The organism is Chlorobaculum sp. MV4-Y (assembly GCF_025244685.1).
Classification (GTDB): domain Bacteria; phylum Bacteroidota; class Chlorobiia; order Chlorobiales; family Chlorobiaceae; genus Chlorobaculum.
Map to the genome: position 1 here is coordinate 130,172 of NZ_CP104202.1, position 56,685 is coordinate 186,856.

Consider the following 56,685-nt stretch of genomic DNA (forward strand, 5'->3'; position numbering starts at 1 on the left):
GGGGCGAAACCTTCAACGCTTGCGCGCCGCTTCATCCGACCCGCGGTGAACTCTACGCCGCCGCCGCCGAGAGTCACGGTCTGACCGCGTTGCCGGAAGAGGGTGCCAGCGATAGCCACTTCAAGATCGTCAACAGTGACAGGGTCGTCGAGAAACTGGGATACAAGTTTCTGCATCCTGATCCGCTGGCAATGGCAAGGGGAGGCAATTGACAATTGCATTGTAGGGGCAGACCTGCGTGTCTGCCCTGTTTGGCAGTTATCCAGCCGTTGCCGTTACAGAATGAATTCGAGGTCATAGCCCTCTTTCGCTGCTTTGGCGGCGAACTTTCGGAAATCCCTGAGAAAACCGAGCGCCTCTGCCGGATCGATTTCACGCCAGTAGGCGATGCGTTCCGGATCGTCCTGCCAGCCGAGCATCACCTTTTCGGGGCTTTTCACGCCGATCTGTTCCATACAGCCGTCGAGAGTTTCAAGCATTCTGCCGATCGCACCCGAAGGCAGAAACGCTTCGTCCCAGCTGTCGAGCCCGTTGTTCGCTTCGGAGATGAATGGTAGGTCGTTGAGCTGCTCGATCACGCCGTAATGAAAAAGGGCGCTGTAATCGTGCCCGGAAATTGCCAACGAATCGTAGACCTCGTAGCTCTTGTCGGAAAGCCTGACGGTGTTGATCTTGCCGCTTCGATAAATCGGCAGTTCGCGGTGCAGGGGGTTCTGGTCATCGAGGAGAATATGGGTGACGGTCATGGTGCTCAATGCGGGCTGAAACGATTAATTTCTCACCACTGTTTTAATCGAAGGAATTGGTTTGAGATGACGTCTTAATTATAGTTATTTAACTGAATGTAGCGATAATAGCTCGGTTCTTCTCGGTCGTACTTCATAGCCAGAGTTACAGCGCATTTCAGGGAGCCTCCCGTCAATTTTAGCGATACAGGATCATAAATGGAAGGAAATTTCTCGAATAGAGTTCAGGACGTGATCAGGCTCAGCCGCGAAGAGGCGCTGCGTCTGGGGCACAACTACATCGGCACCGAACATCTTCTGCTCGGACTGATCCGGGAAGGTGAGGGTATCGGCGCCAAAATTCTCAAAAACCTCAAAGTCGATCTTTTCCAGCTGAAGCAGAAGATCGAGGAGAACACCCATCCCAAGGTTCCGGCCACGCAGATGGGCAATGTGCCGCTGACCAAGCAGGCTGAAAAGGTGCTCAAGATCACCTATCTGGAGGCCAAGATCTGCAAGTCAACCATTATCGGCACCGAGCATCTCTTGCTGTCGATCCTGAAGGGTGATGACAACATCGCCTCTCAGATTCTCGAACAGTTCGGCGTCACCTACGATCTGGTGAGGGATGAGCTGGCCAGCATCACGACCGGGCGCGGTGAAGCGGACGAGCCTCCGATGGAGGGCTCTTACTTCACGGGCAGTGCATCCGAACGACCGTCCAAAAAGTCCGAGCCGAAGCGCGGCGAGCGCACCAAGACGCCAGTGCTTGACAACTTCGGGCGCGACATCACGCGCCTTGCGATGGAGGACAAGCTCGACCCGATCATCGGGCGCGAAAAGGAGATCGAGCGCGTGGCGCAGGTGCTCAGCCGCCGCAAGAAGAACAACCCGGTGCTGATCGGTGAACCCGGTGTCGGCAAGACCGCCATTGCCGAGGGTCTGGCGCTCAAGATCGTGCAGCGCAAGGTTTCCCGCGTGCTCTACGACAAGCGCGTCGTGGCGCTCGACCTCGCGGCGCTCGTGGCGGGTACCAAGTACCGCGGCCAGTTCGAGGAGCGCATGAAGGCGCTTATGAACGAGCTGGAGCGTTCGCGTGACGTGATTCTCTTCATTGACGAGCTGCACACCATCATTGGTGCGGGCGGCGCGTCCGGTTCGCTCGACGCGAGCAACATCTTCAAGCCCGCACTCGCTCGCGGCGAGTTGCAGTGCATCGGCGCGACCACGCTCGACGAGTACCGCCAGTACATCGAGAAGGATGGCGCGCTCGACCGCCGCTTCCAGAAGATCATGGTTGAGCCGACCTCGGTTGAGGAGACCATCCAGATTCTGAACAACATCAAGAACAAGTACGAAGCGCACCACCACGTGCAGTACTCGGAGGACGCCATCGAGAAGGCCGTCAAGCTCTCGGAGCGCTATATCACCGACCGCTTTCTGCCCGACAAGGCCATCGACGTCATGGACGAGGCTGGCGCAAGGGTGCACCTGAGCAATATTCACGTGCCGCAGGAGATTCTCGAACTTGAGAAGTCCATCGAGGAGATCAAGAGCGAGAAGAACAAGGTGGTCAAGATGCAGAACTTCGAGGAGGCCGCCCGTCTGCGCGACAAGGAGAAGAACATGCTCGAAGCGCTTGACCACGCCAAGCAGGATTGGGAAGAGCAGTCGATGGAGAGCGTCTATGACGTGACCGAAAACGACATCACCTCGGTGATCGCCATGATGACGGGCATTCCTGTGGCGAAGGTGGCACAGTCCGAGTCGAAGAAGTTGCTCACCATGGAGGCGGAGCTGAAGAAAGAGGTGATCGGCCAGGACGAGGCGATCAAAAAGATCACCAAGGCGATCCAGCGCACCCGCGCGGGCCTCAAGGATCCGTCGCGTCCCATCGGTTCGTTCATCTTCCTCGGCCCGACCGGCGTCGGCAAGACCGAGCTGGCCAAGGCGTTGACCCGTTATCTGTTTGACAGCGAGGATGCGCTCATCAGGGCCGACATGAGCGAGTACATGGAGAAGTTCTCGGTGAGCCGCCTGGTTGGAGCGCCTCCCGGATACGTCGGCTACGAAGAGGGGGGCCAGCTCACCGAAAAGGTGCGCCGCAAACCCTACTCGGTGGTGCTGATCGACGAGATCGAAAAGGCGCATCCCGACGTGTTCAACATCCTGCTCCAGGTGCTCGACGAGGGTGTGCTTACCGACGGGCTTGGCCGCAAGGTCGATTTCCGCAACACGATCATCATCATGACCTCGAACATCGGCGCGAAGGAGATCAAGAGCTTCAGCTCCGGTGGCGGCATGGGCTTTGCTGCTCCCTCGGACGCGACGGGTGATTACAAGGCGATGAAGTCAACCATCGAGGACGCCCTGAAGCGCGTGTTCAATCCGGAGTTCCTGAACCGCATCGACGACACGATCGTGTTCCACCAGCTCGAAAAGTTGGATATTTTCAAGATCATTGACATCACTGCTGGCAAGCTCTTCAAGCGCTTGAAGGAGATGGGCATCGAGGTGCGGATCGACGAGAAGGCCAAAGAGTTCCTTGTCGAGAAGGGTTACGACCAGAAATACGGCGCAAGGCCGCTCAAGCGCGCCTTGCAAAAATATGTCGAGGATCCGCTCGCAGAGGAGATGCTCAAGGGCCGCTTCACCGAAGGCAGCGTGATTCAGATCACCTTCGACGAAAAGGAGAAGGAGCTGCGCTTCACCGATGGAACTGCCGAGCCTCCGCCCAAAAAGGGCAAGAAAGAGGAGATGCTCGACAAAGAGTAAGCGGTTCCATTCTCTCGTCAGTATCATGATTACAACAGTGCCCCAGTGTTCATGCCGGGGCACTGTTGCTTTAATCCGTGATCGCTGGCGCTGAACTCCGTATGGCTTCCCGAAGCCAGAAATATGCAAAAGGCCCGCCCATTCGAGGCGGCTTTTTTTACCGGTTGGCGGTTGGCAAAAGGTTTGCGTGTGATCTGCGATTTCTTCCCGTGCTTTTCGAATCGGGGAGCCAGGCTCCCGATCAGCAGTCCGGCACTTTCGGAAGTCCCTCCAGCGAGGCGGCCAGCGATTGTTGCAGCATCTCCTCCGGCAGCGCGTAGTCGCTGATTTTGCCCGACATGTAGGCGTCGTAGCCCTGCAAGTCCATCAAACCGTGGCCCGACCAGTTCATCAGAATTACTTTCTCCTTGCTCTCCTCTTTGGCTTGTTTGGCCTCGCGGATAGTCTGCGCAATGGCGTGCGAGGTCTCCGGAGCGGGGATGAATCCTTCGGTGTGGGCGAAGAGCAGGGCTGCTTCGTAGCACTCGGTTTGCGGCAGCGCGGTGGCTTCGATCAGGCCGAGCTGCTTGGTGTGGCTCACCAGTGGGGCCATGCCGTGATAGCGCAGACCGCCCGCATGGATGGCTGGTGGGATGAAGGTGTGGCCGAGGCTGTGCATCGGCAGTAGCGGCGTCATCATCGCCACGTCGCCCGAATCATAGGTATAGGGCGCGCGGGTCAGCGTCGGGCAGGCTTCAGGCTCGGTGGCGATCACCTTGACCTCCTTGCCGTGAATCTTGTCGTACAGGAACGGGAAGCTGATGCCCGCAAAGTTGGAGCCGCCGCCCGCGCAGCCGATGACGATATCCGGGTAGCGGCCGATCTTTTCGAACTGCTTCCGCGCCTCCAGGCCGATGATGGTCTGGTGCAGCATGACGTGGTTCAGCACGCTGCCGAGAGCGTAGCGGGTGTCGTCGCGCTCGACCGCCTGTTCGATGGCCTCGCTGATGGCGATGCCGAGGCTGCCCGGCGTGTCGGGATCCTCTTCGAGAATCTTGCGCCCGATGGCCGTCAGCGGGCTCGGGCTGGGGATGCACTCCGCGCCCCAGGTTTTCATCATGATCTTGCGGAACGGCTTCTGGTCAAAGCTGATGCGCACCATGAACACCTTGCACTCGATGCCGATCAGCTTGCAGCTCATCGCCAGCGCGCTGCCCCACTGCCCCGCGCCGGTTTCGGTGGTGAGGTACTTGATGCCGAACTCCCGGTTGTACCACGCCTGCGCGATGGCCGTGTTGGGCTTGTGGCTTCCGGCGGGCGAAACCCCTTCGTTCTTGTAGTAGATTTTGGCCGGAGTGCCGAGCGCCGCTTCGAGCCGCCGCGCGCGATAGAGCGGCGAAGGCCGCCACAGTTTGAGGATGCCGAGAATCTCCTCTGGAATATCGATCCAGCGTTCGGTGCTTACCTCCTGCTCGATCAGGTTCATCGGAAACACCTTGGCCAGCGCGTCCGGCCCGATCGGCTTGCCATCCAGCCCCACCGGCGGCGGCATGGGCGAGGCAAGGTCGGCCTGGATGTTGTACCATTGACGGGGCATTTCATCCTCGCCGAGGAGGATTTTGGTAGGCTCTGTACTCATGCGTGTTGTGCTTAGAAGTAAGAGAAAGAGAGCGGTGACAGCTCTCATGGCCGGGTGTCTGGTGGCCATTTTTTAAGGTAGGGAGAGCGCGGGCGGATTGCAACGGTTGGGGTGGGGATTGGGGGGGATGAAAAAATGGCGGGGAGGCTGGTCGGATGGCCCGCATTTTTGACGAACTGCGAATGTTGTTTAGATTTCTGAAATCGCCAGCTTCTTTTTTCCGAATCGAAAGGCGGCTCGTCGTAGCATGAACAATCCAAAGTAAAGGGTAGAATGCCAACGATTTCAATGTTTTACGGGATTCTTATCCGGATGTTCTTTCGTGACATCGAGAAACATCATCTGCCACACATCCATGCTGATTATCAGGGGCAAGTGGCCGTGTACTCGATTCTTGACGGTACACTTCTGGCTGGTGAGTTGCCGCCAAGCAAGCACAAGCTGGTTGTCGCGTGGATCGAAATTCATCATGATGATTTGCTGGCAGACTGGAATCTGGCTGTAAATGGTAAGAAACCATTTCCAATAAAGGGGCTTGACCAATGAGAATTGCAGAAGTTCATCCACAACCGGATTGGGTGTTGTCGATTGTCGCGGAAGATGGCCGTGTTGGCCTTTTCGATGTTGCGCCTTATCTGGAATATGAAGCGTTTGACGATCTTCGAGACCATGACGAGTTTATGAAGGTGAGCAATGGAGGATACTTCATCGAATGGGAGTGCGGCGCTGATTTGTCGGCGGACACCATCGAAGCGAGATGGCAGATTATTGGTAATATTGCCGAGAAAACATTGGCTTATTGAATTTGAATATGGCATCCCATTATATGGGCTGAAAATCAAGAATCTGCGCATTCTAATTAATTTTGTGCGTCAAGGTCGTGAGGGGCTACAATATTGACTACCAAGGCATCCTCGCGATGGTACCATCCTCGGATGTTGGTACCATCGCCGCGCATTTAAAGGCATGCTTGCCGGACGAATGGGCACATGCGTATCGCATGTCGACATCACGCCCGACGAACTTGTGGCGTTTTCCTTTAGGCAATTTCGAGTACGCCATCGACCACTTCTCAGAGATCGAATCCCTGCATCCGAGAGCTGACTATCCAATCGAAGATCGAGTCGTTGCTGTATGGGGTTGGTCTGATCCCACGCCAGCTAGGCGTAGCGCCTCGCGTCAACGTGGTTGGGGTCAACCTTCAAAGGGACATCTTCGGATAACAGACGATAAAGGACATTTCATCGCTCATAGCCTTGGCGGCAGCCTTGATGTAAATATATTTGCTCAGAATCGAGAGGTAAATCGAGGTTGCTCGGAGGAAGGCAAGCTGTTTACATCGATGGAGCGTTACTGCCGGCGCTATCCAGGAACATTCTGCTTTAACCGACCGCTGTACAACGACGACTCCTTCCGCCCCGCAGCGTTGGAATTTGGAATCCTAAAGCGAGATGGAACATTATCGATTCATACGTTCAATAATCCATAGGTTCGTGACGTTGATTGGGGACGTTGTTTATTATCATGAACTCGATATTCTGTGTAGCTCCTTTGTTTGATCTACCCAAAGTCATATATCCTGATAGCTTGGCTCGAGCGGGCGGTTTTTTCTAAAGTAGAAACGATGGATGGCGTTTTCGAGCAGAGGTAGGGTAGATGATGCGCTGAAAGAAGTTTGGTGCCGAAGGCGGGAATCGAACCCGCACGTTCATTGCTGAACACGGGATTTCAAGTCCCGGGCTACCCGTTCCGCCACTTCGGCAACCTTTTTGGAAAATCAGAGGTCGTCCAAATCAATATCCCTCCGCCCACCCTCCCACCTAATTCCCCCCTAACTCTCCCTTCGTACCATTACTCCTGACGCGGATGATCGCGTTGATAATTGAATCAAACAAGGAGTGATGATTATGAAACGTTATGGTTATGTGGCCGTTGGCGTTATGCTTTCGGCCGGGGTGTTTGGCGGCATGTTCGCGCAGTCGGCTTATGCGGCGGAATCCGGGAATGATGCGCTGACACTGCAAAAGCCAGCAATCAGCCTGTCGCAGGCCGTCAATGCCGCCGAGAAGTTTACGCGGGGACGTGCGGTTCGCGCCGAGCTTGAAAAGCATAACGGCCAGCCGGTTTACGATGTCGAGGTGGTCGATGGCGCGAAGGTGCTGGATGTTCGGGTTGACAAGGACAATGGCCGGATACTCGCGGCAAATGTGGACAAGGCGGATCGTGACGATGCCCATGATGCAGAAGATTAAGGGTCAACAGATCCGTTTGCCATTTCTGCCAGAGCGGTTGCGCTATCCCGGTAAAGGGTTTTATGAACGCCTGGATGTCGCCATGGTTAACCGGCTGATGGAACGCTCATTTCGGGCGACCTGTTCTTTCTTCTGAGTGTTGTGTTGTGGTGTGCTGAAACAGATGCGCGGGCTGAGGTTCGGAGGTGGGGGAGTTTTCCTCTTTCCCGGGCCGATGTCCGAGCCTGTTTCAGTTATTTCTGTTTATCCGAACTCCTTGGCTTTCGAGCCGCAACGGTTGATGAAAAAACGAGAAGTTATGCGAGTGTTGCTTGTTGAAGATGATGCCATGATCGGTGAAGCGGTTTGCGTGGCGTTGAAAGATGCGGCATACGCGGTTGACTGGGTTCGCCGTGGCGACGAGGCTGCCGAGGCGCTTCGGTATGGCGAGCATCAGGCCGTGCTGCTCGACCTCGGGCTTCCGGGGCGCGGCGGTCTGGAGGTGCTCGCGGCGCTCCGCCAGGGCGGGAGTTCGATTCCCGTTATCATCATCACCGCGCGTGACGGCCTCAGCGAGCGCATCGCGGGGCTGGATTTGGGGGCGGACGATTACCTTGTCAAGCCGTTCGACCTCGACGAACTGCTGGCGCGGCTCCGGGCGGTGATCCGCCGACAGGGCGGGCAGGCTTCAGGGCTGATCGGCAACGGCCAGATCAAGCTCGATCCCGCCACCCACACGGCATTTTGCGGCGAAAAGCGGGCTGTGCTCAGTTCGCGCGAGTTCGCGGTGCTGCACGCGCTGTTGCTCCAGCCGGGCCGGATCCTGAGCCGCTCGGCGCTCGAAGAGCGGGTCTATGGCTGGGATGAGGAGGTCGAGAGCAACGCCATCGATTACCTGATCCACCAGCTCCGCCGCAAGCTCGGCGCGACGAGCATCAAAAACATACGGGGCGCGGGATGGATGGTCGAAAAACAGCCGTGACGCCCTCCTTGCAACGGCGGCTGACGGTGATGCTGGCCGGGACGATCGTGCTGGCGGCGCTGGTCGCGGCGGCGGCATCGTTCTATTTTTCCTACCGAGAGGCCAAGGAGTTTCAGGACGACATGCTTTTCCAGATCGCGGTGCTTCAGTCTCGCGGCGAGTGGGATACCGCCGGGCCGGACGCTTCGGCTCCCGTCACCCTGAGCGATTCCGAGTCCAGAATCGCGATTTTTCATTTCACTGACCGATCCGCGCCGGGCTGGCTTGCCGGACATCTCGCTCCCGGCTTTCACACGCTCCGGCAGGAGGGCGAGCTGGTGCGGGTGTTCATCGTCCACGGGCCGTCCGCGATGACGGCGGTCGCGCAGCCGACCGATACCCGCGATGAACTCGCGCTCAACAGCGCCTTGCGCACGCTTGTGCCAGGCCTGTTGCTGCTGCCGGTCATGGCTCTTCTGGTCATGCTCATTGTTCGTTCCGGCCTCAAACCGCTCACTACGCTTTCACATCTGCTCGACCAGCAGCAGCCCGGCCAGCCGGTTCCGCTGCCGGAGCGTGATCTTCCGGAAGAGATCATGCCGTTCGTGGAGGCGATCAACCGGCTGCTCGGACGCATTGCCCTGTTGCTCGGCCAGCAGCGGCGCTTCATCGCCGACGCCGCCCACGAGCTGCGCAGCCCGCTGACGGCGCTCTCGCTTCAGGCGGAGAACCTGCGGCAGGCGTCAAGCGCCGACGAGATGCGCGCCCGGCTCGCGCCGCTCCAGTCGGGCATCGAGCGCGCCCGCCAGCTCACCGCGCAGCTTCTCGATCTGGCGCGGGTGCAGGCGCACCCCTCCGGCGCGGCCCCGGTCGATCTCCCGGCGCTCGTCCGCGAGCTGATCGCCGAATACCTGCCGCTGGCCGAGGCTCGCGGCATCGATCTCGGACTCGACGAACCGGGCGCGATGCTGCTCGACGGCAATCCGGAAAGCTTCACGCTGATTCTGAAAAACGGGCTTGAAAACGCCCTGAACTATACGCAAAAGGGCGGCACGGTGACGGTCAGGCTTGCCGTCGAAAACGGCGATGGGGTAGCGGAGGTGATCGATAATGGCCCCGGCATTCCGGAGAGTGAGCGGGAGCGGGTGTTCGACGCCTTTTACCGCTCACCCGGCTCCGGACAGCCCGGCAGCGGCCTCGGCCTGACCATCGCGCGCGAAGCAGCCCGCTCGCTCGGCGGCGACCTCCGCGTGCTGCCCGGCCCCGATGGCCACGGCACGGTGTTCCGCTACCGTCAGCGAGGTCGTGAACGCGGGTGAGCGCCGGAAGCGGGAGTTTCACTCCATCCAGCCTGTCGAGCTTTAACCACTGTTAATCCGGCCATAAAAATTGTCAAACAATTGCCCCGGACTTCAGTCCGGGATTTATTGATAACACAAAATAAATCAGGGCTTTAGCCCAATTTCTTCTTTTTGGGAAGATTGCGATTTATTATGGCCGGATTAATAACGCCCGTCATTGCGATCCCGACTTGTCGGGAGAAGCAATCCATGCGGATTTTCGGTACGAGATGGATTGTCGCGTCACTTCGTTCCTTTCCATGAACATGCATGAATTTGCTGTAACGTTGCTTTGCTTTTAGGTTTTCTGTCATTCTGAACGCAGTGAAGAATCCAGTCGAAACGCCTCAGGACTACTCGAAAAAACTGGATTCTTCGTCGGCAAGCCTCCTCAGAATGACAGAAAAAACAAGTCTTACATTATCTGTTATCGCGCAGGAGTGCATTGTTCATTGTCCGTGTGCGGTGTCGTGTACCGACAAGTCGGAATGCCTCGCAATGACAGCAGTCAAGAGGCAAAGTCTTTCCTGAAAGAGCGGCACGGCGTGCGTCGCTGATCGCCGGTGTGCTGATCATCCGGCGTTTGCCGAACGGTGGTGCTCCGTTATCAGGCTGGCTATCTTGCGTTGAACCTCCGCCCGCTCGAACCGTTCGAGATGGATTCTCCGGCTCTCCGCGCCCATCCGTTTTCTCAGCTCCTCATCGAGCACGAGCTGTTCGAGCGCATCGAGCCACTCCTCCGCGCTCTCTGCCAGAAAACCGTTGACTCCGTTGGTGATCGTCGATCTGTTCGCGCCGACGTTCGAGGCGACCACCGGTTTGCTGTGGGCCATGTACTGAATCAGCTTGAAGGCGCACTTTCCCCGGCACCACTCGTCGTCGGTCAACGGCATGATGCCGATGTCGATCCGGGCGAGCCACTGCTTTTCGCTTTCTGACGACCACGGCGTCAGTTCCCACGGCGTTTTCATTCCACTCGGCATTTTTCCGCTCATCAGCGAAAACCGCACCCACGGATGCTTCTCCGCGAGCAGGCCGAGCGTTTCATCGATCTGTTTGAGGAAATAGAGGTTGGCGTTGACGCCGATCCAGCCGACGGTGACGGTTTTTTCTTTTTGCGGCCGTTGAATTTTTGCGGCGGCGCTTCAAACGGCGTCGGCACCAGATGCACGTTGCTGTTGTAGCGCTCTGCATGATCCTTGAGCGCATCGCTGCCTGCCAGCACAATGGAAGAGCTTTTCAGCGTGCGGGCGATCCATTGGCGCTTCAACAGGCTTTCGGGTTTCTGGTTTCCGGTCAGCATGACCTGCTTGACATGGATGGCATCGTCGAAATCGAAAATCACTTTCGCTTTGCGGGAGAGCAGCCAGAGGAAGGGTGGTGGAAAAACCTTGCGCTGGATCCATATGTAATCGTAATTCCCGCAAACAGCCAGCGCCTTGGCGGTGTTTTTCAACGCCTCTTTTCCAGATACGCAGAGGGTATCGACATGGATTTCGTAGTGATGCCAGTGAGGCAAGAACTGCCCCATCCGGTAACGGTAGCTCGGGCGGTGCGGCGAAAGGTGCAGGCATAAAATGGAGATCATGGTGACGGTATCTGAAGTTCGGCAGGCCGGGTAAATTTTTGTCAGTCGTAACCGATGGTTTTACAGACTATTGCAGGAAAAGTAGCAGGCGAAGATTAGGCAGGAATTAGGGGGCGATTTTGCGGTGACGAAATGCCGTTCCTAACTCTGCGCTAATTCTCGTTTCGTATCCTGATCCATGAAGCGAATGATCCAATCGACAGAGGAGGGAACAAGCAATGCTGCAAAACATTATGAATAAAGATGATGGCGCTGCCCAGGCGTTGAGCAAGGTGCCGCAGGTGACGCTGATGTTCTGGGGGATCAAGATTCTCGCCACCACGCTCGGCGAGACCGGCGGGGATGCGGTCACCATGTCGATGAAGCTCGGGTACGCCGAGGGGAGCCTGATCTTTCTCGTCTTTTTCGCGGTGGCGCTGCTCTTTCAGGTCTTTTCCGAAGGCTACCATCCGGCGAGGTACTGGGCGGTGGTGGCCGCCACGACGACCGTTGGCACCACCATGTCGGACTACCTCGACCGCACGCTCGCGCTGGGCTACATTCGCTCCTCGATTGTGCTGTTTCTCGGCGTACTGCTGGTGCTGTTTATCTGGCAAAGGGTGATGGGCAGGATCGAGTTCGAGGGAATTGCCGACCGGCGCGACGAGCTTTTTTACTGGCTGACCATTCTGGTTTCCAACACGCTCGGCACGGCGCTCGGCGATTTCGTGGCTGACGACCTGGGCCTCGGCTTCCAGCTTGGCGCGTTGCTCTTCGGCGTGCTGATTGTCGCGGTGGCCATCGCGTATTACAAGACGAGCATCTCGCCCAACATCCTCTTCTGGGCGGCCTACGTGCTGACCCGCCCGCTCGGCGCAACGCTCGGCGACACGCTCACCAAGCCGCTCGCGCACGGCGGCCTTGCGCTCGACCGCATCAGCTCCTCGCTGGTGATTCTCGCGCTCATGGTGGTGGCGATCACGCTCAACCACCGGGCGGAACAGCGGCGTGCCGTGGTAGTCGCATCCTGAATGAGCCGCTGATGGATTTGTGGCGGTTGTTCCGGTGTTTAAAGAGGTTATTACTCTGGTGATTGAAACGCTGAACAATTGCCCCGGACTTCAGTCCGGGGTTTATGGATAACGCAAAATAAAGCAGGGCTTTAGCCCAATCTCTTTCTGCGGTGGCGTTTCCGGTTTCTTGTTCTGGGAGCAATTAACGGGCGCGGTGATCGTCAAACCTAAAACGGACGGAGATGAAGCAGGAGAGGCGCTTTTTCGGGTTGAGCGGCAACGTCTTTTTTGCCGGGCTAGTCAGCTTCTGCATGGACGTCAGTTCGGAGATGATCTACCCGTTGGTGCCGCTTTTTCTGGCCAGCGTGCTGGGGGTGAACAAGTCGATGATCGGTCTCATCGAGGGGAGCGCCGAGTCGATGGCGAGCCTCGTCAAGGTGTTCTCCGGCTGGTACTCCGACCGGCTCGGCAAGCGCAAGCGGCTGATGCTGGCGGGCTATTCGGTCTCGACGCTGAGCCGTCCGCTGATGGCGCTGGCTGGTGGTTGGCATCAGGTGCTGGCCGCGCGTCTGGTTGACCGCTTCGGCAAGGGCGTCCGCACCGCCCCGCGTGACGCTATTATCGCGGATTCCACCGAGCCGGCATGGCTTGGCCGCGCCTTCAGTTTCCACCGCTCGATGGACACGATGGGCGCGGTTGTCGGCCCGGCCATCGCTTTTATCGGCCTTCAGATGTACCACAGCAGTTACCCGTCAGCTTTCTGGCTCTCAATTTTGCCGGGCGTGCTCGCCGTGCTTATCATCATTTTTTCATCAGGGAGAAATGGGAAGCTCCGGTCAAGGTTGACGCCGAAACTCCGCGGGCAACCGGCAGCGGGAAGCTCGACCGGCGGGCGTGGTTTTTCATCGTGATCGTCGCGGTCTTTGCGCTGGGCAATTCGAGCGATGCGTTTCTGATCCTCCGGGCCGGGCAGCTCGGCGTTCTGGCGGCGATGATTCCCGCCGTCTATCTGCTCTTCAACCTCGTCTATTCCATCACGGCCATTCCTGCCGGAATCGCCGCCGATCGGTATGGCCGCAAGCGGCTCATGCTCGTTGGATTCGTGCTGTTCGCCGTCTTGTACTCGGGGTTTGCCGTGGCGGGAAGTCCGCTTGCCGTGTGGGTTTTGTTCGCGCTGTACGGCGTCTTTATGGGGCTGACCGAGGGGATCCAGAAGGCGTTTCTCGCCACGCTCATACCGGAAGGCCTCAAAGGCACGGCATTTGGCCTCTATGCCGGAGCCGTCGGATTCGCGGCGCTGCCGTCGAGCCTGATTGCCGGAGTGTTGTGGGACAAGGTTTCGCCAGCGGCGGCCTTCTGGTTCGGCGCGGCGACGGCCTTGCTCGCAGCCGTGCTGTTTGCCGTGTTTATCGCGGGGATGAAGCTGAAGCCCTTTTTTGGGGAGTGAGAGAGAGTTGGTGCCGAAGGCGGGAATCGAACCCGCACGTCCATTGCTGAACACGGGATTTTAAGTCCCGGGCGTCTACCAGTTCCGCCACTTCGGCAACCTTTGTACTGTGAGGTCGGCTAATTTACTCTTTTCACGGTGATTACACAAGTTGGGAAATTTCTGATTTGTCGGGTTTCCGGGGAGGGCAGACACGCAGGTCTACCCCTACGGGATGGCAAATGATCTATGCTTGCCCTCTCGTCCTCACTCCGCGAAGTGATCGAATCCCCGTTTCATGTCGGCCATGTCGATGGTCATGCCGAAGATGTCGGTCAGCATCATGCCCTCTTCCTTTTCGGTGATTTCGCCGATGACGGTGATTTCGCGGTGCGAGGTGACGAGGTCGTACTGCGATTTCGGCACGGTGAAGAGGAGCTGGTAGTCTTCGCCGCCGGTGAGCGCCCAGTCGAAGACGTCCTGCTGGAACTCTTCGGCCACGGCGCGCGCTTCGGGCAGTACCGGCAGCTTGCTCTCGTCGATCTTCGCACCCACGCCGGAGCGGCGGCAGAGGTGAGCGAGGTCAGCGGCGAGGCCGTCTGAAATGTCGATCATGGCGGTTGGTACAATGCCCTTCTCGCTGAAAAAGTCGATGATGTCGATGCGCGCTTCGGGCAGCAGGTGGCTGCGGATCGCTTCGGCGTACTCCTGCAACTCGGCCATTACCTCCTTGTTGTAGGGTTCGTTGTTGCGCATCTGCTCGATCATCGTCGCCTTTTCTCGCTGCAACAGGTGCAGTCCGGCGGTCGAACCGCCAAGCGTGCCGGTAACGCAGGCGAGGTCACCCGGCGATGCGCCCTTGCGCAACGTGAGCAGTTCCAGCGTTGTCGTTCCGGTCATTGAAACCGAGATAAAGAGGCCCGACGGCGACGACGAGGTGTCGCCGCCCGCGATGACGAGGCCGTACACTTCGGCGGCGTGGTTGATGCCTTTGTACAGCTCCTCGACCATCTCGACCGGCATTTTCGGCGGTACGGCGATCGAGACGAGCGCGTAGTCCGGCATGGCGTTCATGGCGCAGATGTCCGAGACGTTGACGCTGATCACCTTGCTGCCGAGGTGGTGCAAAGGCGTGGTCAAGAGGTCGAAGTGGACATGCTCGGCGAGCAGGTCGGTCGTGACCACCTGCACCTCAGACTCGCCGAGCTGCCACACCGCGCAGTCGTCGCCGATGCCCTCGACGAGTTCCGGTCTCTGGTTCGTGGAGGGGGCGGTAATCTTTGCAAGCCGGTCGATGAGGCCGAATTCGCCGATCTCGGAAATAGGTTTATATGACATATATTTGCGTACATTAATTTCTACCCGTAATCCGATCCGGGTTCTTCGACCGGTAACATAGCCAATTTCTCATTTTCCATGGGCTTTTTTGACAAGTTAGGGCTGTCGCGCCTCAAGGAGGGGCTTACCAAAACCCGCGATACGCTTCGCGACAAGCTGGCGTTTGTTTCCAAGGGCAAGACCGAGGTGGACGACGAGTTCCTCGAAAAGCTCGAAAACATTCTCGTTGCTGCCGACGTGGGCGTCGAGACCACGCTCGACATTGTCGATGCGGTCACCGAGCGCTCCAAAGGCAAAACCTACCGTTCGGAGGAGGAGCTGAACGAGATGGTGATGGGTGAGATTCGCAACCTGCTTGTCGAATCGGGCCACGAACATCCGGTCGATTTCGACGCACCACTCCCGGCCAGGCCCTACGTGATCATGATCGTCGGCGTCAACGGCGCAGGCAAGACCACCAGCGTGGCCAAGCTCGCCCACAACTACGACAAGGCGGGCAAAAAGGTGGTGATCGCCGCCGCCGATACCTTCCGCGCTGCCGCCTACGAGCAGCTCAAGATCTGGGCCGACCGCGCCGGAGTGCCGATCATCGGCCAGGGGCAGGGAGCCGATCCCGCCTCGGTGGTGTTCGACTCGGTCAGCTCGGCGGTCTCCAAAGGCACCGATGTGGTGCTGGTCGATACGGCGGGGCGCTTGCATAACAAGAGCCACCTGATGGAGGAGCTGGCCAAGATCATGCGCGTCGCAAAGAAAAAGATTCCCGAAGCGCCGCACGAAGTCCTGCTTGTGCTCGACGGCACCACCGGCCAGAACGCCGTGCAGCAGGCCCGCGAGTTCACGAGGTTCGTCAACGTCACCGGCCTTATCATGACCAAACTCGATGGCACTTCAAAAGGCGGCATCGTGCTCTCGATCTCCCGCGAACTGAACCTGCCGGTCAAGTACATCGGGGTCGGCGAAAAGATCGACGACCTGCAACTCTTCGACCGCAAGAGCTTCGTCGAAGCGCTGCTCGAAAAGGAGAAGTGAAAACGTTCAGCCTTGCCGGATCAGTTCCGGCATTGCTTTTTCGAGGCGCGGTAACAAGGCATCCTGCTCGTTAATCCTGAAAAGATGCGTACCAGCGGTGGCATCCTGCGCGCCGAGGCGGTCGGCGATGGGCGAAGTTTCAGGCATTGCGGCGAGCAGTTCGGCAAGTTGCGATTCCAGTCTCGTTTCTCCCGGAAAGATAAAAACGTGCCTGATTTCAGCTTCGGGACGGTCGAGCAGGTAGTCGATATGCCAGTGCAGTTTTTTCATCCCCCGACCAGCAGGCACTCGGTATCCCCATGACATGAAAAGATCGAGCAACGCGCTCCGGATGGCGTGCGCCGGTCTGCCATCGCTTCTCGAAGCGTGGCGGAGCAGTCGCGAAGCCAGCGGGGAGCGCCCTTTCGCGCTGCCGAGCGCCGAACCGACGTAGAGATAGTGGCCCGGTTGCAGTTCGAGCGGCCTCCCTTTGCGAAATTTGCCGAACGCCACCTTGATCCTGCGGTCGAGTTCGATCAGCAAGATGTAGCTCCCCTGTCGGGAATTCTGCCCGAAAATGGTATACTGCATTGGCCGAAATTGCATTATCTTTTGTCAGATGCAATAGTAGCGAATCTTCTACGAATTCCATGATGCCGTGCTGATTGGAACAGGTTACGGGATGGATGAAGAGGCAACAGGATAGCGACATGGCGCGGGAGCGCCAGGAGATGGTGGCGCAGCTTGAATTTTACGGCATCAGAAATGCCCGCGTTCTTGAAGCGTTCCGGATGGTCAGGCGTCATCTTTTTGTCGATGAGGAAAGCAGGCCCTACGCATACGGCGACAGAGCCATGCCTATCGGATTCGGCCAGACCATCTCGCAACCCTACACGGTGGCGTACATGACCTCGCTGCTCGCCGAGCGTGTTCCGTCCGGCAAGGTGCTGGAAATTGGCACCGGTTCGGGTTACCAGGCGGCTATTCTCGACGCGCTGGGGTATCGTGTATTCACCATCGAGAGGATCGCCGGATTGTACGAAAGGGCAGGGCGCGTGCTCGATGCGCTGGATTTGCCTGTTCAACGGCGTCTCGGTGATGGAACGCTCGGCTGGCCGGAGGAAGCGCCGTTCGACGGCATCATCGTGACCGCCGCTGCGCCTCACGAGCCGCACACGCTCATGAACCAGCTTGCCGACGGTGGTGTGATGATCGTGCCGGTGGGCGATCTCGGTTCACAGCAGATGACCGTGATTCGGCGCAGGGGAGACCGGTTCGAACATGAAATATTTCACAGCTTCGCCTTTGTGCCGCTTTGCGGGCGTGAAGGTTGGGGAGATAACAACGAATAACAGTAAGACCGAAAAAACAAGTTATGGCACTAATGAGCAAGTTGAGGGACAAAACGCATATTGTGCTCTTTGTCCTTGTTGCAGCGTTCCTTGCCCTGATCGTCTTTGAGTGGGGGATGAACTTCACCGGCCCGACCAGCAAAGCGGGCGTTGCCGGGAAGGTCAATGGCGAGTCGATCTCCATGAAGGAATACGAAGCGCTCTACAACAACCTGGTCGCCGGTTTCCGGCAAAGCAATCCGGGAGCTGAAATCACCTCCGGGATTGATGCGAAGTTCCGCGAGCAGGCCTGGAATTACGCTGTCGATCAGGCACTCATCGGACAGCTGCTCAAGAAATATGGAATTGGGGTGACCGATCAGGAGGTGCTCGATGCGGTCAACAGTGACCTCAATCCTCCGGCGATCATCCGCCAGAACTTCACCGATCCCAGGAGTGGCAAGATCGACCGCCAGTTGCTTGAACAGGCTCGCAGCGATCCGAAAGCCAAAGATTTCTGGCTCAATGCCCAGGAGGCGGTCAAGCGTGAACTCATGGTCAACAAGCTGGTTATGGCATTGAGGACTATGGTTGTCGTCACCGATCCCGAGCTTACCGAAGTGGTTCAGCGTCAGTTCACAACCTTTGCCGGTTCGTTCATTCCGTTCCCGTACAGCTATGCGGGTGCTGAAAGCAACTTTCCGGTCAAGGATGAAGAAATCAAGTCGTGGTACGAGGCTCACAAGGCGCAGTTCAAGGAGGATCCGGTGCGCAGCGCTCAATTTGTGTTCTTCCCGCTGACCCCCTCCGCGCAGGACAGCCTTCAGGTCAAAAAGGAGATCGACGGGCTGATTCCGCAGTTCGCCTCGGCGGCAAGTGACAGCGAGTTTGTCAAGATTCAGAGCGATAAACCGAATTCGGCGAATGAGTCTCTTTCAAGAGCCGATTTTTCTCCAGCCGCCGGAAACGCGGTGTTCGGTTCACCGAAACTTGCGCCCAGCCAGATTGTTGGTCCGGTTGCTGACCAGGGCTATTACCGCCTGCTCAAGATCAAGAGCGTCTCGACCGGCGAACCGGTAGCCAGCGCGTCACATATCCTGATCCGGATCAATCCTGCGGACCAGGCTGATGCCCAGCGCGTCATGGGGCTGCTCAAAAAGATTTCCGAGGAGCTGAAGGGAGGTGCGTCATTCGCCTCGCTGGCCGCGAAATATTCGCAGGATCCCGGCAGCGCCCGCAATGGCGGTTTCGTAGGCTGGTTCACCAAAGATCGCATGGTACCCCAGTTTGCCCAGGCGGTGTTCGCCGGACGTCCCGGTCAGATTGTCGGGCCGGTGCAGACCCAGTTCGGTTTGCATCTCATTAAGATAGAAGGGTTCGACAACCGGCGCATTGTCGCCTCGGAGGTCGCCCGTCAGATCAAGGCGTCCACGCAGACCTCCGAGTCAATCAAGCGGAATGCCATGACCTTCCAGACCGAGGCCAAGTCCAAGGGATTCGAAGCGGCCGCCACGGCGCAAAAGCTCGAAGTGGGCAAAACCGGCGACTTTACGCGCCAGAGCCTGCTTGCCGTGCCGGGCATGGGGGAGGCCATTACCGGATTCGCGTTCAAGGCCAAAGAGGGGGATATTTCCGATGTGCTCGATGCCGACAAGGGGTTTGTGGTCGCAAAGCTGCTGTCGAAGAACGATACCGGGTATCATCAGCTCGATGCCCAGCTCAAGGAGATGATCAAAAACGAACTGGTTCGGGAGAAACAGGGCGCGGCGCTGAAAGCCAAGCTTGTCGCTTTGTCGAAAAGCTCTGGCGGCTCGCTCGATGCCATTGCCGCAAAGGACTCGTCTCTGCACAAAATCACCTCGAAGGAGATTCGCTGGCGCGATGACTATATCGACGGGTACGGCGTCGATCCCCGTCTCGTGGAGGCGATGGCCGGCATGAAGCTCAACACGCTTTCGCAGCCGGTTCAGGGCAGCGGCGGATATGCGCTCGTGCAGTTGAGCAGCCGCCAGCTTGCGCCGGGCATCGATCTTGCCGCCGAGAAGCAGAAGGTGCTGCCGCAGCTGATGAAGGTCAGGCAGGAGCAATTCCTCTCCGAATATCTGAACGCTTATCGCCGAAACTCCAAGATCGAGGATTTCAGGTAACTGCTTCCAGGCAGAGACCCGCTGCTGGAACAGCAAAAAGCCGCTCAGAAATTATCCGGGCGGCTTTTTTATTGGCGGGGAGACTATCGATTATTGATAACCAATGCATGATGGCATTGAAGTTGTCTCGAAAGCAAAACGGGAACCCCCGACCTGCTATTCGATGGCGGCCAAGAATGTCCGCCCTCCTTTTTTTGTCGCGTTCAGTGCGCCTTGACGAACGCTTCGAGGCGGGCTTTGATTGCTGATGCACTGGAGAGTTTGAGGCATTCGGCAGCAAGCGCTTCGCACTCCTCGACCGTGTATTTACCCACCATCGCCTTGAGCGCCGGAATATCAGAGCTGACGATGCTGAACTCCCGGAGGCCGCATCCGATGAGGTATGGCGTGGCAAGGGGGTCGGAACCCATGTCGCCGCAGAGCGAGACCCGGCAGTGGTTTTTCTGCGCCGTCGTAATGACGCGGTGGAGCTGTCGGATAATGGCCGGGTGGAACTTCTCGAACAGATCCTGCACAATCAGGTTGTTGCGGTCAACGGCCAGGGTGTATTGGGTCAGGTCGTTGGTGCCGATGCTGACGAAATCGACGATTCGGCTGATTTCGTCGATCAGTTCGACCGCCGCCGGAAGCTCGATCATCGCCCCGATGCCCGGTTTTTCGAGCGGCTCGTGGGCGTGTGTCTTGATCGTGTTGTAATGTTTTTCGATCGCCTGCTTGATGTGCATGACCTCCTCAACCGACGAAATCATAGGGATCAGCACGTCGATGTTGCCGTGAATGTTGGCCTTGATGACCGCCTGGAGCTGGGTGTCGAGAATCTCCGGCACGTCGATCAGAATCCTTACGCCACGCCAGCCGAGGTTTGGGTTCGGCTCCTTGACCGGCGAGTAGATCAGCTTGTCGCCACCGATGTCAAACAGACGGATGACCAGCGGCTTCGGCGTGAGCATCTCGCCCATCTCCCGGTAGTACTCCTGCTGCGCGGCCTCTTTGGGTGGCTTGAGGTCATCGAGGAAGAGATTCTCGGTGCGGAACAGCCCGACTCCCTCGGCACCCATCGAATCGAGATGTTCGATCTCCTCCTTGAAATCGATGTTCGAGCAGACCGATATTCTGGCGCCGCACCGGGTGAAGGCGTGGCGGTGGGCCATGATCGAGTCATCGGCCTCGCGCCGGCTCTCCTCTTCCCGCTTTCTGAGATAGGTATCGACGGTTGCCTCCTCCGGATTGGTGATGACCAGTCCGGCGTTGCCGTCGAGAATGATGCGTTCGCCCGAAACCGCCTTCTGCGAAAAGTTGCCCAGACCGACCACGATTGGGATGTTGAGCGATTTGCAGATCAGGGAGATGTGCGAGGTTTTGCCGCCGGTGTCGGTGGCGAAACCCTTGATGTTGCTCCGACTGAAGAGAATGATGTCTGCCGGCGAGAGGTGATGTGAAACCACGATCGAGCCTTCGGGAACCCAGGAGTGCAGCTTGCGGATGTGCAGGTTCCGGATGATCCGCTCCTTGATGTCGTGCAGGTCGGCGGCCCGTTCGCGGAAGATGATGTCGTCGGAGTTGATGAAGTTGTCGAGGTACTTGTCGAACTCTTGCTCGATGACCAGATGCGCGGGCTTGATCTCCGCGCGGATGCGGCGGGTGATGGTTTCGATCAGCACCGGATCTTCGAGCAGCATGATCTGCGCCTGGAAAAGGTCGGAGTAGAAGCGCCCGATCTTGCGGGTGGTCACCCGTTCGATCTTTTTCAGCTCTTTTTCCGAGCGGCGCAGGGCGGTCATGAAGCGCTCGACCTCCTGTTCGATGTTCTCCGGAGAGAGTTCGGCGATTTCATGCTCGATGGTCTCCTTGACGAATTTGTAGGTCTCGCCGATGGCGAACCCTTTCGCGCTCCCGATGCCTCGATACTGGCGCTCCTTGCCTGACGTAGCGGGGTGATCGCTGGAGCTTGCGTGTGAGTCCGGCGCGTCGCCGGAAGATTTCGGGGCTTTTCTGTAAACCATGACCAGCAGGGTTAAAAAGGTGCAGCGTCCGAATTGTTGATGAAACTGTCCATGTCGAGCGGCGGTGGTTCGGGCAGCGATGCCTCCAGATAGCCGCCTCCACGGGCGGGTTCGGGCTGCGGCTGTCCGCTATCGGCGGCTGTCAGGTAGCTGTTGGCCGTTGACTGGAAGCGCCCGTAGTTCTTCAGGAAGAGCAGCCTGACCGTGCCGATCGGGCCGTTTCGCTGTTTGCCGATGACCACCTCGGCGATGTCCTTGGTCGAGGAGCCGTCCTCGAAGTTCTTGATGCCGTACATCTCCGGCCTCGACAGGAACATGACCATGTCAGCGTCCTGCTCGATGGAGCCGGATTCGCGAAGGTCGCTGAGCTGCGGCCGGCGGTCGCCGGAGCGCTGTTCAACCGAACGGTTGAGCTGCGCCAGCGCGATGACCGGGATGTTCAGCTCCTTGGCGAGCGCCTTGAGCGAACGCGAAATCTGCGCGATCTCCTGCTCGCGGTTCGACTTGCCATCCCTGACCGGCGTGACGAGCTGGAGGTAGTCCACCACCACCATGCCGATGCCATGCTCCTGTTTCATCCGGCGGGTCTTGGCGGTCAGCTCCATAATCGAGATGCCCGGCGTGTCGTCGATGAAGAGCTTGGCGTCGGCCAGCGAATCCATGCTGTTGATGATCTTGTTCATCATCTCCGGCGAAATCTGGCCGCGTCTTACGAGCTGCGACTCGACGTACGCCTCGGCGCACATCAGCCTGAGCGCGAGCTGAATCTCCGCCATTTCGAGGCTGAAGAAGAGCACCGGCGTATTGAAGTTCACCGCCGCGTTGCGCGCGAGTGCGAGGGCGAATGCTGTCTTGCCCGCCGATGGACGGGCGGCGATGATGATCATGTCCGAAGGCTGGAATCCGGCGGTGTACTCGTCAAGCTCCGAAAAGCCCGACCCGATGCCAGTGACCGACGAGTGGGAGGAGCCGAGATTTTCGATCATCCTCGTCGCGGTCTTGAGAAGCTCCTTGATGCTGGTCGCCTTTTTTTGACGCCCGCCTGCGAAATGTTGAAGAACTGTTGCGAGGCGTTTTCGACCAGGTCGAAGATGTCCATCGAGGTGTTGTAGGCCGCACTCGAAATGTGCGACGAAATCGAAATCAACCGCCGGTAGAGGTATTTCTCCTTCACCAGCCGGGCGTAGAACTCGATGTTCGCCGAGCTGATCACCTTGCCCGAAAGCTCACCGAGGTAGGGGCGTCCGCCGATGTTCTCCAGCTCACCCATGCGCGACAACTCTTCGCTCACCGTGATGAGGTCGATGGCCTGCCGCTTCTGGTAGAGCTGCATCATCGCCTTGTAGATGATCTGGTGGCGCTTTTCGTAAAAGACCGCTTCGCCGTTGTCGCCGAAAATCTGGATCACCTGTTCGATCGGATCGTCTTCGAGCAGGATGCAGGCGAGCACCTCCTGCTCGACCTCCAGCGAATAGGGAGGCACACGGCTCTCCTTGCTGAAGTCGATGTCACGGCTTAAATCTACTTGTGCTTCGCGCGGCTTCATTCCTCGTGCTTTCCTCGTCCTTTCATGATTTCCATATCCGGTCAGCCGTTCGGGCAGACCTTGTCGTAATGCGCCCGGAGCATCTGCACATCCTCCCAGCAGAGGCGCTTCCAGTTCGGATTTCTCAACAGCGCCGCCGGGTGGTAGGTGACGACGCAGTCGAACCCTTTCCACTTGATGATGCGGCCCCGCATCGAACCCATCGACTGGGTGTTTTCGAGAATGGTGTTGGCTGCCACCCGGCCGAGCAGGAGCAGCACTTTCGGGTTGATGATCTCAAGTTGCTGCATGAGCCACGGTTTGCAGCAGTCGATTTCGTCAGCGAGCGGATTGCGGTTCTCCGGTGGACGGCACTTGATGATGTTGCCGATGTAAACGTCCTTGCGTTCGAAGCCGATGGCGAGCAGAATCTTGTCGAGCAGCTGGCCCGAGCGGCCTACGAACGGGCGGCCCTGCGCGTCTTCATCCGCTCCAGGGGCTTCACCTATAACGAACAGACCGGCTTTGGGATTCCCTTCGCCGAACACCACGCTCCTGCGGGTCTCTGCCAGACGGCACTTGCGGCATTCAAGGGTGATCGGGCGGAGATCGTCGAGACCCTGCTCCGGAGAGTTCGGCTGCGCTGGTTCTTCCTGAACGGGGTCGAAAAGGGATTCCTGCGTTATCATGAAACGTCGTGCTTTGAAATTAACGTGGCAGGATGGTTTCGACCGCATCGAGCAGCTTCGCAGCGGCCTTCTCCTTCGAGAGCAGCGGCAGTTCGGTGACGCTGCCGTCGCGCCCGAGCAGGGTCAACACGTTGGTATCGACCTCGAAGCCTGACGTATGGCCATTGTAGATGTTGAAGGCGATGAGGTCGAGCTGCTTGTCTGTCAGCTTTTTTCGGGCGTAGTCGATGCCGCCCGCCGTTTCGAGGGCGAAGCCGACGGCGAGCTGACCGGGCTTCCGGTTCGTCGCGAATTCGGCGAGAATGTCCGGATTCCTGACAAGACGAATCTCCATCTCCGCATCCTTCTTCTTGATCTTGCCTTCGACCGACGCTTCGGGGCGGTAATCGGCCACTGCTGCTGCGCCGATGAAGAGATCGCAGTCGTCGAAGAGCGGTCGGGCTGCCGCGAGCATCTGCTCCGCGCTCTCGACGTCGATGCGCTCCACGCCCGGCGGCGTCGGCAGGTTGACCGGCCCGGTCACGAGGCGCACGACCGCGCCGCGCCGGGCCGCATCGGCGGCGATGGCGAAGCCCATCTTGCCGGAGGAGTAGTTCGAGAGAAAGCGCACGCCATCGATCTTCTCCCGTGTCGGCCCGGCGGTCACGACCACCGTTTTGCCGTTGAGCGCCGATTTTTCCGGCGTGGCGAGCATTCCGGCGAGTGCCTCAAAGATTGTTTCCGGTTCGGGCATCCGTCCAAGCCCGCACTGGCCCGATGCGAGCGAGCCGCTTTCGGGTTCGAGGATGCGGCAGCCCTCTTCGGCAAGCGTCGAAAGGTTGCGCTGCACCGAGAGGGAGTTGTACATATGGCCGTCCATGGCGGGTGCGATCAGCACCGGCTTGTCGGGGCGGAGGGTGAGGAAGCAGAGCGAGAGCATGTCGTCGCAAAGCCCGGTGGCGAGACGCGCGAGGGTGTTGGCTGTGGCGGGTGCGATGACGAAGGCGTCGGCCCACTCGCCAAGCGAGATGTGGCGGGTGTACTCGCCTTCGGTATCCGCCGTAAAGATGCCGGTGAGCACCGGGCGGTTCGACACGGTCGCCAGCGACAGTTCGCTGACGAACTTCAGTGCCGAGGTGGTGGCAAGCACCTGCACGTCGGCTCCCGACTTTTTCAGAAGCCTGACCAGTTGTGGCGTTTTGTAGGCAGCGATGCCGCCGGAGATGCCGAGAAGAATGTTTCTGCCAGTCAGCACTGTTGACTCAGGAATCGATGGTTCCGTTCTGTGGAAATATTCTTAAAGGTATGAAAAATAACAAGTGTACGAAGCTTTACTCTTTTTTGTCTTTCTCTTTCTCCTGCTCCTTCTTTTTTCCTCCGAACAGACGATCCCAGAACTGGCCCCAGGTGTGGAACTTCTCTCGGTACGAGACGCTGACGCCCCAGTTTTCGGTCGGCTTCTGCAGGTTGGTGTAGGTGGCGTCACTGGTGGTCATGCCGTAAGAGCGGAACGCCTCGACATAGACCTTCGGGGTGACGCGGTACTCGATCTTCTGCGAAGAACCGTTGTAGTAGTTCGTTGTGGTGCTGCTGCCCGCGACGGGTGTTGTGTGGGTGCCGACAAACCTCACCTTGCCGCCGGTACCCGGCACAAGCATGGCGTAGGAGACCTCCAGGCCGCTGAGGTTGCCGTTCGCGCCGGTGCCGAGGTTGACGTTGAAGCTCTCCAGTCCGGCCAGATTCTGCACGATGCTCGAAATCTGCGAGGAGAGCAGGCCGGTGCCTGCGGAGATGCCGACGCTCGATACGGGGCTGACTCCTCTGGACCCCTGCCGCTCCGGATTGAGGTACCACTGCCTTGAAAAGAGCATGGAGATGACGTTCAGGTCGGCGTTCGGATCGACGTGGCTTGCCTGCCGCCCGATCATGTTGGCTGATGAGTAGGGCTGTGAGTCGTCGTTCAGGTAGTAGCCCATGCGCACGTCCGGCTTTTCGATGGTGCCGCTGACGGCGATGAGCAGGCGGACGTTGTCGCGCTCGCCAGTCTGCGCGTCGGTCACCGTTACCTGTTTGCCGCCATAGATGTCGACCAGGTGGCCATCCCTGATCTCTTCGTTATTCCATGCTACCCAGCCGCTGTTTTCGAGGTCGAAGCTTGTGTTCGAGAAGGTGTATTTGCCGCCGGAGATATCGATCGAACCGAACAGGCTGAATCGTTGCCCTGATTTGTTGACCACGAGCGACAGGTTGTTCATCGTCGCTTCGATCCGCTCGCCCCTGATCCGGTCGAAAATCATGGTGCCTTTGATCGGCGCGCTGTTCGAGAGCCTGAGATTCTTGATTTGCAGGATGTCGAGCAGGTTGTAGCGAAACTCCAGTTTTTCCGGTAGTGCGTTTGTTTCAGCCAGTTTCGGCGAGGGGCGGCGTGGCACGAAGGTGATGTATTTTTCAACGCCAATGTATTTGGCGCCTTCGCTCGATCCTTTGCGGTAGAGGCTGAAATTGGTTGAGGTCAGTACGAGATCGCCCTCGGCGACAGGTGCGGTCAGCTCGCCGTAGAAACGAAGATTGTTGCTCGTGCCACGGATGGTGCCGAAGGAGGTGTCGTCCTTCATGTCCTTTTTGTTGTAGAGCAGCAGGTCGCTGAGCGTACCGCTGATGTTGGCCGTGACGGGTTTCAGCCCGTCGAGGCCGATCATGCCGCTAACCGTGCCGGAACCCTTCTCGGTGTCTCTGAGTTCGATGCGGCCGAGGTCGATTCGCGAAGGCGTTCCGGTGATCTGGCCGTTAATCTGGTAGGTGACCTGCGTCGGCGCGATCCGGATTCTGGTATCCCTGAGTCGGGTGGTCAGGTAGATGTTTGGTTTCGGCATTGAGCCGGTGACACGCAGGTCGGTCGGTATGACTCCTTCGGCATGGTCGAAGATCGGGACGATGTAGGTGACGATGCCGGCCGACAGGTCGTTCGAGCGCATGGCGATATTGATTGGCCGGTTTTCGGGTATCCTGACCTCTGCTGGCGAGTAGTTCAGTACCAGCGGAACCGTCCCGGAACCCGTGATGGTGTTGACCGGTACTGTCGCGGTAGTTCCGGCTTGCGCAGCCGCGCCCCGGCTTTCGTAGTCAAAACGCAACTGATTTCCGGCGTGGCGGGCCGTCACGTGCACCGCACCGACATTGAGCTGGTCCCAGGTGACGCCGGAGCCTCTCAGGTCGAGGTCGCTCGTCTTCGAACCGGGTGCGCCGCTGACTGTGAAGTCCGCGTTGACGGTGCCGCTCATTGGCTTCAGCGCGGAGTCGGGCAGAAAGTATTTCGCTTCGGTCAGGTTGATGCCGGAGAGCGTTCCGCGAAAGGTTCCGGAGACGCTGTTGCTGAGCAGCCCGTCCAGTTGCAGCGACTGCGCGCCCTTCGCAAATCTGACGTGGTTGAAACGGATAAACTCTTTTGCGACATCGAGTGTGCTGCCGGGCGCGGTCTGCCAGACGCCACTCGGGGTGGTGAAGGCAAGCCTGTCGATGGAGACGGCGGCAGCGTTGCCGGAGCGCCGGGCAGTGAAGACCGCGCTCAGCTTTTCCGAGAACCGGGGCATGGCAAGATCAAGCGAGGCCGCGAGGCGGCCATTGTCGAACGATGACACCAGGCGCAGGTTTTTCAGCTCCCTGCCGAACGTGTTTATCGTGCCCGCTGTGCCGGAGAGACGAGCCGCTGCAACGCCACCCGCCGTGCATTCCATCGATCCCGTCATCGCAGTGTTGCCCAGCTGGAACGATGGCCCGTTGGAAAGCGTGGTGCTGGAGAGAGCGGTGTCCATCGAGAGGCGGCCTCCCGAAAAGGAGGCTTTACCGGAGGCGGAGCCTTTGAACCGGAACTCTTTTGCCGGAAGCAAAGGCTTGAGTGGTGTGAGGTCACGCACGGCAAGCCTGTAGTTGAAGGCCCAGGGCGAGGGCCCGCGTGGAAGCTGAATGGCTGTGGTGCTGCCGGTTTCTCTTGCGACGCAGGCCGCCGCCATTTGAAGGGCCTCAATCATCTGGCTCATCGACGCAGAGCCCTGGACGGCGAGGTCGACGGCTTCACTTTCGAGTGACACCGCCGAGGAGCCGGCGTTCTGCACGATGCTGGCCGAAATCGTCGAGCGCTCCCTGAAGTGGAAGTCGCTGAACGACGACGGCTCCAGCACGAAGCTGGCCTTGATGTTCAGAGAGGCGGGATCGAACCCCTGCCCCTTCAGGTCGAACCGGCCGTTCAGGTCGCTCCTGAAATCCTGACGTGTGGTGGCTTTGGACAGATCGAGTTTTCTGACGCTGCCGCCGGCACTGTAAGAAGGCGCCGGGCTTGAGAAATCGATGAGGCCCGCCATGATGAGGCTGGCTCCATCAGGGCTTTTGAGGTCAGTTGAAAGATCGGCCTTCTTGCCCTTCAGGTCGAGGGTGATCGAGCCTGACGAGATAGTCTGCTGCTGCCAGAACGCGCTCTTTACGGAGGTTTCGAGATGGGCGTTTTCGATGCCGGAAGCGCTGCCGGTACCGTTGAACGAACCCGAACCGGAAAAGCCACTCTTAACGCCCCTGATGCCAAGCAGCCGGTTCGGTTCGGTTTTTTCAATGTCGAACTCCCCGTCAAGCTGATACTTTCCACCGCCCAGCCGCTTTGTGTCAAATTTGGTCGATCCGCTGCCGATGGCGGTCTTGAAATCGATGCCGGTTATCCACTGATCGAGCCGCCCCCTCAACATGCCACTGAAGTTCACATCGCCAGCCTCTTTGGCGCGCGTGCGGAAACGCTCGTCGGTGATTACTTTCGTGAGCAGTGCCGAAGAGAGCTTCGATTTGTCGATTTGCAGGTTGAACGAGAGGCTTTCCGGGTCGAGAATGTTGAGCATTTTACCCTGAAACGCAATGTGGCTGCCGTTATATTCAATGCTCGTCGGCAGGATTTCAAGGTCGCTGAAGGTGCCTTTCGCATCGCCTTTCATGCGGTACACGCCGGAGGGCAGCGCCGGAATCGGGATGAACCGGTTCAGCTCGGAGGTGTCGATGCCCAGCGACTCGACATGGATGAATGTTTTTTTGTTCAGCAGGCTCTTTTTCGAGATGCCGGAGAAGATATCGAGTCCGTCGATGGAGACCGACAGCTTTGCGTGGCTTTTTGCGGTTTCGAGGTCGAGACCGAGCACGTCGCTCCGCACCGAGGAAAAGGCCAGCGATCCGGAACCCTTTTTGAGCGTCAGCCCACGGTCAGGCATGGTGAACTGCATCTGCCTGATTGTGCCCATGAACTCGTACTTGGCAACAAAAGCCTTCGACATGTCGAGCTGGAGATTTTGCAGCCGGTAAGCGGGCGCGTTGGCTGGCTTCCACGACAGCGCGCTGTTTCTGAGTTTGAGCTGTCTGGCGCGAAACTTTTCGATATCCAGCACCAGAGGCAATTCCGGATGCCTTCTTGTGAAGATTTTCCCGATATTGAGCTGCCCTCCGGGATACTCGACGATGCTGGCCTGGCCACCGTCGACATTGACTTCCCTGAACGACAACAGCGTGATCTTCGGCTTGAGGAGCGAAAGAAAATTGAACTTCAGGGTGAGTCTGTCTGCGCGGGCCACGGGTTTCGCGGCTCCTTCCTCGAAGATACCGGGACCGACGAGGGTGAGCTCGTCAGGGAAGCGCAGTTTGACCTCTTTCAGTTCGAGCCGCCCCCGGTACTCATTGTTGAACATCGACAGGAGCTGTTTTTTGGCGAACAGATCCACCATACCGCTGTTGAGCACCAGGGCGGCGGCGATGCAGAGAACGATGACGACGGCCGATGCGGCGGTCATCACGAAAAAACTGAATTTCTTGACTCTATCCACCGGTCTGTTGGGGGCAATGAAGTTGAATGATGGTCTCGATGATGCCGGTTGTCGAGCGGCCTTCGAGCAGCGGCACGGTCAAAACGGAGCCGCCGTGTTCGATGACGGTTTTGGCTCCGGCGATTTTTTCGACCGGCCAGTCAGCTCCTTTGACCAGAATGTCCGGCAAGAGCAATTCGATCAGCGCTTCTGGCGTATCGTCGTCGAAGAGCGTGACGGCATCGACCGACGCCAGCGCCGAGAGCACTTCGGCCCGGTCTTGCTCCGCCGCCACCGGTCTTTTCGGGCCTTTGAGCCGTCTGACCGAAGCGTCAGTGTTCAGCCCGATAACGAGTCGGTCGCCCAGTTGGCGGGCTGCCGAAAGATAGCGCACATGACCGGCGTGGAGGATGTCGAAACAGCCGTTGGTGAATACGACTTTTTCTCCGGCAGCCTGCCAGTTTCTGGTCTTCAGTACGATTTCGTCTCGGGTGAGCACTTTGGGGGGCATCTCTCTTTCCGGGTCTTCAGATTTCAGGCCTAATTCATATTAATTAAATATAATTCGAGACTCAAGAGTCCCTAAAAAGTTGTTCGCTCCTTTCGCGGGCGTCTCATTGCCGGTGAAATTTGTCGCCCGCCGTTGTTGCGCTATTCTCTGACCGGGGCAGCACTTCGTGTTTTCCATGTTTTCTCCGGTTTCGTACCTTCAGAAAGGTTTTGCGCTCAGGATTGCTTTTTCAGGTGCAGCGCGGCCTTTTCTGCCCGTTTTCCGGGATAAAGGATGATTTCAATGGATGGCGGTTATGAATATGAATAAGGTGCGTGTTGCATGAGCATCGATCGAAACAGGCTCAGAAAGAGAGTGAAACGCACCATGCGCCCGGCATTGGATATCGTGACCTACGGGGTGGTCATGTTGCTCGGCGCTCTGGTTCGTATGTTGAGCCGGGAACAGACCCGCCGCCTGGCCTGTTTTATCGGGGACTTCATACACAGGGGCATCGGGCTCAGGCGGGATATGGTTTACAGGAACCTCAGCTTGACCTTCCCTGAAAAATCTTCAGAAGAGATCGGCCGCATTGCGACGGCCATGTATCGCAATGTTGCCAGTACGCTGCTCGAAGTGCTGCGACTGCCCTTGATCCGCAACCGCGGCGATGCTGCCTCGCTGGTCGATATCAAAGGCGACGACGCTTTCTGGGAGTGGCAACGCAGCGGAAAGACGGGCGCAGTGATGGTGTCGGCCCATTACGGCAACTGGGAGTTGATGGCGACGGCCTTCGGCCTTTTGATCTGCCCCGTCACCATCATCGTCAAGCGGCTGCACAATGAGCGGGTTGACCGCAAAATGAACGATTACCGGACCATGCGCGGTAACCGTGTGGTCTATCCGAAGCAGTCGATCCGGGAGGGATTGCGCCTGTTGCAGAACGGCGGTACGCTGGCTATTCTCGGCGACCAGTCTGATCCGGATGAGGCCAATTTCGGCGAGTTTCTTGGCCGTCGCACCACCATGTTCCACGGTGCAGCCTTCTTTGCGCTCCGGGCGAAAGTGCCATTGTTTGTGCCCATATGCACCAGCAACGGTGATGGCCGCTACACCATCACACTTACCCATATCGATACCTCCGATCTCTCCTTCAACAAGACGGACATCGCCATCCTTGCCGCTCGATACACCAGTGCGATCGAAGCGCAGATTCGCCGCCGCCCCGAAGAGTGGTTCTGGCTGCACGACCGCTGGAAGCGGGGTTGTGATTGAGGCAAAACGTGGATTTTCAGTACCCTTAATTATTGAAGCACACAAATTATGAGCGCAGGGAAAAAAGGTGTTATCTACACCTGCATTACCGGTGGGTATGATGAGTTACTGAACCATACGTTTATCAGTCCTGAGTGGGATTATGTCTGTTTTTCGGATAATATGGGTATCCAAAATGAAAAAAACGCTCAATGGGAAATCAGGCCATTGCGCTTTGAAAAGCTTGATGATGTTAGAAATCAGCGATGGCACAAACTGCATCCTCATCTCCTGTTTCCGGAACATGGGGTGAGTTTGTGGGTTGATGCTAATATTGATATTGTGGATGGAGATATCTTTAATGATATAGACAGGGCGCTAAGCGCCAACCTCTTGATAGCTTCTTCGTTGCATCCGGAGAGGAATTGCATCTATGATGAGTTTGATGCATGTCGTCAGCTTGGTAAGGATGATCCGGACGTCATGGGAAGACAGGAGTATTTGATAAAAAAAGATGGTTTTCCAAAGGCAAACGGGTTATTTGAGACAAATATCATTTTTCGACGCCATTCCAGCTCAACGGTGATCACTATTATGGAAGAATGGTGGTATTGGGTGGAGCGGTATTCGAGAAGAGATCAGCTCAGTTTTACCTATGTCCTCTGGAAAAATGATTATACCCTTGAGCCCCTGTCGTCTTTTTCTTACAGGTACAGTTCTGGTGTTCGGTTCAGGTATGGTGTTTTTCATATAACAAAGGAGGAGCTGATAAAGCAAAAGGCAGCACTTGAAAAAGAGAAGCAGAGATTTGATATGTCGATATGTGGGCGGCTCATTAAGGTGTTGCATAAAGTCAGAAAGTCAACGGCCAAAAGGTGGCGCCGAATGAAAAATACAGTTAATCAACTCTATATTTTGTTGTAAGTGATGGGCGTTTTGAGTCTGTCAATAGTTTCAAAATCTTGTTCTTTTTCTTATTTCTCTTTCGACGCGCTTTGCTGTTTTTAGTAATCTGTATAATGGTTTTTCTTGTAAAGTTTTATAAAAATTATCGATTAGTGCGGCGTTTTGTTTTTGCAGGGTTTCTAATAGAACAATTGTCTCACTTATACTTATTTTTGTTTCGTTTCCTCTGTCATTCTCTATTGTTTTGTCGCCGATCATTGAGAGGTCTCTGGATTGAAAACCCTTTTCAAGAAAATCTGTTGTTCTGGTTATGATTTCGCTGAATCGTCTGTCAATGATGTGCGCAGGCCCCAAGTTTTTTGATGTTGGCTTGTCAGAGATGGAGTGCTTCTCCCAGAACCAGTCTAACCGCCCTTCTTGCGCTATTTTGTAGACAAGTTGATTTTGCCAGCCATGGCTTGGGGGAAATTTGTTTTTATCAGAAATTTTCCACGTTCTGCCTTGTTCAGCAGGCGTTTTTTTGTCGGATAGGTTAAATGAACTGCTTCGATTTCTTTTGCGTGTTTGCCTTGGATGTTGCCGTTGAAGTGACGGGCTGCATGTGCCCCTGCTGTTATCTGTAAGAAATTACTGAATCTTATGATTACTTTTGAAGGAAATGGTATGTCAAAAAATGTGGCATCTCCATCATAAATCAATTCGGGGATTGTTTTATTTTTTGTGAGGCGTTTATATGAACGCTTGTTTACCTTTTTCTCTATATCTGGATTGATGACGGATTTATAAATAATATCTTTGTAGTTGTCGAGTATGAGGTCATTAAAATGTCTTGTTGAGATATAGTTGTTGACTGTGTATCTGATTGCTTGGCAACATTTTTCTGTATTTGATAGTATTTTTTTTAACGAAGTTGATTCGTCTGCTAATAAGAATTCGTCGGCATCAAAAACATATATCCAGTCAGGATTGGATTTTTTTGATATCTGTATGATTGTGTTTGTTGCTTCCTCTTGGAAAAAACCGATATTGTTGATTGTTATAATGTGAAGGCGTTCTCCCCAGAGTTTTTTAAGATGGTTCAGGCCATTAAATGTTTGGTCTGTGCTGGCGTGGTTAACCACATAGACTTCGTCCACATGGTTTATCAGAGCATGTGAAATGGATACAGCGATTAATCCCCATTCATTTTTGGCGAAAACAATTCCGACTATCTTCATTGTTTTTCGTTTTCGTTGAAATATGTAAATGCTTAAATGCTATAGCGTTAACCATGATACTGCGTCATGGCCAGGTATGGTTTTTCAGATCACATTGTTTTTTTGCTGATCGGCCACCTGACCGGCAAACTGGATGTCGTAGAGCATCTTGTACACGCCATTCTTTTCGAGCAACTCTGTGTGGCTTCCGGATTCGATGACGCGCCCGCGTTCCATGACAATGATCCGGTCGGCATTCTTGATAGTTGAAAGACGATGCGCCACAACCAGTGCCGTGCGGTTCTCCATGGCCTGGTCGATGGCCTGCTGCACCACTTTTTCCGATTCGTTGTCCAGCGCGCTGGTGGCTTCGTCGAAGATGAGCAGCTCGGGATTCTTGACCATAGCGCGGGCGATGGCAATGCGCTGGCGCTGGCCGCCCGAAAGCTGGATGCCGCGATCGCCAATCATGGTGTTGTACTGATCGGCTTTTTCCATGATGAACTGGTGCGCATTTGCCAGCTTTGCGGCTTTTTCGATCTGGCCGTGCTCAATCTCTTCATGGACGCCATAAGCGATGTTCTGCTCGATGGTGTCGTTGAACAGAATCACCTCCTGGCTGACCACACCGATCATCTTTCTCAACTGCTTGTAATCAAACTCGCGAATATCAATGTCATCGATGGTGATGCGTCCCGAATCGACGTCATAGAACCGCATGAGCAGATCGACAGCTGTCGATTTGCCTGATCCCGATTGGCCGATGAGTGCTACCATTTCACCCTTTTTGATTTCGAAAGAGACGTGATCGAGGATGTTCGGGGCGTTGGGCTCCTCCTTGTTGTATTTGAAACAGACATCCTCGAAACGAATTGCTTTGTTGAACGAGCTGATGTGGCGATTGCCGTTGACAATCTCTGGTTCGGTGTCAAGCACCTCGAACAGGCGCTCGACCGACACCAGTCCAGCCTCGATAGCGGTGTTTGCTTCGCCAAGCTGCTTGATCGGTCCCATGGTCGAGTACAACGTGAAGGCGAAGACCAGGAGTTCATTGGCGGTCATCATGCCGTTGAAGACCTGCAGGCCGCCAAACCAGAGCACCATGGCGATGGCCGCAATCATGAGCGTTTCATTGAGAGGGCCGATCATGTTCTTGAGCTGCGAGATGCGTATGCCGAGCGTACGAAACTCTTTGGTGAATGCCTTGAACTTGTTGAACTCGACCTCTTCGAATGCTGTGGATTTGATGATCTTGATGCCGTTGAATTTTTCCTGCAATACAGAGTTCATGTTGCCCATGTTTACCTGGTAACGGCGCGCCAGCCCCCTGATGTTTTTGCCGATCCTGCGGACGAGCAAAAGGATAACGATCGACGTGACTGCTGAAAAAAGGGTCAATTGCCAGCTCAGTGCAAGCAGCACGGTAAGAAAGACAATAATGGAAAAAGGGTTTTGCAGGAAGTTTACGAACGTCGAGCTGATGCTGTTGTTGACGTTTTCAACGTCGTTATAGACGTAGTTCATCAGGTTGCCGACCCGGTTCTTGTTGAAGTAATCGAGCTGCATTTCGATGATGCTGCTGAAGACGTCATCACGGAGTTTCTTGGCGGTTTTGGTCTGGATGCGGAAAATGATCTGCTTGTTTAGGTAGATGAACAGGTTTTTGAGGGCGAATGCCGAGATCAGGAACAGGCAGATTTTTAGGAGCGTCTCTTCTTTGGTAGGAGCGCTGAACATTGCCTGGAACTTTTCGAGAGCCCAGGTTTTCAGCTGAATGGCTTTGCTCTTGACGGTTTTGCCTTCGAGGTTTTTGCCGGTTGCATGCGTCGTCGATAAAAACTGATCCGGTTTGGGCTGCTTCGTTTCTTGCAGGGTCAACTTTGGACGGGTGGTGGTCGCTGGTTCGGCTGTGAGGGGCGTTTGGTTGGCGGAAAAAACCTCGTTGAGCAACGGAAGAATCGAATAGATCGACACGACGCTGAAAAGTGAGGTAAACATGCTCACAACAATGACCAGAGCGATTTTCCCTTTCGACGGAGCCAGGTAGCGAAGTATTCTCAGCAGTATCTTCATGGATAGGCACATCCCTCGTTCATATGGCACAAACCTGAATATAATTCAATAATCCGAAACAAGGGGAATTGTTCGCCGATCAAACCAGCGTGATTTTGTTGTGCTTTGTCAAGTGTTTTGAGCTTTACTTGCATTTTCTTATTTTGTTCTTAAAACCCTACTATAGCCCTGAGTGCCCGCCTTCATTTACCCCTGCAAAACAAACCTATACTACCGTGAGCTGCTCTTTGCAACCCAATCATGAAGGTGCTTCCTTTTCAGTATCTGCTGTTATGGCAGTGTACAATCCCAAGCCTGAATTTTTCAGGCAGGCCGTTTTGTCGGTGCTTGGCCAGACGACGCCTGTGCTTGAACTGGTGTTGGTCAATGACGGTGGCAGTGATGAGTTCAAGACCTTTTTGCCGGACGATGATCGGATCAGGGTGTTCACGAAGCCAAATGAAGGTGTGGCCGCGACGCGAAATTTTGCCATTAAGCAATGCCGTGGCGAGTACATCGCGTTTCTGGATCAGGATGATTACTGGTATCCCGACAAGCTGAAGGAGCAAACGGATATGATACCTGCTCTTGGCGATATTTGCATGGTGATCTCTCCGGTGGACATTGTTGATGAAAAGAACAATATTCTTAAAAATAAGAAAACGATAAAAATTTCATCTACATATCAGAGAAAAACTAGCGAGGGTGATTTTCTGCTCAATTTATCAGAAGCTAACTTTATTTACTCTTCTGTGCCAATGGTTCATCGAAAGGTATTTGATGATGTGGGTTTATTCGATTCTCTTGCCCAGCCTCATGATGACTGGGATCTGTATTTAAGAATCGTTATTAACTCTATTCCGACCTATTGTTACCGTGAGCGAGCATTGTCGGTTTGGCGTCTTCATGATTCAAATGAATCTCACAAAGTTTTGGCGATGTTGCGTTCAAAATGCCAGGTTGAAAAGAAACTCATTAAAGTTGTGAATGATAAAAAAGTTCATGCAATTCTTAATACAAACCTTCTCATTGATTACATTGAGCGAGACCATATTATATACAAGAAAGGTCGTTATGGTTGTTATCGAGTATTGCTCAGAAGTCACCTTCAAAAGCTGGTTAAGGAGTTTTTTAATTGTCGAGGTGAGATGTACGGGGCTTACCCGGAGCTTCGACGTATCCGCAAGACGATTTTGAAGGCGTCTCGTCGCTATGTCTTATCATATTATTATGAAAAAAGACACAAAATAATTTGGTGAAAAAATATTATGGATCGTTTTTGGCTTTACATGCTGTGTTATAATGAGGAGCTGCTGCTTCCGTTCACGCTTGATTATTATTCCCGATTTGCAGAGAGGATTTTTGTCTGGGATAATATGTCAACAGACTCATCTCCGGATATTTGCAAACGCTACCCCAATGTTACCGTCAAGCGTTTCAATACCGGTGGCCAGCTCAAGGACAAGGTGTTTCAGCGAATAAAGAACAAGGCATGGAAAAAGGCTCGCGGTAAAGCGCGTTATGTGGGCGTCATTGATACGGATGAAATCATCTATCATCCGCAAGGGCTCGATTCGCTCCTTGATCAGGCATATGAAGCCAACGCAAATATAATCAGGCAGACGAACGCTTATAGGGTGTATTCAGCGAATAGAACACGGCCTGCAAATGATTTCTCGCTTTTACCAGAAAATATGGATATTCTTTGTGGTCCGGAAGAGGGTAAGACTGCTATATTTTCACCTGAATTACGTGAAATAAATTACAAGCCAGGAGCGCATCGATGTAAGCCAAAAGGGAAGAATCTTTCAGAATTTGTCGGTGGGCTATGGTTTCATTACAGTCATGTTCTTGGTGCTGAAATCATGGCAAAAAAATATGAAGACAGGATGGCCCGTATGAGCCGTCTGAACAAACGCCATAATTGGGGCTTTCATTATGCATTGAAATACGATGAGCTGCTCGAGTGTATGTCCCAGGGTACGGTGCCTTTGTCAGATATTCTCTGAAGTTTAATTTTGTCAAAAATATTGAGATCCATCTGCGATTTTTTTGTTTACCGGTTATAAGCGTGTTGTTTGTAATGCTCGTGTAAAATCGTAGCCATCCGTTGCTGAACCTGCTCTCGTTCGTAGGTCGAGAGGAAGTGTTCGAGGCTCTTTTCACCCATGCGGAGCCGCTCTTCGGGGTTCGAGACCAGCGTTTCGAAGGCGGCTTCCCACTCTTTCTCCGAGGCGGCAAGAAAGCCGCTGTTGCCGTGAATGACCGCGTCGATGTTCGCCCCCACCCGCGAGGCCACGACCGGTTTGCCGTGCGCCATGTACTGTAACAGCTTGAAGGCGCATTTGCCACGGCTCCACTCATCATCCTCCAGTGGCATGATACCTATGTCGATAGAATCGAGCCATGCGCTTTCACCCTCTTTCGACCATTTGACGAACTCCCATTTCGTTTTCAGCCCTTCTGGCGCTTTTCCACTCATGACCGAAAACCTTGAATCCGGGAACCGTGACTGTATGGCAAATGCCGCTTCGTCGATCTTGGAGAGGAAGTAGAGGTTTCCGGTGTTGCCGATCCAGCCGATGGTGACCGTCTCATCGGTCGCCTTTGGTGACGGGGGCTCCAGAAGTTTTTGGTAGGCGGTCGGGATGATGAACGTGTTTTCAGGATTGAATCTGCTGGCATACTCGGATAGAGCGTGACTCCCTGCAAAGACCAGCGACGAGCATTTTAGAACCATATTGAGCCGTTGAATGGTTTGTTTCGATCCGGGCTGAGTGGGTTTGGGCTTTGTTTTGCGGTAACTCTCAACGGCATAGAGCGCGTCGTCGTAATCATAGATCAGGTTGGTGTTGCGAGCGATGATGGACGTGAACAACGGCGAGAGAGGCTTGCGTTGCAACCAGACGTAATCGTACTCTCCGCTACGCAGCGCAATCGAGAGTTTTTCAGGATAGCTTTTGCTGGTGATGCGAAGTGGCTGCATATCGATGCCGTACTCCTTCCAGTAGGGGAGGAACTGCTCGACGCGGTAACGGTAGCTGGCCTGGTTTTCAGCAAGATGCAGACAGAGTATCCGGATCATTGGGAGTTCTCGGATTTGTTTCTTTTCAATAGGTATCATTTTGCCGTGAAGCCTGCCTGCATTTGAAGCGTCTGATTCATCATGACCTCAATTTGTCTTCCAGTCCGTCAACCAGCGCGATCCAGCGACCGTCTGGCATTCTGTGAGCATCGACGGTATGCATTCCTATGTTGTTCCAGGATTCTTGGCCTGCCTGGATAACCGGGGTTTCGGAGACCGCTTCCTCATAGTAGGAAGTTGGTGTCAGCTCGGTGATTCTGAATCCCCATACCTTGCTTCCGTAATGGGGCAGGCCGTCCTGCGCGAAGCGGTAGAGTTCCGTGCCGCTCTTGACGACTCGTCCGCCGGGGCGCGCGAAGTGGTCGCTGTTCCTGACGACGGGACTTGCCGGGTGCTCACGCCACGGGCCGGTGAGCGTTTCGGCGACATGCAGATGGAGATTGTTCACCTTGCGCATGTAGCTGAAGAGATACCAGTGGCCGTCGTGGAAGACGATCGACGGGTCGAGCAGCGGCACCTTGCGTTTGTCGCCATGCAGGAGCGTCACGATTGGCCGCCAGTCGTCCGGAAACGAGGCTGCCTTGTAGAGCCGGATCGATTTCGATTTGGCGCACTCGGGAATCATGTACATCTCGCCATCGTGTTCAAAAACATAGGGATAGGAGAGGTGGAACCGTTCCCGGAGCACGACGTGGCTATAGCGCCATGTTTTCAGGTCGTCGCTGACGGCATGGCCGATTTCGCCCATCTTCCGCTTCGTGTTGAGCAGCTCGAAAAAAAGATGGAACGCTCCGTTTTGCTCTATCATGAACGGATCGGCGACGAATCTCGCGGGCACATCGGTGACCTCCTTCGCCGTCAGGATCGGATTGCGGATTCCGGCGGCGGGCGCGAGCGTGACGGGATCCGGCCCTTCATACAAACCGATCGACCAGACATCGTTTTGCTGCCGCCGCTGTTTTTGCTTCCAGCGCTTGATGCGGTACTTGACGAGCAAGCCGAGTCCAGCGAGGAGCGGGATGGCGATGATGCTGAGAACAAGGGTCATGTGCAGGGGCGATGCTTGATCGGAGACATTGTGCCCGTTAATTTAGACGATTTCACGCTTCTTTCCCAATGGCGCGGGCCGTGAGCCGCCGCACGGCGCTGGCGACTTCGCCAGGCTCAACGCCGCTTACTTCTCCCGTTGTCGAAACGACCAGTTCGTACGGCACGGCGTAGGGGCCGAAGCGCGAAATGTCCTGCGGTGCTTCGCGGTACAGACCGACAACCGGAATGCCCGCTCCCGAGGCGACGTGCACCATTGAGGTGTCGGGCGTTACGAGCAGCCGGAGCTTCGAGACGATGAGGCTCGCTTCGTACAGGTTGTTGGTGGGCGGCGTTTCGATGACGTTGCGGCACTTCTCTTCGAGACGCTGCTTGGACTCGACATCGTCAGGCCCTGAAAGCACTACAAAGCGCTCGCCGGGAAAACTGCCGAGCAGTGTTTTCCACTTTTCTTCAGTCCAGTATCGGTTGGGTTGACCGGCGCTGATATTGATGCCGATCGGACGTAGGCCATCCAGATGACGCAGCAGTTGCCGTATCTCGTTCGACACCGGCATCGCGGGCAGCGATGGGCGGCATGTCTCTGTATCTGCGACGCCGAGCAGCGGCAGAAGGGCGCAGTTTTTCGCCGCCATGTGACTGTGGAACTCCAGGTCGAGCAGCCGGTCGTAAAGGCCCTCGTGGAACGGGTTTTTGTGCCCCACCTTGAAGCGGGCGCGGATGAGCGCCGACTGGAGCAGAAAGTGCGTCGATGGGTGATCCTTGGTGTTGAAGAGGAGGTCAAACTTCCGCGAAAGCACTTCCCGGAAATAGCGCTGGGGCTGTTTCTTGACGAGATGCACCGCCGTCACCGCCGGGTCGTTCATGAAGAAGCTCGCTGAGGCGCGGCTGAAGGCGATGAGGTGAATTTCGAGATCGGGAAAGGCGCAGCGAAGATTCCGGACGAGCGGCGTGAGCAGCACACAATCGCCGAGCTTCTCCTGCGCGAGGATGGCGACGGAGCGCAGCGGGCCGCTGAATTCGGCGCTGCCGCTTCGGGCGGGCGCGAGGCGTTGCAGCGAGCGAGCGAAAAGCTGGCGGAACTGCCGCTTCTTCTTTTTTCGGGGCTTCATCTCCGGGCTGGTTTTTCTGGATTCTTCATGATCGGCTGCGTTACCGAGCAATCAATGTACGCCATTTTTTATCTTTATGCAGGTCCATCGATTTTCCTGGCAGTAATCTTTTCAAACCATGAGCTTGAAAAAAAGCTGGTCGTGGTGCTCGGCTCGAAACCGGGTGCGGATATTCCTCTGGGAGACGCGGTCTATTGCGCCAACGCCGCTATCGGCTACTACGCGGAGGCGGTCAGCCGGTTCACGCAGGTTGTGAGCGTGTTGAGTCCCGACTCGATCCATCCGAAGGAGCGCCGGGAGGGAGCGCCAAACCGGGAGATGAATGTGCGGCAGTGGGAGATGATTATCGCGTCGCGGCCCGACAAGATGATTCTGACGAGAAGCGGCTATTTCGAGTTTTTGAAAGAGGTGCTCACCGAGGCAGGGTTCCGCTTGCCGGTCGAGGCGGTGGCGGCGCATGAGCGGCGGGCGCTGGTCGGCAGGCTCAGCGGCTGTTACGATCCGATTGTCTCCGGCGAGTTCTTCCGGCTCTCGATGCGGAGAAAAATCCGCTATGCTGGCTCGCTGACCAGCACTTTTCTCAAGCGCCTCTTCGACAGACGCAAGGATTGCGGGTCGGTGTTCCGGCCATCGACAGGCATTCTCGCGCTTGTCTTTGCTATCGCCGATCATGGCCGGGATGCCGATTACGTCATTTGCGGCATCGGCGCTCAGAAACGGGACGAATATCTTGATGGCAGGCACATCCACGGGCGCGATCTGCCGCAGCATGTGTTCGCCGACGTCAAGGTGCTCCGCAAGCTGGCCCGTCGCTACAATCTTTTCACCACCGAGCCAGAGCTGGAGCATCTCGTTCCGCGTTACCCCGCCTCGGACGAGGCGTGACAACGAGCCGTCACGCTCCCTTTTTCCGTTCAGCCCCGTCGCGCTTTTTCGGCGAGCTTCGCTTTCAGATGCTTTTCGAGATTGTCAACCATGATCGGCACGGTGAAGTGCGTTTCGACGCGCTCGCGCCCGGCCTTGCCGAACGCCGCCATCGCTGCGGGGTTGTCGATGATTTTTTCGATCGCCTCGGCGATGGCCGCCGGATCTTTCGGCGGGATGATAAGGCCCGTGTCGCAGCGTAGGCTTTCGGTGCTCGCGCCCATCAGCTCGCGCGCGCCGTTCACGTCGGTGGCGACGACCGGCTTCTGCATCGCCATCGCCTCCATGACGACGTTCGGCATCCCCTCGAACAGCGACGCCAGCACGAAGAGGTCGCACCCTTTCAGGCACGGGTAGATGTCCGGCGTGAAGCCGAGGAAAACGAAAGTGTCTTCGATTCCGAGCGCTTTGACCTTGCTTTTCAGTTCAGCTTCGAGCTTGCCTTCGCCCGAGATGGCGAAGATGAGGTCGTTGCGCTTGCGTTGCAGCATGGCGGCGGCGGCGATGAGGTACTCAAAGCCTTTCTGCTTCGAGAGGCGTCCGGCGCTGTAGATGATCTTTTTGCCGGGGTAGCGCGCGGCGAAGTCGAAGGCCGTGACGTTGCCGGGAATCGTGAGGCCGTTGTAGATCACCTTCACGAAATTTTCGTCGAACCAGCCGTATCCAGCGTAGGCCTCTTTGATGGTGCGGCTGTTGGTGATAATGCCGTCGGTCAGGCGGGTGAGCGAGAGCTTGTGCTTCCATTTCTTGCTGCACAAGAGCATCCCGTGGCGCGCCAGCACCACGGGTCGCCCGACGAGCCGCGCGGCGAGGCCCGCCACGCGCACATCCTTGTTGAGGTTGCAGATGAGAATGTCGGTCTGGTGCTTTTTCATCCATGCGGCGATTTTCAGCGTCGCCAGCGGGCTGAAGTCGCCGCGAATCTCCATCGCTTCGGTGCGGACGCCGCGCCCGGCGGCGTACTCCAGCAGCCGGGAGTTGCGCTTGCTGGCGAGCACCACGTTGTGGCCGCGATCGGTCAAGCCTTTGGCGGCGTTGACCATCCACTTTTCGCCGCCGCCGAATTTGTTGCGGCCGATGGAGTTGATGAAGAGAATGTTCATGGATGTTTCGATGCTTGAAGCTCCTTGCAGAATGCGACGATCTCTCGCTCGACGCGCTCCGCCGAGTAGCGTTCGACCACGCTTTTGCGGGCCGCTTCGGCGATTTTCCGTCGATACTCCGGTTCAAGGTAGAGTTTGAGCAGGTGGCTGGCAAGCGCTTTTTCGTCGCCATGCTCGAAGAGCAGGCCGTTCTCTTCGTCGTCGATGATTTCGGTGACGCCGCCTCCGGCGTAAGTCGAAACCGGCGCGTTGCCGAGGTACATCGCTTCGAGCAGGGCGATGGAGAGTCCCTCGGTTTCGGAGGTCATGGCGAACACGTCGCTGTAGGCGAGGTCAGGATATGGATCGGCGCAAAATCCGCGCAAGACGGCCCGTCCTTCGAGACCGAGTTCAGCGATGAGCCGTTCGAGATTGGCCCGCTCGTTGCCTTCGCCGAGAATCTCCAGCCGCGCGTCGATGCCGGGCCGCATGTCGAGAAAGCGCGCGAAACCGCGCAGGAGCAGGTCGTGGCTCTTGTTCTTGTCGAGCCGCCCCATCGCGGTTATCATCATCGGCCTTCCGGCTTCGTTGCCGGGCGGTTGCAGATAGCGCTCCAGCACTGTCGAGTCGATGCCGCGATAGAGCACCTTGATTTTCCTTTCAGTCACGACGCCGCTCTTGGCGAGCGTCTCTTTGATCTGCCGCGCGTTGACGATGATGCCGTCCGCCAGAGATTCGTAAACCAGCTGGTTCACCCGGTTGTTTTGCAGTTCGCGCCGCGCTCCGAGCCAGAGGATGTTGAGCGTTCCGCACAGGCGGCTGACGATGCCCGCGATGGCGTAATCCTTGCGCTTGGAGGGAATAATCACATCGATGCGGTGCTTCCGGACAATCTGCGTGAGGCGGAAGATCGTGTAGAGGTCGCCCTCGAAGAGAAAGGGGAGGCGGTATTTCCGGAAGTGCAGATGGCTGCCGATCTCCTCGTCGCGGTAGGCGAAGACGATCTCATGCTGCGTCGAGAGGATTTTGGCGGTCAGGGAGATCGATTGTTCGTTGCCGCCCCATCCGCGGCTCGCGGAGTTCAGGAAGAGGAAATTCATTGATTCATCTGTTCGCGGAATTTGTCATTGTCCGGTGTGTTGCGTTCTCATCGTTTTCCCGCCACCTCCCGGCAGAAGCCGGCGATTTCGCTTGCCATCCGCTCCATCGAAAATTGTTCGATGATCCGCGCCTTCGCTTGCCGCGCGAACTCCGCCCGGCGCTCCGGCGATTCGACGAGCAGTTGCAGGGCACTCGACAGCGCCTCCTCGTCGCCGTAGTCGAGCAGGAGGCCGTTGAGGCTGTCGTCGATCACCTCTTCGACGCCGCCCGCCCGCGTGCTGACCGGCGCGTTGCCGAGGTACATCGCTTCGAGCAGGGCGTTGGGCAAGCCTTCGTTGGTCGAGGTGACGGCGAAAATGTCGCTCGCGGCGAGCCACGGGTAAGGATTTTGCTGGAAGCCCGGAAACAGCACGCGCTCCCGCAGCCCCAGCTCGGCGGCGAGTTTGGTGAACTCCTCTTTCTGCGCCCCGTCGCCGATCAGCACGATTCCCGCGTCGCGGTTGCCGGTGTGCTTGACGAAGCGCGCGAAGCTGCGAATGAGAAAGTCGTACCCTTTGTTCCACGTCAGACGCCCAAGCCCGGTGATCGTCACCGGGAATGGGTTGGCGACGGGCTGTTCCGAGCGCCGCCGGTCGAGTTCGGCGGTGTCGAGGCCGTTGTAGATGACGCGGATTTTCGCTTCGGGTATGTAGCCGGTTTCGAGCAGGGTCTTTTTGATTTTGCTCGCGTTGACGATGATGCCGCTGCTGAGGGTGTGGTACATGAAGCGCTGCCAGGGCCATTTCAGCTTGCGGTCCGCGCCGAGCCGCAGAATCATCGGCACGCCGGTGATCTTGCCCGCCAGACCGCCGAGGAGGTAGTCCTTGCGCTTGGTCGGGATGACGACCTCGATGCCGTTTTGGCGAATGATCGCCACCATCCGCAAGAGCGTGTAGAGATCGATGTGGCTGAGGCAGGGGAGGCGGAATTTCGGCAGGTCGAAGTTTTTGCCCACCACCTCCTTGCGATAGATGAGCGAGACCTCATGCTGCTCTGAGAGCTTGCGGGTGGCCATCCGCGTCCATTTTTCGGTGCCACCCCACTCCCGCGCGGAGTTGACGAAGAGAAGCTTCATCCGTTACAATCTGCCGTCGATGGTGCCGGTTGGCAGCACCCCCTTCACGTCGTAGATCACGGCGTTATCGCCCGAGCGGAGTTTGCCGATAGCCATCTCCGCGAACGCCGCGTGCGCGACGGCGAGAATGATGGCGTCGTAGCCGCCTTCGACCGGCGCGTCGATACAGTCGAGTCCATATTCATGCCGCACCTCCTCCGGGTTGGCCCAGGGGTCGTGAATGTGCACCTGCGCGCCGTACTCCCGCAGCTCGGCCACAATATCGACCGTGCGGGTGTTGCGGATGTCGGGGCAGTTCTCCTTGAAGGTGATTCCGAGCATGAGCACCTTCGCGCCTTTGACCTTCATATCCCGCGAAATCATCAGCTTGACCACCTCCGAGGCGACGTAGCGACCCATGTTGTCGTTCAGGCGGCGGCCCGCCAGAATGATCTCCGGATGGTAGCCGTACTCCTGAGCCTTCTGCGCCAGGTAGTAGGGATCGACGCCGATGCAGTGGCCGCCGACCAGGCCGGGCCGGAACGGCAGGAAGTTCCACTTCGTCCCGGCGGCCTTGAGCACGTCGAGCGTGTCGATGCCCATGCGGTTGAAGATCATCGCCAGCTCGTTGACGAAGGCGATGTTGATGTCGCGCTGCGAGTTCTCGATCACCTTGGCCGCTTCGGCGACCCTGATCGACGAGGCCAGGTGCGTGCCCGCCGTGATGACCGAAGCGTACAGTTCGTCGATTTTGCGGGCGGCTTCGGGCGTTGAGCCGGAGGTCACCTTTTTGATCTTCGCGACCGTGTGCTCCTTGTCGCCGGGGTTGATCCGTTCGGGAGAGTAGCCCACGAAAAAGTCCCGGTTGAAGCAGAGGCCCGAGACCCGTTCGAGCACCGGCACGCAATCCTCCTCGGTAGCGCCGGGATAGACGGTCGATTCGTAGATTACGATGTCGCCTTTATCGAGCACCCGCCCGACGGTTTCGCTCGCCCGGATGAGCGGGGTGAGCACGGGGCGGTTGTGTTTGTCGGTCGGCGTCGGCACGGTGACGATGTAGATGTTTGCTTTGGCGATCTCCGCGATCGAGGAGGTGACGAAGAGGCCCTTGTCGCCATCGGCGCTCAGCGGGTTGCTCGCCGTGAGCACCGCGCCGAGGGCCTCCGCATCGACTTCGAGCGTCGAGTCGCACCCGTTGTTGAGCTCTTCGATCCGCTCCTGCTTGATGTCGAAGCCGGCCACCGGGAATTTTTTTGCGAACTCGACGGCGAGAGGCAGGCCGACGTAGCCCAAGCCGATCAACGCGATTTTGGTGTTCTCCATTTTGCCGGTTAAGTGTTTTTATTCTGATAGTTGGCTATGGATTTGCTGGAGATTTATTCCACGGATAGGCGATGCGAATGTTCATTCCTTGCGGGTAAAGCTCAGGTCAGAAACCCGAATGGCATAGAATTTTTGTCTTTTAAGATAAGAAATCATCGTGATTTTCTGCTAACCTATCTGTGCTGGTCATGGCGGTAAGAGGTCTGGATAAGAGATGTTAGCTGTATCAATTCCTTGATCAAACGCAAGTTTATATGTTTCAGGTGTTTGAGATTTGTATTTCAAAGCGTTTATTAAGATAAAATACTGACCATTTGCTGTATTGACGCAGTTTCATGCATTCGTCCGAATTTCCACTCTGGCTGAAATCCAGAGTCTCGTCACAAATTAATCATTGATGACGGCACAGCCCTTTGTGCGATGGTTAGTATTCATTTTTTCGGAGATGCTGCAAGCAGTACTGGTATTCTTCGGCTATTGACGTTATGCCGGGCCATTGAGAGGTCGGCCTGCTCAATAGCTAACTTGCAAGAGTCAGGATAATGAGTCTTCCCATAGTTGTTGACCTCGATGGTACCCTTACCCCTACCGACACCCTGGTCGAGTCTCTTCTCAAGTATGTGCGGAAGTCGCCGCTCAATCTGTTCAGAGTCGTCGGTTTGGGACGGCAGGAACGAGCCGTCTTCAAGAGTCGCATCGCCGATCACAGCAGTATTTCAGGGGAGCTGCTGCCGTATAACGAACGTTTCTCCAGTATCTGAAAGAAGAAAAGGCCAAGGGTCGCCGTCTTGTGCTGGCCACTGCCGCGCACCGTTCGATTGCCGAAGCCGTATCGGTTCATCTCGATATATTCGACGAGGTGCTGGCCACCGATGGTACGCACAATCTGAAAGGCAAAGCGAAGCTGGAGGCGATTCGTCAGAGTCTGGGAGAGCAGTTTGTCTATGCCGGCAACAGCCGGGCGGATATTCCCATCTGGAGGGCATGCAAGCACGCTATTCTGGTGGGGGTTCCCTCACAAGTTGCCCGGTCAATGCGGCAGCAGGTATCCGTTGAACGCGAGTTCAAGTGGCCTGCCCCGGACTTCAAGGTTTTGCTGAAAGCGCTGCGTGTGCATCAGTGGCTCAAGAATCTTCTGCTCTTTGTTCCGTTGCTGACGGCAATCAATCTTTCGAGTATAAGCCGACTGCTCCATGTCATGGTTGCGTTTGTCGCTTTCTCGCTGGCGGCCTCGTCCACCTACATTTTCAATGATCTCCTGGATATCGAGAACGATCGTGCTCATCCTCGAAAGTGCCTTCGTCCGTTTGCGAGCGGAAAACTATCGATTATCAGCGGCGTTGTCATGAGTGTCGTGCTCATGGTGGTCGCTGTTACGATGGCGTTGTCGCTCTCGCAGGGATTTTTTTTCATGCTGCTGCTTTACGTCATAATGACGGTCTTCTACACGCTGGTGCTCAAGGAGCTTGTGCTGATAGATGTGCTTATGCTTGCCCTGCTTTATACGTTGCGTATTCTGGCGGGATCGATTGCAACTTCAGTGGTGACGAGCTTCTGGCTGATGGCTTTCTCGGTATTTATTTTTTCAGCCTTGCACTGGTCAAGCGATGTTCGGAACTGGTGACGATGGACGAGAAGGGGAAGATGAGCACCTACGGTCGTGATTACCGGGTCGAAGATTTGAGGGTTTTGTGGCCGCTGGGTATTGGCTCGGCCCTTGCTGCGGTGGTCATGTTCGGGCTGTTTATCAGCGCCCCAGAAACCATTATCCGGTACGCAACGCCGGAAATGTTGTGGCTGATAGCCATTGCCCTCATCTATTGGCAGTCGCGGTTGTGGATCATGACTTCCCGCGGACAAATGCATGACGATCCGGTGATTTTCGCCATTACAGACAAGGGGAGCCAGGTCATTGTGCTGTTTATGATCGTCGTGACGATCATGGCCCGTTTTATCTCGATCAAATTACTTCCATGAATACTTTTATCGTTACACTTTGCAGTATCCTGATTTCAGCGGCTGCGCAATTTTCGCTCAAGGCGGGCATGTCGGCAGATGCCGTCAAGACGGCGATGCAGCAGCCATTCTCGACGAAGACCCTCTTAACGGTCTTGACCGACAAGTTCGTGGTTGGCGGCTTCCTGCTTTACGGAATCGGCGCGGTGGTCTGGCTGTGGGTGCTCTCGAAATGGGACGTGAGCAAGGCGTATCCGCTGGTGGGAATTGGCTTTGTGGTGACGGCAGCGGTTGGCGCGGTTCTTGGTGAACACCTGTCGTGGTCACGAGGCGTGGGCGTCGGCATGATCTGCCTCGGCGTCTGGTTTATCTCGAACTCCTGAGGCGGATGGTGATGCACGATCCGGTCAAGCGCTGTTGTTCCGCCCGCCGAAGCGGTTTTGATGATCCGCGTCAGACGCTGTCGTTCGCGGTTGATGTTGTGCCCGGTAACTTCGTCATCCGCTCTCTTCCTGATGTTGCCGCTCTCCCCGAACACCCCGGTTTTTTTCAATCGAGTTCCCGGTATCACCGAAAAGCATTGGCGTACCTTCCGGTGATTGTCGTAACTCCTGATATTCTTTAGCATGAAAGATGGTTTCAACGGCAGATGGTTTCAACGGCCATATGCCTGAAAAGATATGGAGCATCGTCAGCTATGTGCTTATTCCGCTGGTAGTTGGCTACGTGGTGAGTATGCTGGTCGGCTTTCAGTTCGGCATCTACAACAACGTTTTTCACGTGCCGTATGTACTGAAGCTCTATGATCTGCCCCAGTTTCGCAACGATGCGTTTTACGCAACGCTCAAAAACTTCACTTCCATCGCCTTGCCGGTCATGAGGGCTTTTACCACCGAGGAGAATGTCCGGCAGGTTTTTTACTTCGTGAGCCTGGCGAGCAAGATTGCCGGGTTTGCGGGGCTGGTCTATCTGTCGAGAGCCGCCGGATTCCGGAAGCCGGTCGAACTGTTGCTGGTCATGACCGTGCTGGCGCTGACGCCCTTGCTGCAAGGCAGCTCCATCATCGGAGACCACGACATGTTCGTGCCATTCTTCACGCAAACCGAGTTGACCTGGGTGTTCGTGTTTCTGTCCGTTGGATTGCTCTACAAAGACCGGATCGCTCTGGCCTACGCAATGGTGGGGATAGCGTTTTCGGTCAACGCTTTCGTCGGCATCTGGCTTCTGGTCATGAATACGGTGGCGCTGCTCCTGGTGACGCGGCCATTTACCGTGAAGGTGCTTCTTAAAGCTGCGGCAGGGTTTTTGTTGTTTGCCTTGCCGGTGGCGCTTTGGATCTATTTCATCGTTAACGGCAAGCACCAAAAGGTCGATTTCAGCTACATCGACTACATCCGCTCGTACTGTTCGGTGCATTTCCTGATTGAGTCGGCTGACCCGATGCTGGTGCTGAAGCACTTCATGCTGGTCTCTGCCGGCCTTCTGGCGACGAGGCATCTGCCGAACCGCCGCTTCTGGATCGCTGTTCAGCTCGGTGCGCTGTTGCTGCTGCTGGTGGGCATTCCGTTGCCTTATCTGTTCAATAACCGTTTCGTCTTCAATCTGCACCTGATCCGCGCGGCGGGTCTCGGACAGGCGCTGGCGACGGTGGTGATCGCTTTGGCGGGGGTGAGGCTGTTGCTGAACAAAGAGGAGCTGGCGATGCGAACCCTTGGCGCAGCTACGTTGCTTGCCCTCGCTTTGCTGCATGTCAGGGTCATCGGTATGATCGTGATGATCGCTTCGATGCTTCTGGCATTTACCCGAGAGGGTGTTATTACTCACTTTGAGGGGTTGGGAGTGTTCCGGCGGATCAGTGCGTGGCGCGGCACGCTTGCACTTCTCTGCGTCGGGGTGTTTGTGTTCGCCCTGTTTTCTCCCGTTCCTCCATATCCTTTCATTCTGATTAAGGCGGGGAAACTCGCATTGTTCCTTGGGATTCTTGGACTTCTGGTATTCAGCCACTACCGCCACATGGCAGTTGGTAGCGTGGTGGTGCTCCTGTTGCTTTGCTATACGGTTGCCTTCACCGGTTATCAGGTCAAGAGTTTCAAAAAAGAAGAGCTTGCTGAACAAAATATGCCCATGAACCAGAGCTGGGAGGAGATGATCTCCTGGATACGCAGCAGCGATCTTCGTGGCCCGTTTTTGTTGCCGATGGACGACAACGGACATACCGATTATTTCCAGATGCAGGCACGCCGGAAGATATGGGTGGACTTCAAACAGGGAGCAGCGGTCATGTGGTCTCCGTCATTTTACTATCAGTGGTCTACGCGATACTATGAGGTAGCTGCCCTGCATACGCCTGAGGAGATGGTTTTATACGCCAAGTCGCATGGCATCCGTTACGTGCTTTTGCATGTTCCAGATGAAAACGTTTCGCTCTCCTGCGAGCTGTTGAAGCGGACTCCCTTTTATGTTCTGTACGAAGTTCGGTAAGCCGAATGCGTGAAATGCTGGCCGATCATGTGAAAGATCAACGGGTAACACAAACTCTGTTTTTGAACGGTGTGATGCCAATGTATCACACGCTATCGCCGCAGGTTAGCGTGAAGTGGAGTATTCAGACTCAAAAAGCCGTGGCTCCATTTTCAGTTGATGGAGGTTGTTTGATAATGGATCAGGATGTCCTCCTGACATCTGGCGCATACCTCTTATTCGATAAAAGTCAATACAAAGTTATCTTGAATAGAAATCATATGATTAATTATTGGAGGACAAAATAATGGCTTCAGAGAGCAAAATGAGGATTGAGGCTCTAACGTTTTTCAGATTTATTGCCGCCCTTATAGTTATTATTTTTCATTTCGGAGATTATACCCGTTTGGCAAATGTATTTGCACCATTTATCATCTCTGGCCCTCAGATGGTTACATTCTTTTTTGCGTTATCCGGCTTCGTCCTGATGATAAGCCACTACCATAAAAAAGATGAAAAGCTGAGAAATTATTATGTGTCGAGAGTAGCGAGAATAGTTCCGGTATATATATTGGCGCTTTCATTGTCAGCAGCTTATGAATATGGTGTTAACAATAATAACATTACGGCATTGTTATTGTCGGCGACATTTTTGCAGTCGTGGTTTCCACCATACCCTCTTAGCTTCAACTTTCCCGGCTGGTCTTTATCTGTAGAGGTATTTTTCTATGTAACCTTTCCTCTTTTTCTGTTCATAATCAGAAAAAGCGAAGTATCGGTCGCGCGATTAGCCTTGCTGTCTATGGTGTTTTATATTTTCACACAGGCAATACTGTCGAATTTGATAACTGATAATTTTTTAATAACGGTCCATTTCCCTTGCATGACTTTGTTTACTATTTTCCTTTATCACATTATTGCAGTTTTCTTTTAGGGGTCACCGGCGGATATGCCTATGTAAAACACAGAGACTTTTTTCAAAGAGAGGTGCGTTTTCATTGATCGCCATGCTCTCAATGCTGTATATGACATATTTTTCTCTGCAAAACCCGAATATTTTTCTCAACCATATCGGTTTCCATTTGGCTTATGAATCCAGCTTTTATTCGCCGCTCTTTATAATAACGATATTAAGCATTGCATACTCAGACAACTTTATTGCAAGAACTTTGTCGTCGCGTTTTTTTGTTCTCCTGGGAGAGTCAAGCTATGCCTTATATATCCTTCAGGAGCCAGTATTGATACTTTATAACAGATATGTTGCACCTCATTTGAATGTAAGTGAAGAATCAAAATTCTACCTGTATGCCGGGCTACTGATAATTGTTTCTATCGCAACCTTTAATTTTGTTGAAAAGCCGGGAAAAAAGCTGATTTTTAAAATCAATGTTTTTTTACAGGAAAAACATTGAAAAAAGTGCAACTCGAACAGGCTAATTAGAATAATCGCAGTCAGTATATGACCGATACAGGATCATGTTGCCCGGCAAGGTTTTTAGCCATGAGCTGTATCTGAAGCCGGTGCAAGGTGAAGCCAAAAAGTTGTCCGTTTTTTCAAAAGGAGGGCGTACTTGCTGATTTCCCGCAAGGGTTGGGCGTTAAAGGATGAAATCTGTCTGAGCGTAGTTGCATATTGTCAGTGTCAAGCGAATTCCATGAAAAATCATGCCAAGGAATTTAGTTCAATAATCAGTTTTTCAGGGTGCTCTTCAGTAATATTTTAGTGAATAAAGACTCGGTAACAGTAAAAAAATTTTCGTGAATATCATAGTGTCAATTCTGGTGATGGCCGTGCTGTCAGCGGTTCTGTTCCTGTATTTGTTTTCGGACAGTGCTCCTGACGGGTTCAGGCTGAAAAAGTACAGGGAACATTCTCTGCTCAACCGGAGCTATCTGCTGTTGCTGACGATGCTGGTCAGTGCTGTGCTGGTCAGTGCTGTGCTGGCTGTCTGGTTCCATCAGCAGGAGACCACGACGGCGGGATATATGCTCAAGGCGTTGAATGTCTTCAAATTAAACAACGATGACGATTCATGGAAGGTAATGTTCAAAGCGCTGAATGAGTTGAGGGCTGATCCGCAGAATCAAGCGTCTCTTTACCACCGTGTTTTTTTGCAGGTAGGGTCAAGTTCCAGTATCCGTTGAGCTCTCTTCTCATTGTGGATATACTCCAGAAGCTGTTTTCGATGGACAGAAACTCCATCACGATCACGATGAATCTTCTCTCCTGGATCGGCCTGATCGCTATGGGCTTCATGATCTATTATCTGCTTTTCGACACAGCATCCCGCTATGGTGAACAGGGAGAGCGGATTGGCTTCGAAAGCATGAAAAAGTCACGTTATCTATTGTTGCTGATAAGCCTGGCCTCTGTCTTTCTGTTTTATCCCCTGTCTATATTTTACTGTCTTGGGCAGATTCAGACCATACTCAGTTGTCTGACGGCAGCTGCCCTGATTGCATGGAGCAAGGACCGTAAAATTCTTGCCGGTTTTCTGGTTGGTCTCTGCTGCTCGATCAAGCCGCAATATGCGGTTGTGCTGCTGTGGGCGGCATTCAGGAAAGAGTGGAGGTTTTCCGTTGCCCTGGTGGTGACGGCGGGCATATTGCAGGCTGTTTCGGTGCTGGCGTACGGATTCCACAATGTCATCGGGTATATCGATGTTCTGCGATTTATCAGCCGGAGGGGCGAGAGCTTTTTCCCGAACCAGTCAGTGAACGGCGTGATGAACCGGCTGCTGTTCAATGGAAACAACCTCGAATGGGTCGAAGACAGCTTTCCCGCCTACAATCCGGCAGTTTATTACACGACCGTTGCCAGCTCGGCCGTCATTCTGGGGGTGGCATTGTTCTGGCGGGTTCGGCATCGGCCTCAGCTTCTGGATCTGGCGCTGATTTTCCTCAGCGTCACGATAGCCTCGCCGGTCGCCTGGGAGCACCATTACGGCATATTGCTGCCAATATTCGCGGTGCTTATTCCTGCGGCCATTGCTCGCAGGCCGTTTGGCAAATGGACGGAGGCGTATCTGATGACTGCCTATTTTCTCGTGAGCCAGAAGTTGGAGACGTTTACCGATCAGTTCGCGAATACCCACCTGAATTTCCTACAATCGTACCTGTTTTTTGGAGCGATCATGGTGCTGGTGCTGCTGTACCGGTTGCTGTCGGTTGACGCGAGGCTTGCGAAGGCGTCCGTATAACGCGGGGGTCATCAGGTTTTTCGCTGAAGGGGAAAAGGGGAAAGCCGTGGCCGGAGCAGTTGGAAACTCCGGCCACGGCTTTTTTCTGTCCGGCTACAGGTTGTCGGCGAACGTTCAGACGTTGAAGAATTCGCGGTACCAGGCGATGAAGCGGTTGACGCCTTCCTGCACCGTTGTTTCTGGCTTGTAGTCGAAGTCTTTGACCAGATCGCTGACATCGGCCCAGGTCGAAGGCACGTCGCCCGGCTGGATAGGCAACAGATTTTTTTCGATGGTGACACCGAGTGCATTTTCGAGTGCTTCGATGTAATCCATCAGCTTGACCGTCTTGTTGTTGCCGATGTTGTAAACCCGGTAAGGGGCGGATGACGAGCCGGGGTCGGGCGAAGCGCCGCTCCAGTCGGGATTTGGCCGGGCCGGATGGTCGAGCACCCGCACGACTCCCTCGACAATGTCGTCGATGTAGGTGAAGTCGCGCTGCATGTTGCCGTAGTTGAAAACCTCGATTGGTCGGCCTTCGAGCGCGGCCTTGGTGAAGAGAAAGAGCGCCATGTCGGGGCGTCCCCAGGGGCCATAAACCGTGAAAAAGCGCAGGCCGGTGGTCGGAATGCCGAACAGGTGGCTGTAGGTGTGGGCCATCAGCTCGTTGGACTTTTTGCTGGCCGCGTAGAGGCTGACCGGGTGATCGACGTTGTCGTGCACCGAGAATGGCTGGTGTTCGTTCAGGCCGTAGACCGATGAGCTTGACGCATAGCAGAAGTTGCCGAGGCTGTTGTAGCGCGAGGCCTCCAGAAGGTTTACGAAGCCGACGATGTTCGAACTGACGTAAGAACCAGGGTTGGTAAGGGAGTAGCGCACGCCCGCCTGGGCAGCGAGGTTGCAGAGCGCATCGAATTTTTCTGTTTTGAACAGGTTGTCGATGCCCTCCTTGTCTTCAAGGTTGAGTTTGATGAAACGGTAGTTGGGATATTTCGACGACTGCACGGTCTTGCCGTATTCGATGGCGGATTCAGCGATGCCCGACCAGGCGAGGCGTCCATACTTGACCCGCTGGTCGTAATAATCATTGATATTGTCGAGGCCGACCACTTCATCGCCCCTTGACGCGAGTCGTTCGCAAAGATGGAAGCCGATGAATCCGGCAGCGCCGGTAACGAGGATTTTCATGCAGAGTGTATGATTTGAAGCCCATCTGTGGGGCTGTTTTCGGGAGCAAATACGCTAGTCTGGCGATTAGCCTGCGCCGGGAATGTGTTTGTGACCCTGAAGATAATCAGCTTTTTGGTAAAAAAAGCGTTGAATTCAGGATAAAAACGTGAGCGATGTTTGTTAATTGTCGGCAATAACAGAAATAGGCTATCTTCTTCCTTGGATGATTAAAATCATGTATTAATCACTGAACCACGCGTTATGAATTTTACTGACGACCCGAAGCAGTATGGACGGCCTCGTCTTTTCAACACGATTCTGGTTTTGCTTTTCGTATTGGCCGCCTATCCGCTTGTCGGCGCGCTTCTGACCATACTAGTTGCGGGCGGTAACCCTTTCGGTAATGGATTCGAAGCGGCAAACCATTCGCTCGTGGTGCGTCTTCTGGTAGCCCAGGCATTCGGGCAGATTGTGGTGCTTGCGCTTCCGGTGTTCTGGTTTACAAGGCGTTTTTCCGGCGCCGGATTGTTCGGCCATGCAACGTTTGAGTGGCTGGGTATCGGCAAGCAAGGCGGCAGCCAACCTGCTTTGATCGCCGGTGCCGGAATGCTGTTGCTGCAACCCGCGCTCTACAGCATCGTCGAGTTGCAGACGCTTCTGCTGCCTTATCTTGGCACTTTTGGGAAGTCGCTTCTGCAGGAGCAGGCCACACTTGACATTTTTCTCAAAAAACTTGCCGGAGGGGCGTCGATCGGGGAGAGCGTCCTGTCGATTCTTGTGCTTGTCCTGACTCCGGCGATCTGCGAAGAGCTGTTTTTTCGCGGGTACATCCAGAAAAGTTTTGCTCTGAGCCTCTCTCCGCAAAGGGCGGTGCTTTTGACAGGGATTGTGTTTGCCCTGTTTCACATGGAGTGGTTCAATTTCGTGCCGCTGACTTTGCTCGGGTGGTATATTGGATATATTTACTGGAAATCCGATAATCTCCTGGTTCCCGTCGTCGCGCACGGCACCAACAATCTGGCTGCGCTCGTTCTGCTAAAAAGCGGCATCGACTCAGGCAGCGCAACTGATCCGTCTTCCGGATTGCTTGTTTCCTGGCCGTGGTGGGCTCTTGTGGTGGTTTCGTTGTCTCTTTTTTTCTGTTGATCCGGTATTTTCCGGTGAGGCCGGCATTGCAGGATGCCAATAACCCGGTGCCAGGCAGGCATCGCTGAAAATCTCAGTTTTGATGCAAAGCAATCTCATGCAGAGAGTGGCGGTTGCCATCGTGGGCATTCCGCTGTTGCTCTGGCTCAATATGCAAGGTGGTTTGTACTTCCTGGGGCTGGTGCTTGCGCTCAGCCTCATGGCGACCTGGGAGTTCTGGCGCCTGGCCACGCATCGGGCGCATCCTCCGTCGATTGCTATTCTGCTGCCGCTGACTGCCTTTGTGCAGCTCGATTTCTATTACGGCTTCATCGGCTACTGGGAGGCTATTCTCGCCGTGGTCATGTTCCTGTATGTGCTTGAAATATGGCGGAATCAGGGATCCCAGTTCATGAACCTCGGTGCGACGCTTGTCGGCTTTCTCTACGTGAACCTGAGCTTTGGCGCACTGCTCAGGCTTCGTCTTTCGGATGCTGTGAACGCGGGTTCCGGTCAGGCGCTGGTGCTGCTCATGTTGCTGTGCGTCTGGGCGGCGGATATTTTTGCCTATTTCGGAGGACGCGGATTCGGAGGCAAGTTTATCAAAAAGAAGCTCTTTCCGCGCA

General features: G+C 55.5%; 53 protein-coding genes, 2 tRNA genes and 1 pseudogene (2 of these 56 only partly in view). 31 read left to right on the plus strand and 25 right to left on the minus strand.

Annotated elements, in window-relative coordinates; all coding sequences use genetic code 11:
* Positions 1-212, plus strand: the 3' portion of a protein-coding gene (locus NY406_RS00625) for an SDR family oxidoreductase (RefSeq protein ID WP_260534646.1). The gene continues 628 nt to the left of window position 1, outside the view; only the last 212 of its 840 coding nucleotides appear in the window; its start codon lies beyond the left edge, outside the window; it ends in the stop codon at positions 210-212.
* Between the two features lie 63 nt (positions 213-275).
* Here the strand turns inward: NY406_RS00625 and NY406_RS00630 are convergent, their stop codons facing one another.
* On the minus strand, positions 276-746 hold the full coding sequence (locus NY406_RS00630; protein WP_260534648.1) for a hypothetical protein: 471 nt from the start codon (positions 744-746) through the stop codon (positions 276-278).
* 198 nt (positions 747-944) lie between these two features.
* On the opposite strand from NY406_RS00630, the gene NY406_RS00635 reads away from it, so the two are divergent.
* Positions 945-3,500 (plus strand): ATP-dependent Clp protease ATP-binding subunit, encoded by a 2,556-nt coding sequence (locus tag NY406_RS00635; protein ID WP_260534650.1) that lies wholly within the window; start codon positions 945-947, stop codon positions 3,498-3,500.
* A gap of 241 nt (positions 3,501-3,741) precedes the next feature.
* On the opposite strand, the gene NY406_RS00640 is transcribed toward NY406_RS00635, so the two are convergent.
* The gene (locus NY406_RS00640) at positions 3,742-5,118 is read right to left on the minus strand and encodes a TrpB-like pyridoxal phosphate-dependent enzyme (protein ID WP_260534652.1); all 1,377 of its coding nucleotides are present in this window, start codon (positions 5,116-5,118) and stop codon (positions 3,742-3,744) included.
* A gap of 273 nt (positions 5,119-5,391) precedes the next feature.
* On the opposite strand from NY406_RS00640, the gene NY406_RS00645 reads away from it, so the two are divergent.
* Positions 5,392-5,664, plus strand: coding sequence for a DUF4160 domain-containing protein (locus NY406_RS00645; RefSeq protein ID WP_260534654.1), 273 nt, complete (start codon positions 5,392-5,394; stop codon positions 5,662-5,664).
* Positions 5,661-5,921 (plus strand): DUF2442 domain-containing protein, encoded by a 261-nt coding sequence (locus tag NY406_RS00650; protein WP_260534656.1) that lies wholly within the window; start codon positions 5,661-5,663, stop codon positions 5,919-5,921. Before NY406_RS00645 ends, NY406_RS00650 begins: the two co-directional genes overlap by 4 nt.
* An 873-nt stretch (positions 5,922-6,794) precedes the next feature.
* On the opposite strand, the gene NY406_RS00655 is transcribed toward NY406_RS00650, so the two are convergent.
* Positions 6,795-6,880, minus strand: a tRNA-Ser gene (locus tag NY406_RS00655).
* Positions 6,881-7,025: 145 nt separating this feature from the next.
* Here NY406_RS00655 and NY406_RS00660 point away from each other — a divergent pair.
* From NY406_RS00660 to NY406_RS00675, 4 genes are all read left to right on the plus strand, one after another.
* Positions 7,026-7,370, plus strand: a complete 345-nt coding sequence (locus tag NY406_RS00660) for a PepSY domain-containing protein (RefSeq protein ID WP_260534657.1) — start codon at positions 7,026-7,028, stop codon at positions 7,368-7,370.
* Positions 7,354-7,506, plus strand: coding sequence for a hypothetical protein (locus tag NY406_RS00665; RefSeq protein WP_260534659.1), 153 nt, complete (start codon positions 7,354-7,356; stop codon positions 7,504-7,506). The genes NY406_RS00660 and NY406_RS00665 overlap by 17 nt, the downstream gene beginning before the upstream one ends.
* Before the next feature lie 162 nt (positions 7,507-7,668).
* A complete protein-coding gene (locus NY406_RS00670; protein ID WP_260633713.1) occupies positions 7,669-8,331 on the plus strand; it encodes a response regulator transcription factor in 663 nt (220 codons plus the stop codon).
* The gene (locus NY406_RS00675; protein ID WP_260534661.1) at positions 8,307-9,629 is read left to right on the plus strand and encodes a sensor histidine kinase; all 1,323 of its coding nucleotides are present in this window, start codon (positions 8,307-8,309) and stop codon (positions 9,627-9,629) included. Before NY406_RS00670 ends, NY406_RS00675 begins: the two co-directional genes overlap by 25 nt.
* 593 nt (positions 9,630-10,222) lie before the next feature.
* On the opposite strand, the gene NY406_RS00680 is transcribed toward NY406_RS00675, so the two are convergent.
* Positions 10,223-10,621: a glycosyltransferase gene (locus tag NY406_RS00680; protein ID WP_260534663.1), complete on the minus strand. Its 399-nt coding sequence runs from the start codon at positions 10,619-10,621 to the stop codon at positions 10,223-10,225.
* Positions 10,622-10,644: 23 nt separating this feature from the next.
* The gene (locus NY406_RS00685) at positions 10,645-11,238 is read right to left on the minus strand and encodes a hypothetical protein (protein ID WP_260534665.1); all 594 of its coding nucleotides are present in this window, start codon (positions 11,236-11,238) and stop codon (positions 10,645-10,647) included.
* A gap of 233 nt (positions 11,239-11,471) precedes the next feature.
* Between NY406_RS00685 and NY406_RS00690 the strand changes: the two genes are divergently transcribed.
* The 3 genes from NY406_RS00690 to NY406_RS00700 all read left to right on the plus strand — a co-directional run bounded on the left by NY406_RS00690 (position 11,472) and on the right by NY406_RS00700 (position 13,677).
* Complete coding sequence (locus NY406_RS00690) at positions 11,472-12,248, plus strand: hypothetical protein (protein ID WP_260534667.1); 777 nt, start codon at positions 11,472-11,474, stop codon at positions 12,246-12,248.
* Between the two features lie 224 nt (positions 12,249-12,472).
* Entirely contained in the window at positions 12,473-13,141 is a 669-nt protein-coding gene (locus NY406_RS00695) for an MFS transporter (protein ID WP_260534669.1), read from the plus strand.
* A complete protein-coding gene (locus NY406_RS00700) occupies positions 13,138-13,677 on the plus strand; it encodes an MFS transporter (RefSeq protein WP_260534671.1) in 540 nt (179 codons plus the stop codon). The genes NY406_RS00695 and NY406_RS00700 overlap by 4 nt, the downstream gene beginning before the upstream one ends.
* Positions 13,678-13,685: 8 nt before the next feature.
* On the opposite strand, the gene NY406_RS00705 is transcribed toward NY406_RS00700, so the two are convergent.
* Positions 13,686-13,774, minus strand: a tRNA-Leu gene (locus NY406_RS00705).
* A gap of 149 nt (positions 13,775-13,923) precedes the next feature.
* Complete coding sequence (gene thiL, locus NY406_RS00710) at positions 13,924-14,994, minus strand: thiamine-phosphate kinase (protein WP_260534673.1); 1,071 nt, start codon at positions 14,992-14,994, stop codon at positions 13,924-13,926.
* Between the two features lie 78 nt (positions 14,995-15,072).
* Between thiL and ftsY the strand changes: the two genes are divergently transcribed.
* On the plus strand, positions 15,073-16,023 hold the full coding sequence (gene ftsY, locus NY406_RS00715) for a signal recognition particle-docking protein FtsY (RefSeq protein ID WP_260534675.1): 951 nt from the start codon (positions 15,073-15,075) through the stop codon (positions 16,021-16,023).
* A 6-nt stretch (positions 16,024-16,029) separates the two neighbouring features.
* Here ftsY and NY406_RS00720 read toward each other — a convergent pair whose 3' ends face one another.
* A complete protein-coding gene (locus NY406_RS00720; protein WP_260534677.1) occupies positions 16,030-16,593 on the minus strand; it encodes a GIY-YIG nuclease family protein in 564 nt (187 codons plus the stop codon).
* 95 nt (positions 16,594-16,688) lie between these two features.
* On the opposite strand from NY406_RS00720, the gene NY406_RS00725 reads away from it, so the two are divergent.
* A complete protein-coding gene (locus NY406_RS00725) occupies positions 16,689-17,354 on the plus strand; it encodes a protein-L-isoaspartate(D-aspartate) O-methyltransferase (protein ID WP_260534678.1) in 666 nt (221 codons plus the stop codon).
* Between the two features lie 32 nt (positions 17,355-17,386).
* On the plus strand, positions 17,387-19,480 hold the full coding sequence (locus NY406_RS00730; RefSeq protein WP_317618658.1) for a peptidylprolyl isomerase: 2,094 nt from the start codon (positions 17,387-17,389) through the stop codon (positions 19,478-19,480).
* Positions 19,481-19,683: 203 nt separating this feature from the next.
* Here the strand turns inward: NY406_RS00730 and ptsP are convergent, their stop codons facing one another.
* The 6 genes and pseudogenes from ptsP to rfaE2 all read right to left on the minus strand — a co-directional run bounded on the left by ptsP (position 19,684) and on the right by rfaE2 (position 30,015).
* Positions 19,684-21,483 carry a phosphoenolpyruvate--protein phosphotransferase gene (gene ptsP / locus NY406_RS00735; RefSeq protein ID WP_260534681.1) on the minus strand — a complete coding sequence of 600 codons (1,800 nt, stop codon included), beginning with the start codon at positions 21,481-21,483 and terminating at the stop codon, positions 19,684-19,686.
* Positions 21,484-21,494: 11 nt separating this feature from the next.
* Positions 21,495-23,029: pseudogene (gene dnaB / locus NY406_RS00740) on the minus strand (replicative DNA helicase).
* A 41-nt stretch (positions 23,030-23,070) separates the two neighbouring features.
* Entirely contained in the window at positions 23,071-23,697 is a 627-nt protein-coding gene (locus NY406_RS00745) for a uracil-DNA glycosylase (protein ID WP_260534682.1), read from the minus strand.
* Between the two features lie 19 nt (positions 23,698-23,716).
* Positions 23,717-24,931, minus strand: coding sequence for a bifunctional phosphopantothenoylcysteine decarboxylase/phosphopantothenate--cysteine ligase CoaBC (gene coaBC, locus NY406_RS00750; RefSeq protein WP_260534683.1), 1,215 nt, complete (start codon positions 24,929-24,931; stop codon positions 23,717-23,719).
* Positions 24,932-25,007: 76 nt separating this feature from the next.
* A complete protein-coding gene (locus NY406_RS00755; RefSeq protein WP_260534684.1) occupies positions 25,008-29,492 on the minus strand; it encodes a translocation/assembly module TamB in 4,485 nt (1,494 codons plus the stop codon).
* 25 nt (positions 29,493-29,517) lie between these two features.
* Entirely contained in the window at positions 29,518-30,015 is a 498-nt protein-coding gene (gene rfaE2, locus NY406_RS00760) for a D-glycero-beta-D-manno-heptose 1-phosphate adenylyltransferase (RefSeq protein ID WP_260534685.1), read from the minus strand.
* Positions 30,016-30,336: 321 nt separating this feature from the next.
* Between rfaE2 and NY406_RS00765 the strand changes: the two genes are divergently transcribed.
* Together NY406_RS00765 and NY406_RS00770 are read left to right on the plus strand one after the other, a co-directional pair.
* Positions 30,337-31,269, plus strand: a complete 933-nt coding sequence (locus tag NY406_RS00765; protein ID WP_260534686.1) for a lysophospholipid acyltransferase family protein — start codon at positions 30,337-30,339, stop codon at positions 31,267-31,269.
* A gap of 48 nt (positions 31,270-31,317) precedes the next feature.
* Positions 31,318-32,172 (plus strand): DUF616 domain-containing protein, encoded by an 855-nt coding sequence (locus NY406_RS00770; RefSeq protein WP_260534688.1) that lies wholly within the window; start codon positions 31,318-31,320, stop codon positions 32,170-32,172.
* A 30-nt stretch (positions 32,173-32,202) separates the two neighbouring features.
* On the opposite strand, the gene NY406_RS00775 is transcribed toward NY406_RS00770, so the two are convergent.
* The 3 genes from NY406_RS00775 to NY406_RS00785 form a co-directional block, all read right to left on the minus strand.
* Entirely contained in the window at positions 32,203-32,412 is a 210-nt protein-coding gene (locus NY406_RS00775) for a hypothetical protein (RefSeq protein WP_260534690.1), read from the minus strand.
* Between the two features lie 164 nt (positions 32,413-32,576).
* Complete coding sequence (locus NY406_RS00780) at positions 32,577-33,371, minus strand: glycosyltransferase family 2 protein (RefSeq protein WP_260534691.1); 795 nt, start codon at positions 33,369-33,371, stop codon at positions 32,577-32,579.
* 84 nt (positions 33,372-33,455) lie between these two features.
* Positions 33,456-35,423 carry an ABC transporter ATP-binding protein gene (locus tag NY406_RS00785; RefSeq protein WP_260534693.1) on the minus strand — a complete coding sequence of 656 codons (1,968 nt, stop codon included), beginning with the start codon at positions 35,421-35,423 and terminating at the stop codon, positions 33,456-33,458.
* Between the two features lie 68 nt (positions 35,424-35,491).
* Here NY406_RS00785 and NY406_RS00790 point away from each other — a divergent pair, with 68 nt between their 5' ends.
* Together NY406_RS00790 and NY406_RS00795 are read left to right on the plus strand one after the other, a co-directional pair.
* Positions 35,492-36,661: a glycosyltransferase gene (locus NY406_RS00790; RefSeq protein ID WP_260534695.1), complete on the plus strand. Its 1,170-nt coding sequence runs from the start codon at positions 35,492-35,494 to the stop codon at positions 36,659-36,661.
* 9 nt (positions 36,662-36,670) lie between these two features.
* The gene (locus NY406_RS00795; protein ID WP_260534697.1) at positions 36,671-37,411 is read left to right on the plus strand and encodes a glycosyltransferase family 2 protein; all 741 of its coding nucleotides are present in this window, start codon (positions 36,671-36,673) and stop codon (positions 37,409-37,411) included.
* Between the two features lie 47 nt (positions 37,412-37,458).
* On the opposite strand, the gene NY406_RS00800 is transcribed toward NY406_RS00795, so the two are convergent.
* From NY406_RS00800 to NY406_RS00810, 3 genes are all read right to left on the minus strand, one after another.
* Positions 37,459-38,487, minus strand: a complete 1,029-nt coding sequence (locus tag NY406_RS00800; RefSeq protein ID WP_260534698.1) for a glycosyltransferase family 4 protein — start codon at positions 38,485-38,487, stop codon at positions 37,459-37,461.
* Between the two features lie 79 nt (positions 38,488-38,566).
* The gene (locus NY406_RS00805) at positions 38,567-39,535 is read right to left on the minus strand and encodes a hypothetical protein (protein ID WP_260534699.1); all 969 of its coding nucleotides are present in this window, start codon (positions 39,533-39,535) and stop codon (positions 38,567-38,569) included.
* A 52-nt stretch (positions 39,536-39,587) separates the two neighbouring features.
* Positions 39,588-40,646 carry a glycosyltransferase family 9 protein gene (locus NY406_RS00810; protein ID WP_260534700.1) on the minus strand — a complete coding sequence of 353 codons (1,059 nt, stop codon included), beginning with the start codon at positions 40,644-40,646 and terminating at the stop codon, positions 39,588-39,590.
* Positions 40,647-40,700: 54 nt separating this feature from the next.
* On the opposite strand from NY406_RS00810, the gene NY406_RS00815 reads away from it, so the two are divergent.
* Positions 40,701-41,531, plus strand: a complete 831-nt coding sequence (locus tag NY406_RS00815; RefSeq protein WP_260534701.1) for a hypothetical protein — start codon at positions 40,701-40,703, stop codon at positions 41,529-41,531.
* Positions 41,532-41,560: 29 nt separating this feature from the next.
* Here the strand turns inward: NY406_RS00815 and NY406_RS00820 are convergent, their stop codons facing one another.
* Genes NY406_RS00820 through NY406_RS00835 form a run of 4 tightly spaced genes read right to left on the minus strand, consistent with a single transcriptional unit; the run spans position 41,561 to position 46,169 of the window.
* The gene (locus NY406_RS00820) at positions 41,561-42,673 is read right to left on the minus strand and encodes a glycosyltransferase (RefSeq protein WP_260534702.1); all 1,113 of its coding nucleotides are present in this window, start codon (positions 42,671-42,673) and stop codon (positions 41,561-41,563) included.
* Positions 42,670-43,752, minus strand: coding sequence for a glycosyltransferase (locus NY406_RS00825; protein WP_260534703.1), 1,083 nt, complete (start codon positions 43,750-43,752; stop codon positions 42,670-42,672). The genes NY406_RS00820 and NY406_RS00825 overlap by 4 nt, the downstream gene beginning before the upstream one ends.
* Before the next feature lie 47 nt (positions 43,753-43,799).
* Positions 43,800-44,867, minus strand: coding sequence for a glycosyltransferase (locus NY406_RS00830; protein ID WP_129050490.1), 1,068 nt, complete (start codon positions 44,865-44,867; stop codon positions 43,800-43,802).
* 3 nt (positions 44,868-44,870) lie between these two features.
* Positions 44,871-46,169, minus strand: coding sequence for a nucleotide sugar dehydrogenase (locus NY406_RS00835; RefSeq protein WP_129050489.1), 1,299 nt, complete (start codon positions 46,167-46,169; stop codon positions 44,871-44,873).
* A gap of 542 nt (positions 46,170-46,711) precedes the next feature.
* On the opposite strand from NY406_RS00835, the gene NY406_RS00840 reads away from it, so the two are divergent.
* The 10 genes from NY406_RS00840 (at position 46,712) to NY406_RS00880 (ending at position 53,785) form a co-directional block, all read left to right on the plus strand.
* The gene (locus tag NY406_RS00840; protein WP_260534705.1) at positions 46,712-46,930 is read left to right on the plus strand and encodes a hypothetical protein; all 219 of its coding nucleotides are present in this window, start codon (positions 46,712-46,714) and stop codon (positions 46,928-46,930) included.
* 29 nt (positions 46,931-46,959) lie between these two features.
* Positions 46,960-47,793, plus strand: coding sequence for a UbiA family prenyltransferase (locus NY406_RS00845; protein ID WP_260534706.1), 834 nt, complete (start codon positions 46,960-46,962; stop codon positions 47,791-47,793).
* A gap of 20 nt (positions 47,794-47,813) precedes the next feature.
* Complete coding sequence (locus NY406_RS00850; RefSeq protein WP_260534707.1) at positions 47,814-48,146, plus strand: hypothetical protein; 333 nt, start codon at positions 47,814-47,816, stop codon at positions 48,144-48,146.
* On the plus strand, positions 48,143-48,508 hold the full coding sequence (locus NY406_RS00855; protein WP_260534709.1) for an EamA family transporter: 366 nt from the start codon (positions 48,143-48,145) through the stop codon (positions 48,506-48,508). The genes NY406_RS00850 and NY406_RS00855 overlap by 4 nt, the downstream gene beginning before the upstream one ends.
* Positions 48,509-48,513: 5 nt before the next feature.
* Complete coding sequence (locus tag NY406_RS00860) at positions 48,514-48,750, plus strand: hypothetical protein (protein WP_260534710.1); 237 nt, start codon at positions 48,514-48,516, stop codon at positions 48,748-48,750.
* Positions 48,751-48,758: 8 nt separating this feature from the next.
* Positions 48,759-50,606 carry a hypothetical protein gene (locus NY406_RS00865; RefSeq protein WP_260534711.1) on the plus strand — a complete coding sequence of 616 codons (1,848 nt, stop codon included), beginning with the start codon at positions 48,759-48,761 and terminating at the stop codon, positions 50,604-50,606.
* Positions 50,607-50,910: 304 nt separating this feature from the next.
* Positions 50,911-51,519: an acyltransferase family protein gene (locus NY406_RS11250; protein WP_411267095.1), complete on the plus strand. Its 609-nt coding sequence runs from the start codon at positions 50,911-50,913 to the stop codon at positions 51,517-51,519.
* 64 nt (positions 51,520-51,583) lie between these two features.
* Positions 51,584-51,997, plus strand: a complete 414-nt coding sequence (locus NY406_RS00870; RefSeq protein WP_260534712.1) for an acyltransferase family protein — start codon at positions 51,584-51,586, stop codon at positions 51,995-51,997.
* A gap of 346 nt (positions 51,998-52,343) precedes the next feature.
* The gene (locus NY406_RS00875) at positions 52,344-52,730 is read left to right on the plus strand and encodes a hypothetical protein (RefSeq protein WP_260534713.1); all 387 of its coding nucleotides are present in this window, start codon (positions 52,344-52,346) and stop codon (positions 52,728-52,730) included.
* A 41-nt stretch (positions 52,731-52,771) separates the two neighbouring features.
* Positions 52,772-53,785, plus strand: coding sequence for a glycosyltransferase family 87 protein (locus NY406_RS00880; protein ID WP_260534714.1), 1,014 nt, complete (start codon positions 52,772-52,774; stop codon positions 53,783-53,785).
* Positions 53,786-53,899: 114 nt separating this feature from the next.
* Here the strand turns inward: NY406_RS00880 and NY406_RS00885 are convergent, their stop codons facing one another.
* Entirely contained in the window at positions 53,900-54,952 is a 1,053-nt protein-coding gene (locus NY406_RS00885; protein WP_260534715.1) for an NAD-dependent epimerase, read from the minus strand.
* Positions 54,953-55,195: 243 nt separating this feature from the next.
* Here NY406_RS00885 and NY406_RS00890 point away from each other — a divergent pair, with 243 nt between their 5' ends.
* Complete coding sequence (locus NY406_RS00890; protein WP_260534716.1) at positions 55,196-56,080, plus strand: CPBP family intramembrane glutamic endopeptidase; 885 nt, start codon at positions 55,196-55,198, stop codon at positions 56,078-56,080.
* Between the two features lie 97 nt (positions 56,081-56,177).
* Positions 56,178-56,685, plus strand: partial view of a phosphatidate cytidylyltransferase gene (locus tag NY406_RS00895; protein ID WP_260534717.1) — the 5' portion only. The gene runs 293 nt beyond the window's last position; the window shows 508 of its 801 coding nt (coding positions 1-508); it begins with the start codon at positions 56,178-56,180; the stop codon falls past the right edge of the window.

Bases quoted from the DNA above. Each gene is read 5' to 3' on its own strand.
- NY406_RS00680 (WP_260534663.1), bottom strand. From the start codon at position 10,621: ATGAAAACGCCGTGGGAACTGACGCCGTGGTCGTCAGAAAGCGAAAAG.
- NY406_RS00665 (WP_260534659.1), top strand. From the start codon at position 7,354: ATGATGCAGAAGATTAAGGGTCAACAGATCCGTTTGCCATTTCTGCCA.
- NY406_RS00640 (WP_260534652.1), bottom strand. From the start codon at position 5,118: ATGAGTACAGAGCCTACCAAAATCCTCCTCGGCGAGGATGAAATGCCC.
- NY406_RS00725 (WP_260534678.1), top strand. From the start codon at position 16,689: ATGAAGAGGCAACAGGATAGCGACATGGCGCGGGAGCGCCAGGAGATG.
- NY406_RS11250 (WP_411267095.1), top strand. From the start codon at position 50,911: ATGAGGATTGAGGCTCTAACGTTTTTCAGATTTATTGCCGCCCTTATA.
- NY406_RS00805 (WP_260534699.1), bottom strand. From the start codon at position 39,535: ATGACCCTTGTTCTCAGCATCATCGCCATCCCGCTCCTCGCTGGACTC.
- NY406_RS00890 (WP_260534716.1), top strand. From the start codon at position 55,196: ATGAATTTTACTGACGACCCGAAGCAGTATGGACGGCCTCGTCTTTTC.
- rfaE2 (WP_260534685.1), bottom strand. From the start codon at position 30,015: ATGCCCCCCAAAGTGCTCACCCGAGACGAAATCGTACTGAAGACCAGA.
- ptsP (WP_260534681.1), bottom strand. From the start codon at position 21,483: ATGGTTTACAGAAAAGCCCCGAAATCTTCCGGCGACGCGCCGGACTCA.
- NY406_RS00835 (WP_129050489.1), bottom strand. From the start codon at position 46,169: ATGGAGAACACCAAAATCGCGTTGATCGGCTTGGGCTACGTCGGCCTG.
- NY406_RS00865 (WP_260534711.1), top strand. From the start codon at position 48,759: ATGGTTTCAACGGCAGATGGTTTCAACGGCCATATGCCTGAAAAGATA.
- NY406_RS00770 (WP_260534688.1), top strand. From the start codon at position 31,318: ATGAGCGCAGGGAAAAAAGGTGTTATCTACACCTGCATTACCGGTGGG.
- NY406_RS00645 (WP_260534654.1), top strand. From the start codon at position 5,392: ATGCCAACGATTTCAATGTTTTACGGGATTCTTATCCGGATGTTCTTT.
- NY406_RS00720 (WP_260534677.1), bottom strand. From the start codon at position 16,593: ATGCAGTATACCATTTTCGGGCAGAATTCCCGACAGGGGAGCTACATC.
- NY406_RS00825 (WP_260534703.1), bottom strand. From the start codon at position 43,752: ATGAATTTCCTCTTCCTGAACTCCGCGAGCCGCGGATGGGGCGGCAAC.
- NY406_RS00815 (WP_260534701.1), top strand. From the start codon at position 40,701: ATGTACGCCATTTTTTATCTTTATGCAGGTCCATCGATTTTCCTGGCA.
- ftsY (WP_260534675.1), top strand. From the start codon at position 15,073: ATGGGCTTTTTTGACAAGTTAGGGCTGTCGCGCCTCAAGGAGGGGCTT.
- NY406_RS00840 (WP_260534705.1), top strand. From the start codon at position 46,712: ATGAGTCTTCCCATAGTTGTTGACCTCGATGGTACCCTTACCCCTACC.
- NY406_RS00765 (WP_260534686.1), top strand. From the start codon at position 30,337: ATGAGCATCGATCGAAACAGGCTCAGAAAGAGAGTGAAACGCACCATG.
- NY406_RS00630 (WP_260534648.1), bottom strand. From the start codon at position 746: ATGACCGTCACCCATATTCTCCTCGATGACCAGAACCCCCTGCACCGC.
- NY406_RS00800 (WP_260534698.1), bottom strand. From the start codon at position 38,487: ATGATCCGGATACTCTGTCTGCATCTTGCTGAAAACCAGGCCAGCTAC.
- NY406_RS00635 (WP_260534650.1), top strand. From the start codon at position 945: ATGGAAGGAAATTTCTCGAATAGAGTTCAGGACGTGATCAGGCTCAGC.
- NY406_RS00885 (WP_260534715.1), bottom strand. From the start codon at position 54,952: ATGAAAATCCTCGTTACCGGCGCTGCCGGATTCATCGGCTTCCATCTT.
- NY406_RS00780 (WP_260534691.1), bottom strand. From the start codon at position 33,371: ATGAAGATAGTCGGAATTGTTTTCGCCAAAAATGAATGGGGATTAATC.
- NY406_RS00755 (WP_260534684.1), bottom strand. From the start codon at position 29,492: ATGACCGCCGCATCGGCCGTCGTCATCGTTCTCTGCATCGCCGCCGCC.
- NY406_RS00785 (WP_260534693.1), bottom strand. From the start codon at position 35,423: ATGAAGATACTGCTGAGAATACTTCGCTACCTGGCTCCGTCGAAAGGG.
- NY406_RS00690 (WP_260534667.1), top strand. From the start codon at position 11,472: ATGAATAAAGATGATGGCGCTGCCCAGGCGTTGAGCAAGGTGCCGCAG.
- NY406_RS00670 (WP_260633713.1), top strand. From the start codon at position 7,669: ATGCGAGTGTTGCTTGTTGAAGATGATGCCATGATCGGTGAAGCGGTT.
- NY406_RS00820 (WP_260534702.1), bottom strand. From the start codon at position 42,673: ATGAACATTCTCTTCATCAACTCCATCGGCCGCAACAAATTCGGCGGC.
- NY406_RS00675 (WP_260534661.1), top strand. From the start codon at position 8,307: ATGGATGGTCGAAAAACAGCCGTGACGCCCTCCTTGCAACGGCGGCTG.
- NY406_RS00795 (WP_260534697.1), top strand. From the start codon at position 36,671: ATGGATCGTTTTTGGCTTTACATGCTGTGTTATAATGAGGAGCTGCTG.
- NY406_RS00830 (WP_129050490.1), bottom strand. From the start codon at position 44,867: ATGAAGCTTCTCTTCGTCAACTCCGCGCGGGAGTGGGGTGGCACCGAA.
- NY406_RS00775 (WP_260534690.1), bottom strand. From the start codon at position 32,412: ATGATCGGCGACAAAACAATAGAGAATGACAGAGGAAACGAAACAAAA.
- NY406_RS00745 (WP_260534682.1), bottom strand. From the start codon at position 23,697: ATGATAACGCAGGAATCCCTTTTCGACCCCGTTCAGGAAGAACCAGCG.
- NY406_RS00660 (WP_260534657.1), top strand. From the start codon at position 7,026: ATGAAACGTTATGGTTATGTGGCCGTTGGCGTTATGCTTTCGGCCGGG.
- NY406_RS00650 (WP_260534656.1), top strand. From the start codon at position 5,661: ATGAGAATTGCAGAAGTTCATCCACAACCGGATTGGGTGTTGTCGATT.
- NY406_RS00855 (WP_260534709.1), top strand. From the start codon at position 48,143: ATGAATACTTTTATCGTTACACTTTGCAGTATCCTGATTTCAGCGGCT.
- NY406_RS00810 (WP_260534700.1), bottom strand. From the start codon at position 40,646: ATGAAGCCCCGAAAAAAGAAGAAGCGGCAGTTCCGCCAGCTTTTCGCT.
- NY406_RS00860 (WP_260534710.1), top strand. From the start codon at position 48,514: ATGGTGATGCACGATCCGGTCAAGCGCTGTTGTTCCGCCCGCCGAAGC.
- NY406_RS00880 (WP_260534714.1), top strand. From the start codon at position 52,772: ATGGACAGAAACTCCATCACGATCACGATGAATCTTCTCTCCTGGATC.
- NY406_RS00695 (WP_260534669.1), top strand. From the start codon at position 12,473: ATGAAGCAGGAGAGGCGCTTTTTCGGGTTGAGCGGCAACGTCTTTTTT.
- NY406_RS00685 (WP_260534665.1), bottom strand. From the start codon at position 11,238: ATGATCTCCATTTTATGCCTGCACCTTTCGCCGCACCGCCCGAGCTAC.
- NY406_RS00730 (WP_317618658.1), top strand. From the start codon at position 17,387: ATGAGCAAGTTGAGGGACAAAACGCATATTGTGCTCTTTGTCCTTGTT.
- NY406_RS00850 (WP_260534707.1), top strand. From the start codon at position 47,814: ATGAGCACCTACGGTCGTGATTACCGGGTCGAAGATTTGAGGGTTTTG.
- thiL (WP_260534673.1), bottom strand. From the start codon at position 14,994: ATGTCATATAAACCTATTTCCGAGATCGGCGAATTCGGCCTCATCGAC.